General features: G+C 36.2%; 54 protein-coding genes (2 of these 54 cut by a window edge). 45 read left to right on the top strand and 9 right to left on the bottom strand.

The window, feature by feature from the left end:
• Together DFR56_RS14280 and DFR56_RS14275 are read left to right on the top strand one after the other, a co-directional pair.
• Nucleotides 1–438: the 3' portion of a DHA2 family efflux MFS transporter permease subunit gene (locus tag DFR56_RS14280; protein WP_110396120.1), read on the top strand. Its footprint begins 1,020 nt before the window's first position; the window shows 438 of its 1,458 coding nt (coding positions 1,021–1,458); its start codon lies off the left edge, out of view; the stop codon is at nt 436–438.
• 54 nt (nt 439–492) lie between these two features.
• Nucleotides 493–1,236: a polysaccharide deacetylase family protein gene (locus DFR56_RS14275; protein WP_110396119.1), complete on the top strand. Its 744-nt coding sequence runs from the start codon at nt 493–495 to the stop codon at nt 1,234–1,236.
• A gap of 34 nt (nt 1,237–1,270) precedes the next feature.
• Here DFR56_RS14275 and DFR56_RS14270 read toward each other — a convergent pair whose 3' ends face one another.
• Nucleotides 1,271–1,492, bottom strand: coding sequence for a CDGSH iron-sulfur domain-containing protein (locus DFR56_RS14270; RefSeq protein ID WP_110396118.1), 222 nt, complete (start codon nt 1,490–1,492; stop codon nt 1,271–1,273).
• A gap of 245 nt (nt 1,493–1,737) precedes the next feature.
• Between DFR56_RS14270 and DFR56_RS14265 the strand changes: the two genes are divergently transcribed.
• Nucleotides 1,738–2,325, top strand: coding sequence for a lysophospholipid acyltransferase family protein (locus DFR56_RS14265; RefSeq protein ID WP_372442935.1), 588 nt, complete (start codon nt 1,738–1,740; stop codon nt 2,323–2,325).
• Nucleotides 2,326–2,487: 162 nt separating this feature from the next.
• On the opposite strand, the gene isdG is transcribed toward DFR56_RS14265, so the two are convergent.
• Genes isdG through DFR56_RS14245 form a run of 4 tightly spaced genes read right to left on the bottom strand, consistent with a single transcriptional unit; the run spans nt 2,488 to nt 5,540 of the window.
• The gene (gene isdG / locus DFR56_RS14260) at nt 2,488–2,808 is read right to left on the bottom strand and encodes a heme oxygenase (protein ID WP_110396116.1); all 321 of its coding nucleotides are present in this window, start codon (nt 2,806–2,808) and stop codon (nt 2,488–2,490) included.
• Nucleotides 2,783–3,589, bottom strand: a complete 807-nt coding sequence (locus tag DFR56_RS14255) for an ABC transporter ATP-binding protein (RefSeq protein WP_110396115.1) — start codon at nt 3,587–3,589, stop codon at nt 2,783–2,785. Before DFR56_RS14255 ends, isdG begins: the two co-directional genes overlap by 26 nt.
• Nucleotides 3,589–4,584 carry a FecCD family ABC transporter permease gene (locus tag DFR56_RS14250; RefSeq protein ID WP_110396114.1) on the bottom strand — a complete coding sequence of 332 codons (996 nt, stop codon included), beginning with the start codon at nt 4,582–4,584 and terminating at the stop codon, nt 3,589–3,591. Before DFR56_RS14250 ends, DFR56_RS14255 begins: the two co-directional genes overlap by 1 nt.
• 2 nt (nt 4,585–4,586) lie before the next feature.
• Nucleotides 4,587–5,540: an ABC transporter substrate-binding protein gene (locus DFR56_RS14245; protein WP_110396113.1), complete on the bottom strand. Its 954-nt coding sequence runs from the start codon at nt 5,538–5,540 to the stop codon at nt 4,587–4,589.
• Between the two features lie 377 nt (nt 5,541–5,917).
• Here DFR56_RS14245 and DFR56_RS14240 point away from each other — a divergent pair, with 377 nt between their 5' ends.
• From DFR56_RS14240 to DFR56_RS14030, 42 genes are all read left to right on the top strand, one after another.
• Complete coding sequence (locus DFR56_RS14240; protein ID WP_110396112.1) at nt 5,918–6,640, top strand: NEAT domain-containing protein; 723 nt, start codon at nt 5,918–5,920, stop codon at nt 6,638–6,640.
• A 24-nt stretch (nt 6,641–6,664) separates the two neighbouring features.
• Nucleotides 6,665–7,303 carry a heme uptake protein IsdC gene (gene isdC / locus DFR56_RS14235; protein WP_110396111.1) on the top strand — a complete coding sequence of 213 codons (639 nt, stop codon included), beginning with the start codon at nt 6,665–6,667 and terminating at the stop codon, nt 7,301–7,303.
• Between the two features lie 30 nt (nt 7,304–7,333).
• Nucleotides 7,334–11,020, top strand: coding sequence for an NEAT domain-containing protein (locus DFR56_RS14230; RefSeq protein WP_158525655.1), 3,687 nt, complete (start codon nt 7,334–7,336; stop codon nt 11,018–11,020).
• A gap of 174 nt (nt 11,021–11,194) precedes the next feature.
• Nucleotides 11,195–12,079, top strand: coding sequence for a heme ABC transporter substrate-binding protein IsdE (gene isdE, locus DFR56_RS14225; protein ID WP_110396109.1), 885 nt, complete (start codon nt 11,195–11,197; stop codon nt 12,077–12,079).
• Nucleotides 12,080–12,112: 33 nt separating this feature from the next.
• The gene (locus DFR56_RS14220; RefSeq protein ID WP_110396108.1) at nt 12,113–13,096 is read left to right on the top strand and encodes a FecCD family ABC transporter permease; all 984 of its coding nucleotides are present in this window, start codon (nt 12,113–12,115) and stop codon (nt 13,094–13,096) included.
• On the top strand, nt 13,086–13,856 hold the full coding sequence (locus tag DFR56_RS14215; RefSeq protein WP_110396107.1) for an ABC transporter ATP-binding protein: 771 nt from the start codon (nt 13,086–13,088) through the stop codon (nt 13,854–13,856). Before DFR56_RS14220 ends, DFR56_RS14215 begins: the two co-directional genes overlap by 11 nt.
• Before the next feature lie 21 nt (nt 13,857–13,877).
• Nucleotides 13,878–14,648, top strand: coding sequence for a class B sortase (gene srtB, locus DFR56_RS14210; RefSeq protein WP_110396106.1), 771 nt, complete (start codon nt 13,878–13,880; stop codon nt 14,646–14,648).
• A gap of 411 nt (nt 14,649–15,059) precedes the next feature.
• A complete protein-coding gene (locus DFR56_RS14205; RefSeq protein ID WP_110396105.1) occupies nt 15,060–15,674 on the top strand; it encodes a TetR family transcriptional regulator in 615 nt (204 codons plus the stop codon).
• Nucleotides 15,675–15,723: 49 nt separating this feature from the next.
• Complete coding sequence (locus tag DFR56_RS14200) at nt 15,724–16,899, top strand: YhgE/Pip domain-containing protein (RefSeq protein ID WP_110396104.1); 1,176 nt, start codon at nt 15,724–15,726, stop codon at nt 16,897–16,899.
• A 71-nt stretch (nt 16,900–16,970) separates the two neighbouring features.
• Entirely contained in the window at nt 16,971–17,390 is a 420-nt protein-coding gene (locus tag DFR56_RS14195) for a DUF1259 domain-containing protein (RefSeq protein WP_244916538.1), read from the top strand.
• Between the two features lie 1,123 nt (nt 17,391–18,513).
• Nucleotides 18,514–19,476, top strand: coding sequence for an ABC transporter ATP-binding protein (locus DFR56_RS14185; RefSeq protein ID WP_110396155.1), 963 nt, complete (start codon nt 18,514–18,516; stop codon nt 19,474–19,476).
• Nucleotides 19,473–20,111, top strand: a complete 639-nt coding sequence (locus tag DFR56_RS14180; RefSeq protein WP_110396102.1) for an ABC transporter permease — start codon at nt 19,473–19,475, stop codon at nt 20,109–20,111. The genes DFR56_RS14185 and DFR56_RS14180 overlap by 4 nt, the downstream gene beginning before the upstream one ends.
• A gap of 11 nt (nt 20,112–20,122) precedes the next feature.
• Complete coding sequence (locus DFR56_RS14175) at nt 20,123–21,022, top strand: glycine betaine ABC transporter substrate-binding protein (RefSeq protein WP_110396101.1); 900 nt, start codon at nt 20,123–20,125, stop codon at nt 21,020–21,022.
• A 443-nt stretch (nt 21,023–21,465) separates the two neighbouring features.
• The gene (locus tag DFR56_RS14170) at nt 21,466–25,140 is read left to right on the top strand and encodes a nitrate reductase subunit alpha (RefSeq protein ID WP_110396100.1); all 3,675 of its coding nucleotides are present in this window, start codon (nt 21,466–21,468) and stop codon (nt 25,138–25,140) included.
• Nucleotides 25,130–26,737 (top strand): nitrate reductase subunit beta, encoded by a 1,608-nt coding sequence (gene narH / locus DFR56_RS14165; protein WP_110396099.1) that lies wholly within the window; start codon nt 25,130–25,132, stop codon nt 26,735–26,737. The genes DFR56_RS14170 and narH overlap by 11 nt, the downstream gene beginning before the upstream one ends.
• Nucleotides 26,730–27,302 carry a nitrate reductase molybdenum cofactor assembly chaperone gene (locus tag DFR56_RS14160; RefSeq protein WP_110396098.1) on the top strand — a complete coding sequence of 191 codons (573 nt, stop codon included), beginning with the start codon at nt 26,730–26,732 and terminating at the stop codon, nt 27,300–27,302. Before narH ends, DFR56_RS14160 begins: the two co-directional genes overlap by 8 nt.
• Complete coding sequence (gene narI / locus DFR56_RS14155; protein ID WP_110396097.1) at nt 27,295–27,990, top strand: respiratory nitrate reductase subunit gamma; 696 nt, start codon at nt 27,295–27,297, stop codon at nt 27,988–27,990. Before DFR56_RS14160 ends, narI begins: the two co-directional genes overlap by 8 nt.
• 22 nt (nt 27,991–28,012) lie before the next feature.
• The gene (locus DFR56_RS14150; protein WP_110396096.1) at nt 28,013–28,465 is read left to right on the top strand and encodes a GAF domain-containing protein; all 453 of its coding nucleotides are present in this window, start codon (nt 28,013–28,015) and stop codon (nt 28,463–28,465) included.
• Complete coding sequence (locus DFR56_RS14145; protein ID WP_110396095.1) at nt 28,462–29,544, top strand: sensor histidine kinase; 1,083 nt, start codon at nt 28,462–28,464, stop codon at nt 29,542–29,544. The genes DFR56_RS14150 and DFR56_RS14145 overlap by 4 nt, the downstream gene beginning before the upstream one ends.
• 28 nt (nt 29,545–29,572) lie before the next feature.
• The gene (locus tag DFR56_RS14140) at nt 29,573–30,169 is read left to right on the top strand and encodes a LuxR C-terminal-related transcriptional regulator (protein ID WP_278250666.1); all 597 of its coding nucleotides are present in this window, start codon (nt 29,573–29,575) and stop codon (nt 30,167–30,169) included.
• 32 nt (nt 30,170–30,201) lie between these two features.
• Nucleotides 30,202–30,729, top strand: coding sequence for a hemerythrin domain-containing protein (locus DFR56_RS14135; protein WP_110396093.1), 528 nt, complete (start codon nt 30,202–30,204; stop codon nt 30,727–30,729).
• 40 nt (nt 30,730–30,769) lie between these two features.
• Nucleotides 30,770–32,260 carry a nitrate/nitrite transporter gene (locus DFR56_RS14130; protein WP_110396092.1) on the top strand — a complete coding sequence of 497 codons (1,491 nt, stop codon included), beginning with the start codon at nt 30,770–30,772 and terminating at the stop codon, nt 32,258–32,260.
• A gap of 194 nt (nt 32,261–32,454) precedes the next feature.
• Nucleotides 32,455–33,705: a molybdopterin molybdotransferase MoeA gene (locus DFR56_RS14125; RefSeq protein WP_110396091.1), complete on the top strand. Its 1,251-nt coding sequence runs from the start codon at nt 32,455–32,457 to the stop codon at nt 33,703–33,705.
• Nucleotides 33,693–34,196 carry a molybdopterin-guanine dinucleotide biosynthesis protein B gene (gene mobB, locus DFR56_RS14120; RefSeq protein WP_158525653.1) on the top strand — a complete coding sequence of 168 codons (504 nt, stop codon included), beginning with the start codon at nt 33,693–33,695 and terminating at the stop codon, nt 34,194–34,196. Before DFR56_RS14125 ends, mobB begins: the two co-directional genes overlap by 13 nt.
• A 90-nt stretch (nt 34,197–34,286) precedes the next feature.
• Nucleotides 34,287–34,745 carry an OsmC family protein gene (locus DFR56_RS14115; protein WP_110396089.1) on the top strand — a complete coding sequence of 153 codons (459 nt, stop codon included), beginning with the start codon at nt 34,287–34,289 and terminating at the stop codon, nt 34,743–34,745.
• A gap of 714 nt (nt 34,746–35,459) precedes the next feature.
• Complete coding sequence (mobA, locus tag DFR56_RS14110; protein ID WP_110396088.1) at nt 35,460–36,056, top strand: molybdenum cofactor guanylyltransferase; 597 nt, start codon at nt 35,460–35,462, stop codon at nt 36,054–36,056.
• Nucleotides 36,041–37,051, top strand: a complete 1,011-nt coding sequence (gene moaA / locus DFR56_RS14105) for a GTP 3',8-cyclase MoaA (protein ID WP_110396087.1) — start codon at nt 36,041–36,043, stop codon at nt 37,049–37,051. Before mobA ends, moaA begins: the two co-directional genes overlap by 16 nt.
• A 244-nt stretch (nt 37,052–37,295) precedes the next feature.
• Nucleotides 37,296–38,141 (top strand): MIP/aquaporin family protein, encoded by an 846-nt coding sequence (locus DFR56_RS14100; RefSeq protein ID WP_110396086.1) that lies wholly within the window; start codon nt 37,296–37,298, stop codon nt 38,139–38,141.
• Between the two features lie 13 nt (nt 38,142–38,154).
• The gene (glpK, locus tag DFR56_RS14095; protein ID WP_110396085.1) at nt 38,155–39,648 is read left to right on the top strand and encodes a glycerol kinase GlpK; all 1,494 of its coding nucleotides are present in this window, start codon (nt 38,155–38,157) and stop codon (nt 39,646–39,648) included.
• Between the two features lie 366 nt (nt 39,649–40,014).
• Nucleotides 40,015–41,013, top strand: a complete 999-nt coding sequence (gene dhaK, locus DFR56_RS14090) for a dihydroxyacetone kinase subunit DhaK (RefSeq protein ID WP_110396084.1) — start codon at nt 40,015–40,017, stop codon at nt 41,011–41,013.
• Nucleotides 41,014–41,027: 14 nt separating this feature from the next.
• Complete coding sequence (gene dhaL / locus DFR56_RS14085; RefSeq protein WP_110396083.1) at nt 41,028–41,648, top strand: dihydroxyacetone kinase subunit DhaL; 621 nt, start codon at nt 41,028–41,030, stop codon at nt 41,646–41,648.
• A gap of 1 nt (nt 41,649) precedes the next feature.
• Complete coding sequence (gene dhaM, locus DFR56_RS14080) at nt 41,650–42,021, top strand: dihydroxyacetone kinase phosphoryl donor subunit DhaM (RefSeq protein ID WP_110396082.1); 372 nt, start codon at nt 41,650–41,652, stop codon at nt 42,019–42,021.
• Between the two features lie 108 nt (nt 42,022–42,129).
• Nucleotides 42,130–43,074 (top strand): ABC transporter ATP-binding protein, encoded by a 945-nt coding sequence (locus tag DFR56_RS14075; RefSeq protein WP_110396081.1) that lies wholly within the window; start codon nt 42,130–42,132, stop codon nt 43,072–43,074.
• Between the two features lie 2 nt (nt 43,075–43,076).
• Nucleotides 43,077–43,829 carry an ABC transporter permease gene (locus DFR56_RS14070; protein ID WP_110396080.1) on the top strand — a complete coding sequence of 251 codons (753 nt, stop codon included), beginning with the start codon at nt 43,077–43,079 and terminating at the stop codon, nt 43,827–43,829.
• Complete coding sequence (locus DFR56_RS14065; protein WP_110396079.1) at nt 43,826–44,800, top strand: ABC transporter permease; 975 nt, start codon at nt 43,826–43,828, stop codon at nt 44,798–44,800. Before DFR56_RS14070 ends, DFR56_RS14065 begins: the two co-directional genes overlap by 4 nt.
• 52 nt (nt 44,801–44,852) lie before the next feature.
• Nucleotides 44,853–47,432 (top strand): helix-turn-helix transcriptional regulator, encoded by a 2,580-nt coding sequence (locus DFR56_RS14060; protein ID WP_110396078.1) that lies wholly within the window; start codon nt 44,853–44,855, stop codon nt 47,430–47,432.
• An 870-nt stretch (nt 47,433–48,302) separates the two neighbouring features.
• A complete protein-coding gene (gene fdhA, locus DFR56_RS14055) occupies nt 48,303–49,514 on the top strand; it encodes a formaldehyde dehydrogenase, glutathione-independent (protein ID WP_110396077.1) in 1,212 nt (403 codons plus the stop codon).
• Between the two features lie 423 nt (nt 49,515–49,937).
• The gene (locus DFR56_RS14050; protein WP_110396154.1) at nt 49,938–50,843 is read left to right on the top strand and encodes a carbohydrate ABC transporter permease; all 906 of its coding nucleotides are present in this window, start codon (nt 49,938–49,940) and stop codon (nt 50,841–50,843) included.
• Nucleotides 50,840–51,655, top strand: coding sequence for a carbohydrate ABC transporter permease (locus DFR56_RS14045; RefSeq protein ID WP_110396076.1), 816 nt, complete (start codon nt 50,840–50,842; stop codon nt 51,653–51,655). The genes DFR56_RS14050 and DFR56_RS14045 overlap by 4 nt, the downstream gene beginning before the upstream one ends.
• Nucleotides 51,656–51,674: 19 nt before the next feature.
• The gene (locus DFR56_RS14040) at nt 51,675–53,015 is read left to right on the top strand and encodes an ABC transporter substrate-binding protein (RefSeq protein ID WP_110396075.1); all 1,341 of its coding nucleotides are present in this window, start codon (nt 51,675–51,677) and stop codon (nt 53,013–53,015) included.
• Nucleotides 53,016–53,305: 290 nt separating this feature from the next.
• Nucleotides 53,306–54,235, top strand: a complete 930-nt coding sequence (locus DFR56_RS14035) for a glycerophosphodiester phosphodiesterase (RefSeq protein ID WP_110396074.1) — start codon at nt 53,306–53,308, stop codon at nt 54,233–54,235.
• A 218-nt stretch (nt 54,236–54,453) separates the two neighbouring features.
• On the top strand, nt 54,454–54,993 hold the full coding sequence (locus DFR56_RS14030; RefSeq protein ID WP_110396073.1) for a glycerol-3-phosphate responsive antiterminator: 540 nt from the start codon (nt 54,454–54,456) through the stop codon (nt 54,991–54,993).
• 401 nt (nt 54,994–55,394) lie between these two features.
• On the opposite strand, the gene DFR56_RS14025 is transcribed toward DFR56_RS14030, so the two are convergent.
• The 4 genes from DFR56_RS14025 to DFR56_RS14010 all read right to left on the bottom strand — a co-directional run.
• Entirely contained in the window at nt 55,395–56,144 is a 750-nt protein-coding gene (locus tag DFR56_RS14025; protein WP_110396072.1) for a hypothetical protein, read from the bottom strand.
• Between the two features lie 318 nt (nt 56,145–56,462).
• The gene (locus DFR56_RS14020) at nt 56,463–56,864 is read right to left on the bottom strand and encodes a DUF5367 family protein (RefSeq protein WP_110396071.1); all 402 of its coding nucleotides are present in this window, start codon (nt 56,862–56,864) and stop codon (nt 56,463–56,465) included.
• Nucleotides 56,861–57,439, bottom strand: coding sequence for a TetR/AcrR family transcriptional regulator (locus DFR56_RS14015; protein WP_110396070.1), 579 nt, complete (start codon nt 57,437–57,439; stop codon nt 56,861–56,863). The genes DFR56_RS14020 and DFR56_RS14015 overlap by 4 nt, the downstream gene beginning before the upstream one ends.
• A gap of 172 nt (nt 57,440–57,611) precedes the next feature.
• A protein-coding gene (locus DFR56_RS14010; protein ID WP_110396069.1) for a QueT transporter family protein crosses the window boundary here: on the bottom strand, nt 57,612–57,671 show its 3' portion. Its footprint extends 429 nt past the window's final position; the window shows 60 of its 489 coding nt (coding positions 430–489); its start codon lies beyond the right edge, outside the window; it ends in the stop codon at nt 57,612–57,614.

The following is a 57,671-nucleotide window of genomic DNA, read 5'->3' as shown; positions in this document are numbered from 1 at the left end:
ATGACTTTTTTCACCTATTTATTAAGCAATTTAACGATGGAAGACAGCTATTTTTATCTAATGACTATTTATACCGTGCGGATGTTTGGGATGTCACTTGTTATGATGCCAATTATGACGAACGGATTAAATGAGCTTCCGATGGTTTCAAATCCTCATGGTACTGCGATGAACAATACATTGCAGCAAGTATCAGGTGCAATTGGAACCGCGCTTTTACTTACGTTAATGACGACGAAAACAAAAGCGGCAAGTTTCGAATTGGTGAAAGAAAGTGAAATGGGTCGTTTAACGTCGGATTATTCGATTGAACATTTGGCTATGTTGGAAGGTGTTAATCATTCGTTCTTAATTTCTGCGATTCTTGCGGTAATAGCTTTACTTTTAGCATTATTTATTAAGCGTCCAATTCCATATGAAGAAAAGAATAGCAAATAAGCAAAATATGTTAAGAATAGTGCTACACAATTAACGCAAAATAAGGATAAGTGAATGAAAAAAGGAAGATTTAGCGTGTACACTATTTTACGTTATATTACCATCATTTTATTAATTGTTTCTGTTCATTTCCAAGAAAAAGTGGAGGCATCATCTTATTATCCTTTACAAACAAAATATCCTGATACGATGATCTATAAAGTGGATACAAATGAAAAAGTGATTGCTTTTACGTTTGATGATGGGCCAGATGAACGATATACACCAGAAATTTTAGATGTGTTAAAAAAGCATGATGTGAAAGCAACCTTTTTCTTATTAGGTACTCGTGTTGATAAGTATCCTGAAGTCGTAAAAAGAATACATGAAGAAGGACATGCTATCGGTAACCACACGTATTGGCACCCTGAATTAACAAAAAAACCCGATGGAGTTGCAAGTTTAGTTTGGGAAACAAATAAAAACGAACAAGCAATTGAATCAGTTATCGGGTTAAAAACGAATCTTTTTCGAGCGCCATACGGAGCAATCAATGGCGAAATGATTGAAAAGTTGAAAGAAATGAACTATCAAGCGGTAGGCTGGTCGATTGATTCCGAGGACTGGAAAGGATTATCTAAAAATAAAATTAAACATAATGTCATAAGCGGTTTGCATCCTGGTTCAATTGTTTTAATGCATAGTGCAGGAAGAGTCCCAGGTACACCAGAAGCATTAGATGAACTCCTTCGCTATTTAAAAACGAATGGGTATATGATTGTAACTATACCAGATTTATGGAAGGTCCAATATAAATAAGAAGGGTGCATCAAATAAGATGCACCCTTTACAATTAAACTTCGATCATTACATTTTCTTCTGCACGTGGAGCACTTTCAAAGTCAATTTCTTCATGGGTTCCGTCACAGAAAGGTTTGTTTTCAGATCTGCCACAACGACATAAAGAAATATCACTTCCTACTTCATACTTATTTCCTGTTGCATCAACTAACGCAAATGATCCTCTTATTTGATAAGGGCCATTATCTTTCATTTGAATAGATGGTGTTTTCATTATGTTCACCTCCATATCTTAGTTTTTTCAAATTGGACATGAATATCAGTTCTAATAAATGGATGATTTATTTACAAAATGAAAAGAGCACAAAAATTGGAGGAGCAACATGAGAGTGATGAAATGGATTCAATTCATAAGAAGAATAAAAAAGTAGCATAAAATCATCTTTGTTTCTCGACATTTTTTTTGCTTATGGTAAAGTAGAAATGTATATATTGTCTTTTAAAGAGGGGTACGAGATGATCTATTATATTGCAGCATATTTATTGAAATTTTTCTTAAGTTTGTTTGGTTTTTTAAAAGTATATGAAAAAGAAAATTTACCTAGTAGTGATGGATACGTCATTGCGTGTACACATACAGGTTGGGTGGATATTTTATGGTTAGGTGTTTCCATTTTACCTACGAAAGTTCATTATATGGCGAAAAAGGAACTTTTCGAATCTAGATTTCTTAACTGGCTAATGAATCATTTAAATGCATTTCCTGTCGACCGTGAAAATCCTGGACCAAGTTCCATTAAAACACCAATGCGATTAATTAAGGATGGGGAAATTGTCGGTATTTTCCCAAGTGGTACGCGAACGAGTGAAGATGTACCATTAAAAAGAGGGGCAGTTACGATTGCAAGTTATGCCAAGGCTCCGATTGTACCAGCAGCATATGTAGGCCCAAATAATTTTAAAGAATTATTTAAATTCAAAAGACCAAAAATCGTTTTTGGTAAGCCAATACAGTTACGTAAAGATTTATCTAAAAAAGAGGCATTGGAAGTAATGATGACGGAGCTAAATGACGCGCTGAAGGAACTACAGCAGACTATTAAGTAAAGGATTTAGGGGTATGGCCATAATAAAAAAACTCCAACTAACTTAAGAAAGGGGAATAAGTTAGTTGGATTATTAATTCATTGATTGATGAAAGGGGGCTTTTATCAATAGAATGAATTCGCTATAATTGGGTCTTTATATTCTATCTCTACTACCCTCGTGTTATGCTGTTACAATAGGATTACGAGTGATTTTTACATCGTAATAGGAAATTTTATTTGTAATAATATAATCTGGTTTTCCACCGTTATGGGCATGAGCCTCTTTAAATGCATCACTTTTCGTCCAATTTTTAAAAGAATCTTTTGAATCCCAACGAGTACTAATGGTTACTTCATCATAATCCTGAAGATTTTCAGTAAGTAATACTTCCAATCCTAAAAACCCTTCCATGCTTTCAATTTTACCAACTTTATCGAAGCGGTTTACTAATTTGTATCCTTCACCTTTTTTAATTTTAGTTGTGTTCGTTACAATAATCATTCTGTTTCCTCCTTGTTTTTGGTATGATCAATGGAAATCCATCTTCAAATAATATACGTGCATCTATTTCATAAACATCATGTAAAAACTTCGTACTTAACAGCTTTTCAGGAACTCCACATTCGATAATGTTCCCGTGCTTCATTGCAATCATATAATGACTATATGCTGCCGCTTGTTGTAACTCATGTAGTACCATAATAATTGTCATGTTGTACTTTTCATTAATTTGTTGTAGCAGTTCCATTAAATCATACTGATGAGCGATGTCTAAAAAGGTAGTTGGTTCATCTAACAAAAGAATATCTGTTTTTTGAGCAAGAGCCATCGCTATTCGTACTTTTTGTTGCTCACCTCCTGATAGACTGTAAAACAATCGGTTTTCATGCTTTGTTGTCTTAGTCATTTTCATTGCTGCATCAATAATTTCTTCATCTTCTTCATTTAATCGATTGGATAGAAAATGTTTATACGGCTCCCTTCCGAAAGAAATTAATTCTCTTACTGTCACATTTGGTAACATATCTTTAGATTGCGGTAACATTGCAATTGTTTTGGCAAATTCTTTCGTTTTGTAGTTTTTAGCATTTTTATTTTGTACATAAACTGTGCCATCGTTTGCGGTCACTAATCTACTAATTATTTTTAATAAGGTAGATTTACCAGATCCATTAGGACCAACGATGGAAGTAATCTTTCGACTTGGAATGGAAAGGGAAATATTATCTAATTGAAACTTATCTATCTTTAATGAAATGCCTTTTGTTTGAATAGCTTTCATTACAATATTCTCCTTTTCCTTAGTAAAATTAAAAAGAATGGTGCACCTAAACATGCGAGTAATATGCCTACCGGAAGTTCGATTGGGTCAAACCAAGAACGCGCAACTGTATCTGCAAAAACGACTAAAATTGCTCCACTCACTATACTGAATGGAAGTAGGAAGGTATAATCATCTCCGACAAGAATACGAATAATATGTGGTACAACTAATCCAACAAAACCAACAAGCCCAGCAACACTAACTGCTACTCCTGCTAATAATGAAGCAAGGATAATAAGTAAAAATCGTTGCACTTCCACTTTTTGCCCTAACAATTTTGCCGAATCATCACCTAAAAGTAATAAATTCGCTGGTTTAATGGCAAAAAAGGATAAAATGATACTAATAATCGCATAGGGTGCCATGAACTCTAAATGAAACCATCCTCTTCCAGTTAATCCTCCCGCAAGCCAAGGCAATACAGCCTGAACTCGTTCACTATAGACGACCATAATTCCATTCATAACTGCACCTAATAAAGCATTAATTGCAACACCAGCCAAAATAATCTTAACAGGTGATGTTCCTCTGTCCCATGCAAGTACATATATAGCGAGTGATGTAATAAGTGCGCCTATAAAAGCAGCTATTGGTAAAAGAAAACTATACTGTGGTAGTAGTACCATTGTAATAATAGCTGCGAGTCCAGCACCTGAGGAAACGCCAATTATTCCGGGATCAGCTAAAGGGTTTTTCATCACGCCTTGAAGTAGGGCTCCAGAAGCTGCTAAACAGCCACCAACTAAAATTCCGATGATAACTCTAGGAAGTCGTACATCGATAATGATTTTTTGATGAATCGATTCTCCATCTTGAAAAAATACATGCCAAATTTCGGCTAAAGAAATAGATACAGGTCCGTACGTTAAACTATAAAATGTCACAACAATGAATAAAATAGGCGTAATGATTGAAATATATTTTCTCCGTAAATTTCTTTTCTGGATTGTCATATTTATTCCTTCACATCTTGTAATAACTCATGAAGATAATCGAGTGCATCTACTATTTTTGTCCCTGGATTAGTACCGAAAAGATCATGTGGTAAAATAATAAACTGATCATTTTTAACTGCGTCTAACTCGTTCCAACCAGCATTTTTGGACATATCATTTATAAAACCTTCTTTTACTTCTTCAGGATTACCATGACTCATTAATAAGATCATTTGTGGATTTGATTCTATCATTCTTTCCGTATTTAGTTGTGCATATTGTGGATACATTTCTAAACTAGGGTAGTCACTGGCAATATTTTCACCCCCAGCAAGCTCTAAAATATCTCCACTTAATGAATTGGGTAAGGCAGCCATATTTGTTCCAGGCGCGCCGTATACTAACAATACTCTTGGTTTCTTTTCCGTTTGCTCTGACTGAATTTGAGCAATTTTTTCATCTATCATATGTATTACTTCATCAGCTTTTTCTCGCTTGTTTAATAAATCACTAAATAGTGTAATTTGTTTTTTTATATCGTCAACCGAATTAGCACTAGTTAAAATCATTTCCGATCCTATACTCTCAATAGACTGTACATCGTTTGAATTCATTGGATGGTTTCCCAAAACGACATCAGGATCAAGTGAAGTTATTTTCTCCAAATCGGCACTATGTGAAGATCCAACTTCCAGTGCATTTTCTGATTCTTTTATTACCGCATCACCGGTTGGACGTCCTACAACCTCTTCGCCCAAAGCATAAATAATATCTGTTTCGCCATTTCCGAGTGAAACAATTTTTTCAGGTATATGATCAAAAGTAATTGTCCGGTTGGAAAAGTCGGTAATACTGATTGCATTTTCGCCAGCTTCTTTGGTCTTACCTTGATTTGTCGTTTCATCTGTGTTGGAACTACACCCGACCATTAGGAACACGAGCATAGAACAAAAAACAATGACAGCCTTCTTCATAAACAAAGCCTCCTATAAGTATAACTGAGAGAAATTCTCAATTAACACAATGATAATGAAAATCATTATCATTGTCAATAGGAATATAAAATTTTATATTTTGAGGTAGAAAATTTTAAAAGTGGTTAATAATTAATTTGACTTTTATTTTTTATCCGTTATCATAGTAAAGCAAAGGGATAAATGATAATGATTCTCATTATTATTTGTGTGAAAGCTTCATAGATTGGAAGTGAGGTGGTTTTATTTAACAATAAAAAATACATAGAGTGATAGAGTCTGAAGTTGTAGATAAGCAAGAGGGCTTTATTTTTTTACTTAGTTATTGAGAATGAATCTCAATTTCAATCAATTTTATCAAGTTAGGAGGGAAGTGATTGGAGAAGAAGACAACTAGGTTAATTGGAGTATGCATGATACTTTACTGTATATGTACATTGATGCTCATACCAGTGAAAAAGTCATTTGCTGAAACTAGTCTAAATGATCTTGAAGATGGTGCTTATTCTATAGAGTATGATATTTTACATGCTGAGAACGACTCCGTTTCCATTGCAAATGATTACTTTGACAAACCTGCCACTTTATATGTTGAAAATGGAGAGAAATATATCCAGTTTCATTTGAACCATAGTTATTGGATAAAAGAATTACAAGCACCCCTTGGAGATTCTTTTGTTGATGTAGGTGTCGTTAGTGCAGATGAAGAGGATACAACGAAGCCAGAGGATACAACAAGGGTAATCGAATTTTTACTTGATCGAGATTTAACTGACCCACTTGAGTTTAAAATGCACGTATTGATTGAAACGATGGACCCAGTATATGACAACCATTATACGGTTCGTTATGATTTTGATGAAAGCACAATCGAACCAATGGAGGATGCTGAACCGAGACAGGAGCCAATGGAACAATCAGACAATTCAACTGAAGCTACAGAAGACGATGATGAAGTTGCATCTGTAACAACGAAAGCTGATGATGAATCCTCAAGTGGTAGCATTTCAGTTACAATGATTATTATTTTAGTAATTGCGACAGCATTATTCATTTACATTTTGTGGAAAATGACTATTGCTAGACGCAAAAATGCTTAAATATGATATAGGAGGAAAATATTAATGAAAAACATTTTCAAAATATTCGCACTATCTTTAATTGTTATCATGACTTTCTTTTCAATAAATCAGGGGGATACTGTGGATGCTGCATCAAAATATGAAAATGGTGAATACAGTGTTCCATTTACCGTATTAAAAGGTGATAGTGATGAGCGCTCCATGACAAATGATTATGTTACTTCACCTGGTAAACTAGTCGTAAAAGATGGCAAGAACCTTGTCCAGTTAACAATAAATAATAGTTCATGGTGGCAATATTTTAAAGTGAATGGACAGGATGTAACTGTTTTAAGTGAGGATGAAGGTGCAGATACAAGAGTTGTTCAGTTTGAAGTGCAAGATTTAGATCAAATCGTTCCAGCAAATATTCATGTTATTGTTCCAGATATTGACTATGACAATAAGTATGATATTCGTTTCCAGTTTGATACGTCTAATGTTCCAGGAGCAGGTGGTAGTAATGATTCAGGCGAAACGAACAAAGAAGAAGGAACGAAAAATGGGGCAGGCAATAAAGAAGGTGGAGAGAAAGAAGCAGAAAAAAACCCACCGACAGGCGACAATACTCCAGTTTTGTTACTCGGGCTTATGTTAATTGGTTCTAGCATATTTTTAGTTCGTAAATTAGCAACAGAATAAAAGGAAAAAATAATGAAAGAGGAGAATTTGATGAAACGATTTTTTCCAATCTTATTAATCTTTTTAATAACATTCACTCCTGCTTTATCATCGTTACAATATGTTTCCGCAGAAACAAATGATGATAAAGTATATGCGGATGGGGAATACGAGCTTCCATTTGAAATATTAAAAGATACTAGTGATGAACGCTCCATGACAAATGATTACATGAAATCTCCGGCTAAATTAATAGTCAAAGATGGAGAACAAACCGTTCAAGTAACTTTGAACAACAGTTCATGGTGGCAATATTTAAAAACACAGACAACACAACCAGGTTCATTTACAGATGATAATTTTGTTGATGCAAAAGTTATTAGCGAAGATGGAGCAAATGATACTCGTGTTGTAGAATTCAACGTGCAAGACTTAGATGAAGTACTAAATGCAAAAATTCATGTTATTGTTCCAATGATTAATTATGACAATAAATATGATATTCGTTATTCATTTGATGCTAGTGGAATTCCGTTAGTAGATCCAAGTGAGGATACAACACCAGAGGATCCGAAAGAAGATCCAAGTGAGGATACAACACCAGAGGATCCGAAAGAAGATCCAAGTGAGGATCCAGCATCAGAGGATCCGAAAGAAGATCCAAGTGAGGATCCAGCATCAGAGGATCCGAAAGAAGATCCAGGTGAGGATCCAACATCAGAGGATCCGAAAGAAGATCCGGCATCGGAAGGGAATTATCTAGATGGTGAATACGATTTACCATTTACAATTTTAAAAGATACTTCAGATGAAGAATCCATGACAAATGATTACATGAAATCTCCAGCTAAGTTAATAGTCAAAGATGGAGAACAAACTGTTCAAGTAACATTGAACAATAGTTCATGGTGGCAATATTTAAAAACACAAACAACACAACCAGGTTCATTTTCGGATGATAATTTTGTTGATGCAAAAGTAATTAGCGAAGATACAGAAAATGATACTCGTGTTGTAGAAATAAAGGTTCAAGACTTAGATGAAGTGCTAAATGCAAAGATTCATGTTATTGTAACTGGCTTGCCATTTGAGTATGACAATAAATACGATATTCGTTTTTCATTTGATCCAAGTGACATTCCTTTAGCATCGGAAGCGCCGGAAGATCCTGAAGAAGATCCTAAGGAAGAGAAACCTGCACAAGAAAGTATTTATATTGACGGAGAATATGAAGTACCATTAACTATTTTACATGCTACTGAAGATAAAGAATCTTCGATGGGAAGGTACGTTTCTGATCCTGCTTCACTAATTGTTAAGGATGGCATTGCAAAAGTAACTCTTACATTGTCTAGCAGTAATATGATAACAGAGTTTCTTGTCGAAAATAATGGGGAGTTCGTTGATACAACCATTGAAAGTCATGACGATCAAAATAACAGAAGAGTTATCAGTTTTACTGTTGGCAATTTAGCTGACATCATCAATGGGAAAGTAACAATTGATACGAATACACCATTTGGAACGATGACTCATGATGTTCGTTTACAGTTTGATCCAAGTGAAATTCCTTTAAAAGATCCTGAAGTAGAAGATCCAGGTGAAGACGGAGAGGATCCAAATAAGCTTGATATAGAAGATGGAAATTACACGATTGATTTTGATGTATTACATGAAACAGAAGATAAACCTTCAACTGCTTCAAGCTATATTAAACGTCCAGCTTCTCTTTCTGTTCAAGATGGTATAGGGAAAGTGACATTTACATTAACAGATAATGAAGCAATTAAAGATTTTAAAACGGAACAAAACGGAGAATTCATTTCATCTGAAGTTGTGAGTGTAAATGAGTTAACTAATTCACGAGTGATTACATTTGATATAGACGACTTGACGGAAGTAGTAAATGCGAAAATTAAGGTTTATGTTGCTTCATTAGATTACACTGGTGAATACGATATTAGGTTGCTGTTTGATGAGAGTAGCTTACAAGAAGCTACAGAAGATGATCAAGGAGAACCTGAAGAACCGGTTGTAATAGAAAATGGCAATTACACGATTAATTTTAGAGTTTTACATGCAACTGAATTTGAAAAGTCAATCATGGGTGATTATATTAAAGCACCGGCTCAATTAACGATTGATGATGACAAAAATACAGTCACATTTACATTAACAGACAATGAAGCGATTAAAGATTTTCAAGTGGAACAAGCTGGGGAATTTAAGCAGGCTGAGGTAGTTAATGTTGATGAAGCTGCAAACACTCGTGATGTTGTTTTCGATATCGACGAATTAGATGCAGTTGTAAACGCGAAAGTTACCGTTTTTGTTGAATCAGCTAATTATACCGGGGAATATGATGTTCGGTTATTTTTCGAAAGAAATAGTGTGAAAAAAACTGACGAAGGTTCAAATGATCCTGGTGAGGAAGATCCACAAGAAGACCCTGAAGATCCAGGAGATAAAGAAGAGGATCCTACACCAGAAGATCCTAAGGATGAGGAACCAACACCTGAAGATCCAGATGATCAAGATGGGAATAAAGACCCTGAACAGGAGAATCCTACCGGTATATATAAAGATGGCGAATACAGTCTGCCATTTGAAATTTTAAAAGATACTAGTAATGAACGTTCCATGACAAATGATTACATGAAATCTCCAGCTAAATTAATAGTCAAAGATGGAGAACAAATCGTTCAAGTAACATTAAACAATAGTTCATGGTGGCAATATTTAAAAACACAAACAACACAACCAGGCTCATTTACGGATCATAACTTTATTGATGCAAAAGTTATTAGCGAAGATGCAGCAAATGATACTCGTGTTGTAGAATTCAACGTGCAAAACTTAGATGAAGTACTGAATGCAAAAATTCATGTGATCGTAACAGGTATACCTGGATTTGTATATGACAATAAATACGATATTCGTTTTTCATTTGATCCTAGTGGAATTCCGTTAGAAGATCCAAAAGAGGATCCGAAAGAAGATCCAAAAGAAGATCCAAAAGAAGATCCGAAAGAAGATCCAAAAGAGGACCCGAAAGAAGAACCAAAAACTGATCCTAAAATCGATCCGAGAAACTTAGAAGACGGAGAATATTCTATTGAATATAAAGTATTAAAAAATAATACATCTGACACTTCTGTTATGAATGACTATGTTGTAAGTCCAGGAAACTTAAAAGTAAAAGATGGGAAGAAATACCTTGCGATTACGTTAACTAATAGTTCTTGGATTACTGATTTCAAAACAGAACACAACGGTTCCCTTGTTGCACCAACTGTGTTAAGTAATAATAATAAGTCAGATATTCGAGTAGTTGAATTTGAAGTAGATGATCTGTTTAGTTTATTAAATGCATGGGTGAAAGTTGATATACCAGCTCTTAATTATCATCACGAGTACGATGTGCAATTTAAATTTGACCCTGATTCAATTAAGCTTTTGAAGGCAGGAGAACATCCGAAACAAGGCCCTGTGGATCCATCTAAACCAAAAGATAATGATAAAGTAGAAAAACCTACTGACGAAGATGAAGTACCGAAGTTTGACCGTAACGATGATGATAAAGTGAATAAAAGCGATGGTACGAATAAAGAAGATAAAACTGGTGGTAAAAATCCAAAAACTGCAGATACTGCGAGAATAGTTTTATTTGCCCTATTATTAGTCGGATCACTAATTCCTTTAGTCATTAAGTTACGAAAAGGAATAGCAACTAATTAATCGATTAAAAAATTTGGCTTATCGTCATTTTATGGCACGAGTTAAAGTTACACTTATAAGGTAAGAACATTTATATTTCTGCCAAAAAAGAATGAAATGAGTCTTGTTGTCTAGTAATCTAGCGACAAGGCTCCCTATCTTTACTAGAACCTCTAAAAAGGAGGAAAATGATAGATGAAACGAAAGTTATTTTTTATTTCAATCATAAGTTCTTTATTTTTATTTAGTTGTTCCACTAATAATGATGCAACAGCGGAACCTAAGGAAAATAATGATCCAGAAAATAATCGAATTGTAGCTACTACGGTTGCTGTTACAGAAATAATGGATGTATTAGAAATCGATTTAATAGGAATTCCATCAAGTTATAAAGTTTTACCAGAACGTTATGATGGTATAACGGAGGTTGGCGGTGCCCATAGTCCTGACTTGGAACTTATTATGTCTTTACAACCAAAGGAAGTTATGTCGGTGTCAACGATAAAATATGATTTGGAAACTGTTTTTGATGATGCAGATATTGACGCGAGATACGTTAATTTGGATAGTATCGACAATATGAATGAAGAAATTTTGAGTATTGGAAAGCAATACGATAGGGAAGAACAGGCGGAAAAAATCGTGTCAGACTTTGAAGAAAAAACAAAAGAAATAGAAGAGAAAATTGCCGATAAAGAATCACCAAAAGTACTTATTTTAATGGGAGTACCAGGAAGTTATCTAGTTGCAACAGACAGGTCGTATATTGGTGATTTAGTAGCGAAAACAGGAGGAGAGAATGTTTTTTCTGGAGAAAGTGTTGAATATCTTGCATCCAATACAGAGTATTTACAGCAATCTAATCCAGATATTATTTTACGAGCAGCACATGGGATGCCAGAAGAAGTAGTTGAAATGTTTGATAAAGAGTTCAAAGAAAATGACATATGGAAACATTTTGATGCTGTTAAAAACGATCGAGTATATGACCTGGATGAACTTCTTTTTGGAACGACTGCTAGTATTGCAGCAGTAGAGGCATTAGATGAGCTATTCGAAATGCTCTATCCAGAAGGTTAAGACGTATTGGTACAAGAGAAAAGGGTGTCATATATGAATAAAAAAGCCTTAAGTTTTATTGTCGTAATCGTTTTATTATGTATAGCGACGATCTATTCAGCAACATCAGGGAGTATTCAAGTTTCTTTTACTGAATTAGTGAATGGACTAATCTCTGGTACAAATAATGATGTGCAAGTTATAAAAGATTTACGTTTACCACGTATTATTATCGCCATTTTTGCTGGAGCAGCCCTTTCTGTTTCAGGTGTATTGTTGCAATCAGTGATGCGAAATCCGTTGGCAGAGCCCGGGATTATTGGGGTATCATCAGGAGCAGGATTTATGACTATGTTAATGGTCTCTATTTTTCCTACATTATTCTTTTTCACTCCGTTATTTGCATTTTTAGGTGGTGCATTAGCTTTTTTCCTCGTTTATTCATTTTCATGGAAGTCAGGTCTTGATCCATTACGGATGATTTTAATTGGGGTGGCGATCAATGCGGTGTTTACAAGTTTAAGTCAAACGTTTCATTACCGTGGTAGTTACACATCTAGTATGGTAACAGAAGTGACGACCTCAACATTGTCCATGAAAAAGTGGGCTGATGTAGAGATAATGGTTATTTACGGTTCCATTGGATTAATTTTAGCTATCCTCGTTTATTCATGGTGTAATTATTTAGCGCTTGAAGATAAAACAGCTAAAAATTTAGGACTGAACGTGAATGTTGCCCGATTTGTTATTTCTGCTATTGCTGTTTTATTAGCATCGGTTGCAACTGCAACGGCGGGGTTGTTTGTGTTTGTCGGATTGCTTGTTCCACATATTGGTAGAATATTGGTAGGAACAGATCATAAATGGTTAATCCCTTTTTCAAGTTTATTAGGGGCACTATTAATTTTATTATCTGATACGTTAGGACGTACGATTATAGCACCTAATGAAATTCCAGCATCGATTATTATGGCTTTAATCGGAGGACCATTCCTTATATTCTTACTAAGAAAGAGTGATCGAATTTATGGAAATTAATCATATTACCTATTCATATGATCATAAAGTGAACCATCTAGATGATGTAAGTGGTAAGATTGATGTTGGAAAAGTAACGACAATTATTGGCCCAAATGGTTGTGGTAAATCGACATTGCTTGGAATAATGGCTAATAATTATGTCCCTTTAAAAGGGCAAATCGTCATGGATGGAAAAAGTTTAATAACGGTGAAATCAAAAGAACTGGCCAAAAAAATTTCCGTTGTTCATCAACATAATAGTGCACCAGCAGATATGACGGTCGAAAGGCTAACAAGTTACGGAAGGTTGCCGTATAAATCAATGTTTTCATCAAATAAAACAACTGATAAAGAGGTTGTTGAATGGGCAATGGAACAAACTAACTTAATAGATAAAAGAAATAAACCAATTAATACATTATCTGGTGGTGAACGTCAACGGGTTTGGATTGCGATGACGTTGGCACAACAAACACCATTTTTGTTTTTGGATGAGCCAACTACCTACCTCGATATATACTATCAATATGAAATATTGGAGTTAGTAAAAAGATTGAACAAAGACCAAGGTCTTACTATTGTCATGGTACTGCATGATATAAACCAGGCTATTCGATATAGTGATACCATCATTGTCATGAAAAATGGCAAAATAGTTACACAAGGAAAACCTAAAGAGGTTATTACTAAAAGCATCATCAAGAAAATATATGGGGTAGATGTGTCTGTTAAAGAAGACGAACAAGCAGGATTATTCACAATTCCAATAGGGATTTGATTTGTAAAATGGGGTGATAGAATGAATGAAACTAAAAGACCAAATCGAATAAAAAAAAGGATATCACGGTTTTTTACACTTGTGTGCTTAATCGTTTTTATTTATTCTATTTATGCATTAAGCGATATTGGGCTAGATTATTATCATAACCGACAAGTATTGGCAGAAGTACAACAAATTTATCATAGTTTTGATCAGGAAGAAGAAATTATTGATCCTTTGGAAGTTCGCAAACAGTTTAATGAATTACACGAAATAAATTCTGAAATCGTTGGATGGATTGCAATTGATGATACTAAAATTAATTACCCCATTTTACAAGCGGAAAATAATGATTATTATTTAACACGAAATTATAAAGGGGAAGAGTCGCGGGCTGGTAGTATTTTTATGGATTATCGAAATGAGCTTCAGTTGGATAATCAAAATATCGTTTTATATGGTCACCGTATGAAAGATGAGACAATGTTTAATCAGTTAACAAAATACGTAGATAAGGACTTTTTTACTCATCATTCAAAAGTTTATTTTGACACTTTATATGGCAGTTATGATGCTGAAGTATTTGCGGTTTATTATACGACAACCGACTTTGATTATATCCAAACAGAATTTGAATCTAGGGATGAGTATAAATCATTGTTAGAAGAAATTCATGAAAAATCCATCTATCAAACGGATGTATCAGTAAGCGAAGATGATCAAATGATTACTTTGTCTACTTGTGATTATACGCTTGATCCAGACGAAGGGCGTCTTGTCGTCCACGCCAAATTAGTTGAGAAAGAATAATGCGAACAGATTTAAATATATAGGAAAAGGTAATCCGTAAACGCTAATTGGATTACCTTTTTTATTATGGAGGAAATAATATGGCGATATTAGACCGATATTTGAACGGCTTTCTAACCGATGTCGGCCATACTTCGTGTTTGTTCAGGCCAATTCACAATGCGAGTAATGTTCAATACTTCTCATATGGCGATTCTTCGCAAGTATATGGCGATATTTCCCGATTATATGGCGCATCTTCGCGGTCATATGGCGATTCCACGCGTTAATATAGCGCATCTTCCCAATTATATGGCGAATCTGGATAATTTGTTCAGTTGATTCGTCATTTTGTTCATAGATCATTTAACATGTTGCGTGTGTATGATAAATTTTGATTGACATCAATATGATGAAAGAATATAATAGACGATAGCAAGTGGGTACTTACATTTACGGAGGAGGACGTTACTGATTATTTCTACAAAGGATAAAATAATTGATGCAGCTATCGAATTAGTAAATGAAAAAGGGTATAAAGGGGCGACAACAAGGGCAATTGCAGAACGAGCAGGAGTAAATGAAGTGACACTATTTCGTCATTTTGGAAATAAAAAGGGAATTGTTGAAGCGGCCATAGATAAATATGCTTTCGTCGATCTTTTGGCAAATACATTTGAGCAAAAAATTATATGGGATTTGGAGCAAGATTTAAAGATGCTTGCAAAAGAATATCAATTATTAGTAGAGGAAAAAAAGCCGTTAATTTTATTAAGTTTTAGAGAAGCAGCTGAATTTCCTGAGCTCGATGAGTTATTATCTTTTATTCCACAAAAATTTAAACAGATATTAGAAGACTATTTTGATCAAATGATTCAAAAAAAGAAATTAAAAAAAGTGGATCCTTCTGTCATTGCAACAAATTTCATCTTTATAAATATTGGCTACTTTTTCATGAACTCTAGAATGAATTCCATTACGGAAAAGTTGTCTATTGAAAATTTTGTTGAAAATAATATTGATTTTTTTATCCAGGCACTCAACTAATTTTTTTTACACGCTATGTAAGCATGTACTTGCTTTAAGGAGGTATAATATGAAAGTGATGAAAGGTTTTTTCAAACAAAAAGAAACATTATTAGGAATTGCGGTTGCTATTTTATTTCAGCTTATTTTTTTCATTGTCTGGTTGACCGCGTATGATGGTGTATTTGACCGGACAGATCAGTTGAAAATAGCGGTCGTTAATGAAGACATTCTATATGGAAAGCAAATTGAAAAACAACTAGAAGATGATTCAATAGTTGATGTGAAGCTTTATACTGAATTAAAAGATGCTGAGAAAGATTTGAATCAACGAAAAGTAAATATGATTATCCACCTCCCAAAAGGGATGACAGAGCAGCTGCAAAAGGGATATGAAACGGCTATTCATTACTATATTAATCAGTCTAGTCCTTCGTTAACGAAACAAATGATGGAAAAAGTTGCAACAGAAATGAATACAGAAATAAATGGGCAAGTTTATACGGTGATTGAGCAACAAATGGCAAAGGAGATTCCCAAGTCCATTGCGGCTCACGCAGACAACAAGGACATGGTTCAGCAAGTTGCAAGTCAAGTAGTCGAAGTAGTGCAGCAACATCAATTAGTAAATCCAATTCAAAAAGATATTATATTAACTAATGAACGTGAAGGTTTTGCTGCAACAATGATCCCGCTTTTAGTTGTATTAGCATCTTATATTGGTGCAATGCTTTTAAGTCAACATCTACAATTTGCGGAAAATAACGTAAGATCCCAACATCATACGTTTTCGTTATTTTTTACAAGACAATTTATTAATCTAATTGTCGCCCTAACACTTTCGTTATTTATTATTGGTCTGATGAGTCTTTTTGATATTCGTATTGATCGAGATTTTTTTGTTGTTTGGGGATTTCAGGCTACTTTGTTATATAGCTTTTTATCGCTATCCCAATTATTTGTCATGTTATTTGGTAATCCCGGGATGATTTTCAATATTGCCTTAGTAGCAACACAATTAGTAAGCTCAGGTGCGATTGTTCCTCGTGAATTATTATCTTCTTTTTTTCAGAGAATAGGCGACATATTACCAGCAACGTACGGAGTAAATGGCTATTTCAGCTTGATATATGGTGGAGGGAACTTACGATCAGATGTGCAAAATTTATTTATTATTATTGGAATAACATTTATCATCGCTATCGGTAGTGTTTTGATAAAAGGAAGGTTAACAAAAGCGAAATAAACGTAAAAAATTACTTACCTTTATTCATTTATTTTGGGCAAATTCATAAGATGAAATGGGAGGGTGAAGTGATGGAAACAGGAATGGCATTTCATTCAATATGTGATCAATTTGCTAACATATTACATGGAAAAGGTAAGACGGAAAATGGAGTATGTACGGTGTCTTTCCATCGATCATTTGATGCAAAAATAGAAGGGAAAAATGCATCTTCTATATTAGGGGTAGATGTTACTTTTCAATCTTTAGACCAAGAAGGAAATGCATTGAATTTAGTTGAAGTAGCAATTTTACAAGAGGAATTACCTGCATTTACTTTTGCTGCGACTCAACAAGGAATCGTTGTAGGGGCAATTCACAATCACTGGCTATTTACAAAGCCACAAATTATGTATATACATTTACAATCAATTGAGCCCCCACTACAATTTGCAGAGAAAATCGCCTATGCATTTACACAACTAAATAGTTTACCAGTCCCGAAAAAATAATAAAGATGACGGGAAAAAACTCCACTAATATCCAACCGACTTCTAAATAAAAGGTTATTTCTAATTATTTAGAACGGTTTGTTTGCGGAGTTTTTTTATTCGGTATGAGCATGGGTGCTCCTTGATCCCTCATTTTCGAAAATACCACATTAGAAGACCATTCCATAAATTCAAGAACAGCACATAAAGCTCCTTGCACCATAATCTTTTCGCATATTATATTTATGCGTCAAAGCATTCAGGTCCGTTTCATCAAACAAATACTTACGAATCCGACTTATCTACATTTGTTAGTACTGTTGATTTAGAAGTATTACTAGCAACATATGAGGTAATTGGCTATTTCAACTGAATTTTATAGTGGAGGGAATTTAGAGGATCAGATGTGCAAATCATTCATTATCATTGCACTATTTAGTATGTGGAAAATAGCTTTAGAAAAAGAGGGACGAATTAAGAAAAATTGGCTGGATTGAGTCCAGTCGAATACCGAACTCAATCCAGCCAATCAGCTTCATAATAAAAACTCTAACTTTTGGGGGTAACCACCGGATTGGTCTTTTTTTCTTAAACCGAGCAATAGCCCTAAATATCGATCTTTCATTAATGAGCAAACACTACTTCTCATCATCATCTTTTTTTTCATCTCTTTTTTTAACGTACTCAAAAAAATAATAAAAAAAGAAAATGAAAATCACAGTAACTAATGATTGAAAAAACGCGTCTTGCCATTGAAACGGGTTATCTCTCAAAAAGTTAATAAAAGCTATAGTTCCAAATATAAAAAATACACCAAGGATGAAAAGGATAATTTCCCTTAAAACGAAATGAAACTTACGCATATTTATTCAACTTCAATCTGATTAATAAAACCCCTACTTTATTTATATTTTAAATAGATTCAAAAAATATTTCAAAAATACACAATATTTTATTAGATTCGCAACAGTGGGAATATTACATGTCACTAAATGATAGGAGGGGTGAGTGCCACCCTCAAGATTTGCAAGCTTTTTCCCTCCATCATTTCTAAATGATTCAATTTATATGGACATAACATTTCACCGCACTTCCCTTTTCTGTTAAAATCAATTTTAAATAAAATGGAAAAGGAGCGATGAACATTATCTCATTTGAGCAAGTAAGTAAACGCTTTTCTGATGGTACAGAAGCATTGAAAGACGTTTCGGTAACAATACCTACAAATAAGTTAACAGCAATTATAGGCCCCTCTGGTTGTGGAAAAACAACATTAATGAAAATGGTAAACCGTTTAGAAACACCGACTAGTGGAGAAATATACATAGATGAACAACCTGTATCAAAAAAAGACCCCGTTGAACTTAGACGGTCGATTGGTTATGTTATTCAGCGGATTGGCCTTATTCCGCATATGACAATAGCAGAGAATGTAGCCCTTGTACCCGAACTATTAGGTTGGAAAAAAGCTGAAATAAAGGAGCGAGTAAATGAATTATTATATTTAGTGGATTTAGAACCAGAGACATTTAAAAAAAGATACCCTCTAGAACTTTCTGGTGGGCAACAACAGCGTGTTGGCGTAAGCCGTGCCCTTGCAAGTGATCCTAATATCATTTTAATGGACGAGCCGTTTTCAGCACTGGACCCGATTAGTCGTGAACAATTGCAATATGAGTTGAAAAAATTACAAAGGAAAATTCAAAAAACAATTGTGTTTGTCACACATGATATGGATGAGGCTTTGGATATAGCGGATGTTATTATCGTCATGCGAGATGGTCAAATTGAACAAATGGCAACACCGGCTGAATTATTAGCGAATCAAGTAAATGAATTTGTGCGGGAGTTTATAGGGATCGAACGGATAAATAGGAAAAGAGACTTTGGTGAAAAACAGTTAAAGGAATTTCAGGCTTTATTTGAAAAGAGTACGACAAGTTCGGTGCAACCTGCTACAAGTTCGATGACGATGCGACAAGCAATAAAAAAACTTGATCAAGATCCAGATGGTCGGCTCGAGGTAATGGAAGATGGAGCCGTTTTAGGTTATGTCGGCTATCACACACTTCTTCAAGCTGCAATTCAAGGGAGCGAACAAAAGTGAATACATTTTTTCAAACGGTTGTCGATCGATCAGATTTAATCTTAGAGGCGTTTTTCCAACATATTTTCCTTTCCTTTGTCGCTCTTGCTATTGGGGTGCTTATTGCATTACCGCTCGGAATGTACGTAGCGAGATATCGCAAATACGCTGAACCAATCATTGGTGTAACAGCAATTTTTCAAACGATTCCAAGTCTCGCCTTGTTTGGGTTTTTAGTACCGTTAATTGGGATCGGTTCAAAGACAGCGCTTGTCGCCTTAATTATTTATGCTTTGCTTCCAATTTTACGAAATACATATGCTGGTTTAACAGGAGTAGATCAATCGATTATTGAAGCGGGTCGTGGAATGGGGATGACTCCAAATCAAATATTAACAAAAATCGAGCTTCCGATGGCATTGCCATTTATTATGGCGGGAATACGAACAGCGACTGTTTTAACAGTCGGGATTGCGACACTTGCAACATTTGTCGGTGCAGGTGGACTTGGTGATGTCATTTATCGTGGGCTACAATCATACAATAATTCGCTTGTGTTAGCGGGAGCATTACCGGTAGCTCTCCTTGCGATTTTATTCGATATCGTTTTAAAAGGAATAGAGAAAAAGGTGACACCAAAAGGGTTAAAAATATAATGGAGGTTTTAATGATGAAACGTTTCTTCTTAAGTACCATTCTTATCGTCGTTTTACTAACTGCTTGTGGTGGAGGGAAACAAGAAATAATAATCAGTGGTAAACCTTGGACAGAACAATTTATTCTACCTTACATACTTGGATTAGTGATCGAGGAGCATACTGATTATCAAGTGACATATAAAGACGGATTAGGAGAAGTGGCAATTCTTACTCCAGCTATTGATAAAGGAGAAATCGATGTATATGTTGAGTATACTGGAACAGGACTGATGGATGTTCTTGAAGAGGAAACAGAACCAGGAGAAAGTTCGGAAAGTGTTTATGAGCGAGTGAAAGCGGGCTATGAGGAGGCATATGATGTCACCTGGCTTGAACCATTGGGGTTTGAAAATACGTATACACTTGCATACGCCAAAGAAAGCGGAATCGATGCTACTACGTACTCAGATTTAGCGGAATATTCGAAAGGGAAGGAGATGGTTTTCGGTGCACCGCATGCATTTTATGAACGAGTGGGAGAAGGGTATGATGATTTAGTAAAAGCTTACCCATTTGAGTTTTCTGATACAAAAAGTCTTGATCCTAATATTATGTATGATGCTGTGAAAAATGGGGAAGTGGATGTCATTCCTGGATTCACAACAGATAGTAGATTACAGCTGTTTGATTTAGTAACGACGGAAGATGACCTACAATTTTTCCCTAAATATGATGCAGTTCCAATTGTACGCCAAGAACTATTAGAAGAAATGCCAGAATTGGCAGATGCTATTAATAAACTGGCAGGTCAAATTAGTGAAGAAGATATGTTGCAAATGAATGCACGTGTTGATATTGATGATGAAAAACCGGAAGAGGTGGCACGTCAATTTTTAATTGAAAAAGGATTGATTCCAAACGAAGGCTGAAATTGTATCTAATGGTGAAGAACTGGATTTGCTATCTTTTTTTCAGTAGATTAAATTTAATTAATAGGGTTGTCCTTTAAATAAACATTTTTAGGACAACCCTATTATGTTTGCTGATGAGTTAATTCATCAATGCTAATTCCAAGGATAAATCCGAACATGACACATTGAAAAATCTTTATATTCGAGGATGTATAACACCTAGAGTGAAAACCAATAACAAATCCGTTGTTCGGATTGTTAACTGAAATATTGAATAATGAAATACGATAGATTGTGTCGACGATTTCTGTTTGACGATGAATAAATAAGGGAATGTATATTTCAAATTTAGGTTATTCCCTAATTGAAGATGACAGAATAATCTTTTAATCTAAGAATAATAGATTTATATTTTGCCTGTCAGATCTTTCTATCATTCACATAAGGAGTGAATAAGCTTCATGAAAAGAAAAGTAGGGTTACAATATTTCAAACCAGTTGAAAAGTATGCAGGGAACTGGTCAGCGCTGGAAGAGAAAAATAGAGATTGGGAAAACATGTATCGTCAACGTTGGTCACATGATAAAGTAGTTCGGACAACACATGGTGTAAACTGTACCGGATCATGTAGTTGGAAAGTGTTTGTGAAAAATGGTGTGATAACGTGGGAAAATCAACAAATTGATTATCCTTCTTGTGGACCAGATATGCCTGAATTTGAGCCAAGAGGATGCCCACGTGGAGCGTCATTTTCGTGGTATGAATATAGCCCGCTACGTGTGAAGTATCCTTATATGCGTGGAAAGCTATGGAACTTATGGAGGGAGGCTTTAGAAGAACATAAAGATCCTGTTAACGCATGGGCAAGTATTGTAGAAGATAAAGAGAAATCAGCTACATATAAACGCGCACGGGGAAAGGGTGGACACGTGCGCGTCGATTGGCGTGATGCGACAGCACTTATCTCAGCGCAACTCATTTATACGATTCAAAAATATGGACCAGATCGAATTGCAGGGTTTACCCCAATTCCAGCAATGTCGATGGTAAGTTATGCCTCAGGTGCAAGGTTTCTTTCTCTATTAGGAGGAGAAATGCTTAGTTTTTATGATTGGTATGCAGATTTACCGCCATCATCTCCCCAGATTTGGGGAGAACAAACAGATGTACCCGAATCAAGTGATTGGTTTAATGCGGGCTATATTATTATGTGGGGTTCAAACGTTCCACTAACAAGAACACCAGATGCTCATTTTTTAACGGAAGTGCGGTATAAAGGGACAAAAGTAGTATCTGTTGCACCAGATTATGCGGAAAGTGTCACACATGCAGATGATTGGATAGCTGCAAATCCAGGAACAGATGCAGCAGTAGCCCAGGCAATGACTCATGTTATTTTAGATGAATTTTACGTGCAGCGTCAGGAAGAAACGTTTATTCATTATGCGAAACAATATACGGATATGCCATTTTTAATTATGCTTGATGAGCATGAAGACTCCTACAAGGCAGGCCGTTTTTTACGTGCAAGTGATTTAGGTCTTGAAACTGGCCATGCCGAATGGAAGCCAGTCATTCTAGATGAAAATACGAATAATATTATCGTACCAAATGGAACGATGGGGCAGCGCTGGGAAGAGGGTGCGAAATGGAATCTAATGTTAGAAAATGACGATGGTACGAAAATCGATCCGGCAATGTCTGTCATTGATCAAAATAGTGAATGGATGGAAATTGTTTTTCCTTACTTTGACGAGGAAGGAAATGGGACATTTACACGTTCCATTCCAGTGAAAAGAATTTCATGTGCAGATGGCACGACAAAGCTTGTCGCAACGGTATATGATTTGATGTTAAGTCAATATGGTGTAAAACGGGATGGAGCAACATTTGTCGCATCAGGTTATGATGATGAAACATCGATTTATACACCTAAATGGCAAGAAAAAATTACGAATGTTAAATCTGAACTAGTGACACAAATTGCACGTGAATTTGCCCAAAACGCTCTTGATACTGGTGGACGTTCGATGATTATTATGGGGGCTGGAATTAACCATTGGTTTAATAGTGATACGATTTACAGGTCAATTTTGAACTTAGTCATATTAACAGCTTCTCAAGGAGTCAACGGTGGAGGATGGGCGCACTATGTCGGTCAAGAAAAATGTCGTCCTATTGAAGGATGGAATAATATTGCTTTTGCAAGGGATTGGCAAGCACCACCACGACTGCAAAATGCGACATCCTTTTTCTACTTTGCTACAGATCAATGGAAATATGAGGAGGCTGGAACAGATACGTTAAAATCACCAATTGGGGAAAAGTTGCGCTACAAACATCCGGCTGACTTTAATGTTCTTGCTGCACGGTTAGGTTGGCTACCATCCTATCCGCAATTTAATAAAAATAGTTTATTATTTGCTGAAGAAGCTGCCAAAGCAGGAAAGAAATCAGATGAAGAAATTATTGAACATACAGTTGAGCAATTAAAATCTGGAGAAACAAGTTTTGCTGTTGAAGACCCAGATGCACCAGAAAACTTCCCAAGAACGTTATTTGTATGGCGTTCAAATCTAGTGTCAAGTTCTGCTAAAGGTCAAGAATATTTCATGAAACATTTATTTGGTGCAACCGATAATTTATTTGCGAAACCAAATGAAGAAATGAAACCAGAAGAAATGAAATGGCGTGATGATGTCGAAGGGAAATTAGATCTGCTAATCGCATTAGACTTTCGCATGACGACGACACCGATTTATGCAGATATCGTTTTACCAGCGGCAACATGGTACGAAAAAGAAGATTTATCATCGACAGATATGCACCCATTCGTCCATCCATTTAACCGAGCAGTAGATCCATTATGGCAAGCAAGATCAGATTGGGATATTTACCGAACAATAGCAAAAGAATTTTCAGAAATGGCTAAAACACATTTACCTGGTAAATATAAAGATCTCGTTACCGCACCACTTGCCCATGATTCACCGCAAGAAATTGCCCAGCCTTACGGTAAGGTGAAGGATTGGAAAAAAGGTGAAATCGATGCGATCCCAGGGAAAACAATGCCTGGTATGCAAATTGTTGAGCGTGATTATACGCAAATTTATGATAAATATGTATCACTTGGTCCAAATATAGAAACTGGAAAAGTTGGTGCACACGGAGTTAATTTCTCTGTGAAAGAGCAGTACGATATGTTAAAAGGAATAAATGGGGTTCATTTTGATGAAACAATTAAAAATGGATTACCGAAATTGCATACAGCAAAACAAGTAGCAGAAGCAATGCTTACTTTATCATCGGCAACAAATGGAAGAGTATCACAAAAAGCATTTGAAGCAGCGGAAGAAGATACTGGAGTAGAACTGAAAGATATTTCAGCTGATCGAGCGGCAGAACGCTTTACTTTTCAAAGTATAACTGCACAGCCAAGAGAAGTAATTCCTACACCAGTATTCAGTGGCTCTAATAAATTAGGAAGACGATATTCGCCATTTACGACAAATATTGAAAGACTTGTACCATTTAGAACGTTAACAGGTAGACAACATTTTTATTTAGATCATGAATTATTTTTGGAATTTGGAGAATCACTTCCAATCTTTAAGCCAACACTTCCACCAATGGTTTTTGGGCCGCGGGATAAAGAGGTAAAAGGCGGAAAAGATGCGCTTGTTCTACGCTATTTAACACCTCATGGAAAATGGAATATTCATTCGACCTATCAAGACAATCACCATATGTTGACATTGTTTAGAGGTGGACCAACCGTTTGGATATCGGATGAAGATGCAAAAGCACATCAAATTGATGACAATGATTGGCTAGAAGTGTATAACAGAAATGGTGTCGTCACAGCGCGTGCAGTAGTTAGTCACCGTATGCCAAAAGGAACGATGTTTATGTATCATGCACAAGATAAGCATATCCATGTGCCTAGTTCTGAATTAACGGATACTCGCGGTGGAAGTCATAATGCGCCAACTCGTATTCATCTGAAACCTACACAAATGGTGGGAGGATATGCGCAACTTAGTTACGGATTTAATTACTATGGGCCAATTGGAAACCAACGTGATGAATATGTAGCAGTTCGCAAAAAGAAGGAGGTAAATTGGCTTGAAGATTAAAGCACAAATCGCAATGGTCATGAACTTGGATAAATGTATTGGTTGTCATACATGTAGTGTGACGTGTAAAACGACATGGACGAACCGTGAAGGTGCAGAATATATGTGGTTTAATAACGTAGAAACAAAACCTGGAATTGGTTATCCGAAACGTTGGGAAGACCAGGATATGTATAAAGGTGGCTGGCAATTACGGAATGGAAAGCTTGAATTAAAATCAGGATCAAAACTTTCCAAGATTGCTTTCGGGAAAATTTTCTACAATCCTGATATGCCAGAAATGAAAGATTACTATGAGCCATGGACATATGATTATGAAAACTTAACAATGTCAAAAGACAGTAAACATACACCTGTTGCTCGTGCAAAATCATCCATCACTGGCGAATATATCGATCCTGAATGGGGTCCAAATTGGGAAGATCAATTGGCAGGTGCTCATGTGACAGGGCCAACCGATCCAAACATTCAAAAAATAGAAGAAGAGATTAAATTTAACTTTGAACAAGCGTTCATGATGTATTTACCACGCCTTTGTGAACATTGTTTAAATCCAAGTTGTGTTGCGTCTTGTCCTTCGGGCGCAATGTATAAGCGAGATGAAGATGGAATCGTTCTCGTTGACCAAGAGGCATGTCGTGGGTGGCGTTATTGTATGACGGGCTGTCCATATAAGAAAGTATATTTTAACTGGAAAACGAATAAAGCAGAAAAATGCACCTTTTGTTTCCCAAGAATTGAATCTGGACTTCCAACAGTCTGCTCTGAAACATGTACAGGGAGAATTCGTTATCTAGGTGTTCTTTTATATGATGCTGATAAAGTACTTGATGCAGCATCAACACCAGACCCAAAAGATTTATATGAGGCACAATGTGACTTGTTTTTAGATCCAAATGATCCGAAAGTAATTGCCCAAGCAAGAAAAGATGGTATTGCGGAAGATTGGATTGAGGCAGCACAAAATTCGCCAGTATACCAACTAGCGATTGAACACAAGTTGGCTTTCCCTTTACATCCAGAATATAGAACATTACCAATGGTTTGGTATGTACCACCACTTAGTCCAATTATGAATTATTTCGAAGGAAAAGACTCTATTAAAAACCCAGATATGATTTTCCCTGCAATTGAGGAAATGAGAATTCCAATTCAATATTTAGCGAATATGCTAACGGCGGGTGACACAGAAACTGTCAAAGGATCACTCCAACGAATGGCGATGATGCGTTCTTATATGAGAGCAATCTCATCAGGTCGTGATTTTGATGAATCGAGACTTGCTCGAGTTGGATTAACGGCACATCAAACGAAGCAAATGTACCGACTCCTTGCAATCGCAAAATATGAAGATCGGTTCGTTATTCCAACTTCTCATAAAGAGGCACAGATGAATGTGTATCGTTCACAGGGATCAGCTGGATATGATGAAATGGGTAGTGGTATTTCAAGTCCAGAGCAAAATCAGTTTACTTATTCTGTAATGGGTGCCAATGGTGAGTGTGATGGTTGTGGTCCGATTTCACCGTCTCAGCAAGGAAAAACAGGTGAAGATATTTATAAAGAGAACTTTTATGGAGGGATCTGGCGTGATTGACCTCGATAAACTATATGAACAAAAGGATATTTTCGGCTTCTTTTCTGAGCATCTATCCTATCCGGAAGAATCACCATTTTATTTAGATGGGGTGGAGGACCATATTGCCCGATCCCATCCCTTTTTTTCCGACATTCAAAAATATTGGAATGAAATGCACGATATAAGTTTAGATGAATTGCAAATGATGTATACTGAAATTTTTGACTTCCAAAAAGATGCTACATTATTTATGACCTATGTGAAGTTTGAAGACGCCAAAGAACGTGGGCAAATGTTAGCACGATTAAAAGTGTTATATGAAATGTTCGGGCTCCATATGGAGAAAGGTGAACTAGCAGACTTATTACCACTTATGTGTGAATTTATTTATGCAGCAGAATGGAAGGGAGATCAACGGGCAGATCAAAGTTTTTCGCTTTTGCTAGCCGTTTTAGAAGATGGATCTTACCATTTAATGAATGCCTTAGAAAAGTATGAAAGCCCTTATGTCCACTTAATAAGAGGAATGAGAAAAGCATTTAAATCTTGCATCACCCAAGAGGAGGTACGTGCCAATGATTGATCAGTTTCTTTGGGTTATTTTTCCGTATCTTTGTATCGTTATTTTTATTGTCGGACATATTTTCAGATATCGTTATGATCAGTTTGGGTGGACAGCAAAATCTAGTGAATTCATCGAAAAAAAGCAATTAATGATTGGTAGTTTTTTATTTCATATCGGAATTATCCCTGTTTTTTTAGGGCATGTTTCAGGACTTGGTATACCAAAACAATGGACACGTGCTGTTGGAGTTAGTGACCATATGTACCATTTAGGAGCCGTTTGGATTGGTGGTTTTTTTGGACTCGTTACCCTTGCAGGTATGTTTATTTTAACGATGAGACGTTTTACTAAAAAAACAGTTCGGCATTTATCCTCAGCATCTGATTTAATTGTGAATAGTTTCCTTCTATTTATCGTATTTATTGGCGTATATGCTTCTCTTGTTACAAATAACGTAGTTCCAGAATTTGATTACAGAGATTCTCTTTCCGTCTGGTTTAGAACACTATTTACGCTTCAGCCAAATGCTCAGCTAATGTCGGGCGTACCGTTAGCATTTAAACTACATGTGCTAACAGGATTTCTTATTTTCGCCATCTGGCCATTTACAAGACTTGTCCATGTATGGAGTGTTCCGTTAAACTATGTAGGTAGAAGTTATATTTTATATAGAAGACATGAATCTTCCAAAAGAAAGCTTGGTTAGATTTAAATAGGGAGTTTATCGTATGAAGGATAGAGATATTCAGGAGAGAATTGAAAAGATAAAAGATAAGTGTCATTTTGACTTTATTAAAATTGCATTTCTCCAAAATGCTAGTAACACATATGAGATAAAGTCTGTGTATGGTTCAGGTAATAACTCTAAACGGTATTTACGAATTATTTTAAAGACGGGAAAAGGGGTAGCGGGTCAAGCGTTAAAAACTGGCAGACCGGTATTTATCGTCAATGTAGATGAAGAAATAAAGCGAAAGAATTTTCATCACTATCCAATTATTATGGCTGAAGGGCTAAAAAGCATTGGAGCGATCCCCCTTTATGAAGAAAGTCGTGTCATTGGAGTCGTCGTGGCAGGTTTTAGATCGTATAATAAGATGACAGATGAACTTATCGATCAATTCAATCATAGGGTAACGAAGGAATTTAGCTCTTTATTCAAGGAGATGGTAAAAAAGTGATACAAATTTCACAAGAAAAGTTACCATTTATTTTAAAAAACTTTTTTGAAAATGCGAATGAAAAAATTTTTATTCTAAACAAAATTGGAAAAGTAATTGCAATGAATCGTGCAGCAAAACACATATTAACAGATGAAATGTTTGCCCAAATGGTGGCAGGGAAATCAAACGCTATCTGTATGGCTTGTCGAGGATATACGACGATCGATGAATTAAGGACTTGTACATCTTGTTATGTAGCGAACTCAAATAAAGATTTAGCTTCCTTTCAAGTGTACTTAGAAACGGTTGGAAAAGGAGTTATCCCATATTCTGCAAGTATTCAAACTGTTGATGAAGAGAATGAAATTCGTGTGTTAATGTTACGTGATTTATCTGAACATATTAAAACACAAGAAACATTACACCAAAAACTGCTGATGAATCGTGTCATGAAAGCGCAGGAGGATGAAAGAAAGCGAATTTCTAGAGAGTTACATGATAGTGTGGCACAGGAAATGTTAAGTCTTTTAGTCGATATTCGTGTAGTAAAATATATGACGAAAAATGAAGAGGTGGTGAATAAAATCCGTGAAACGGAAGGAACTTTAATGCGACTATTGGAAGATATCCAACATTTATCTGTTGAATTAAGACCAGCAACACTTGACGATCTAGGTTTAGAATCTGCTTTTAGGGCACATTTTAAGTCAATCGATATAAATTATGGAATCGTTGTCCATTTTCAATCGAATATTGACACGAATAGGTATGAAGGGGAAATTGAAACAGCGGTTTACCGGATCTGTCAAGAAGCAGTGTTAAACGCGATAAAGTATGCTAATGTGGATGAGGTAACAGTGAAACTATTGGAAGAAAATAATCAATTATGTTTGCACATCATTGACGATGGATGTGGATTTGAGTTGGAGAATGCAAGCCCACAAGGCACTGGTTTAGGATTATATGGCATGAAAGAACGAGCTGAATTAATTAATGGTGTGCTTTCTATTCATTCGGCCATCGATAAAGGTACATATATTAGATTAGTTACCCCAATTGAAGAGGGAGGGGCTAGCATTGAAAATCATCATTGCTGATGATCATGCGGTTGTTCGTAGCGGATTTATGCATTTAATAAATTTCCAAGAAGATATGAAAGTAATTGCTACAGCGGCCGATGGAAGAGAAGCATATACGTTAGTGGCCAAATATAAACCAGATATTCTTTTATTAGATTTAAGCATGCCACCTGGGGAAAGCGGTCTTATTACAACAGGGAGAATAAAGGAAGATATCCCTGAAACGAAAATTATTATTTTAACGATGTATGCAGAAGAGGAATATTTATTTAATGTGTTAAAAAGTGGTGCATCTGGTTATGTGTTAAAGAAGGCTCCAGATGAAGAGCTGATTAAGGCAATTCGCACTGTATATGAGGGCGGCACATATATTGACCCGACGATGGCGACATCACTCGTAAGGGAATTTGTTCATCATAATATAGCAAGCGAAACAGACCCATTCCAAACTTTGTCAAAACGTGAATTAGAAGTTTTACCTCTTGCAGCAAAAGGGTACGGAAATAAAGAAATAGCGGAAATGTTATTTATTTCGGTTAAAACAGTTGAAGCCCATAAATCAAAAATAATGGAAAAGTTACATTTAAAAAACAGACCAGAACTTGTCGAATACGCTTTAAAAAAGAAATTATTGAATTTTTAAGCATAGTTTTCTAACGTTGAGGAGTAATGAAAATGAAAAAACATACAGAATTTACTTTCAATTTACCAGCATTACGTATAATGGAAAATGAACATCATTTATTACGATATTTAATGGCCGATTGGCATCCGATCGTTTTAAGTTTTGAACGGAATGCTTACACAATCGAACAAGGGTATCAAGCTATTCAATTATTGCGGACTAAAATGATGGAGTTTTTAGATCCTTTTCAAAACCATCTAAAAAAGGAAGAGGAATATCTTTTCCCACTTCTTTCACAATACGTTGGTAATGAGCAAGGACCAGTACTTGCAGTTGAAGAGGAACATAAGGAAATTGAAGCGTATATTGGGCATTTCCTGCATCATACAAACGGTGATGTAAAAGAATTATCTTTACAGCAAATGAAAGATATTGTCCGAGATGTAGGAGAAGCATTTGAAGTAATTACATTTCATTTTGTAAAGGAAGAATCCGTTATTTTTCCAATGGTGAAAGAAATCTTGTCACCAACGGAACAATATACATTATTTGAAAAATTATATTCCTCGATTATTTAATTATTTGTTCATGACATTCAAAGAAATGAGCTGATAAAAAATGATTAAAAAAGTTCAACTACCACTACAAACGTCAAATTTAGTCGTTGGCTTTATGGTTTGGGTACTCATTTCATCTTTACTACCATTTATGCGTGAAGATATTACGATTGCCCCGGAAAAAGTGGCGATTGTAACTGCAATTCCCGTTGTACTCGGTTCTGTACTAAGAATTCCACTTGGTTATTATGCAAACATCTATGGTGCAAGAATAATCTTCTTCTTAAGCTTTATTTTATTACTTTTCCCTGTATTCTATATTAGTTCAGCGTCTACGTTAACGGACCTTATTATAGGTGGAACATTTTTAGGCATAGGTGGAGCAGTATTTTCCGTCGGTGTTACATCCTTACCTAAATATTACCCAAAAGAAAAGCATGGTCTAGTCAATGGTATATATGGGATGGGGAATATTGGAACAGCAATATCTACATTTGCGGCACCCGTTGTCGCCTCACAATTTGGCTGGTCGTTAACGGTTAAATTATATTTAATCTTACTCTTAGCATTTGCAGCACTTAATTTCTTTTTTGGAGATAGAAAAGAGAAAAAAGTGAAGTCACCAATTATGATGCAGATTAAAAGTGTCTATAAAAACGAAAAATTATGGCTATTTTCATTATTTTATTTCATCACTTTCGGTTCTTTCGTTGCTTTCACTATATTTTTGCCAAGTTTTCTAGTTGACTTTTTTACTTTAGATAAAGTAGACGCAGGGATGAGGACAGCTGGCTTCATCGTTGTTGCGACATTCATTAGGCCTGTTGGTGGTTGGCTAGCCGATAAATTTCAGCCATTGTTTCTTTTAATGGGGGTCTTTGCCGGACTAACGGTTGCAGCTATCATTCTAGCATTCTCTCCGGCGATTGGGTTATATACAGTCGGTAGTATGCTCATTGCCTTATCAGCTGGAATCGGTAATGGCGTTATTTTTAAATTAGTTCCTTTCTATTTTGATAAACAAGCGGGAATTGCCAATGGGATCGTTTCAATGATGGGAGGCCTTGGTGGTTTTTTCCCTCCACTTTTATTGTCGACCATTTTTACGATTACCGGGTCTTATTCAATCGGTTTTATGGCATTTTCTCAAGTAGCGCTTGTTAGCCTTGTGCTTGTTTTATGGTTATATTATATGGATCGCCTAACAATGTCAAAGGAGGTATTCGATTCAACTGGTCAAGGTATCATCGTAACAAATGCAGATGGGACTATTTTATCAGTAAATCCTGCCTTTACAATTTTAACAGGGTACGAAGAGGAAGAAGTTATCGGGAAAAACCCTAATGTATTAAGCGCGGGAAGACAAGATAAATCCTTTTATGAAAAGATGTGGGGGAAAATTAGTACAGAAGGATTATGGCAAGGAGAAATTTGGAATAAAAGAAAAAATGGCGAGGAATATTTACAACTTTTATCGATTAGTGCGATAAAGGACCAGTCAGATGAAGTAACTAGATATGTTGGTACATTTAGTGATATAACAAATCTGTAAAATGCTTTAAGAATATTTATCTTTACCCGCCAGAAGACTCCCCCTTCAAGTAGTGTAAAGGACATAACCCAATGAGTAAGTGGGGGTAGTTCAAAAAAGGCTTCCAGTTATTGCTGGCGGCCTTTATCCATGTTGGAAAATATAGTATAGTCTTGTTTAAGAAGGAAATTAGCGTATAAAAGGGGATAATTCATATGATTAGAAAACCTATACCAGTAAAAGAAGCAGTCCAGCATGTCATAAATAGCTGTACGGAAGTAAATAGCGAAATGGTTAAAATCGACAACGCTTACGGAAGAATACTGAAAGAGCCAATTGTGGCAAAACATGATGTTCCACCTTTTAATCGATCGGCATTTGATGGATATGCAATTCGAGCAGAGGATTCAGAAGGAGCATCTGAAAACTCCTCGATTTCCTTTCAAGTAATCGGTGAAATAGGCGCTGGGCACGTAGGAGAGCGCGCACTTGAGGAGAAGGAAGCATATCGAATTATGACAGGGGCAATTTTACCTCCACATGCAGATGCTATTGTCATGTTGGAAGAAACAGAGAAAACTGAAAATGGCTTTACTCTTAGTAGATCATTTGCAGTCGACGAAAATATTTCATTTCAGGGAGAAGATGCGAAAGAGGGAGAAATACTAATTGAATCTGGTTCTCTTATTCATCCAGGTACAGTAGCTCTTCTCGCAACATTTGGTTATGCAAAAGTAAAAGTGGCAAAACTTCCTGTCGTTAGTATCATTTCAACTGGAACAGAATTACTTGATGTGGAAGATGAACTTGAACCAGGGAAAATCCGTAATTCAAATGGTCCAATGTTAAAGGCGCAGTTAGATCGCATGAGAATTCCGTACCATTCGTTCGGGATGATGGAAGATGATCTCGATGCATGTACAGAACTGGTAGAAAAGGCATTATCCCAGTCCGACATCGTGATAACGACTGGTGGTGTTTCGGTCGGTGATTACGATTACTTACCGGAAATTTATAAACGAATAGGTGCTAAAGTCCTTTTTGACAAAGTGATGATGCGACCAGGTAGTGTGACAACTGTAGCAGTATTAGGCGATAAATTATTATTTGGATTATCCGGAAATCCATCCGCATGTTTTACTGGTTTTGAATTATTTACTCGCCCGGCACTTTTGACGATGATGGGATGTACAAGCCCTTATGTTCCACGAATGAAAGCAACGTTAGGAGAAGACTTTACAAAGGCAAATCCATTTACACGTTTCGTGCGAGCGATTTGGGAAATGCGTTCAGACGGTCTATTCGTCGTTCCAGCTGGATTTAATAAGTCAAATGCAGTCTCTTCCATTGGCCGTGGAAATTGTATCATCGTTTTACCGAGTGGGTCGGAAAGGTACAAGGTAGGAGAGGAAGTAGATGTGTTACTTCTAGGGCAGGAGTTAGGAGTGGCGACTTGGGACCTATAAAAACGCTTCATGTTGTCGGTTTTAAAAATAGTGGAAAAACAACATTACTTAATCGCTGGATCCGTTTATTGAAAGAAAAGGGGCATCATGTTTCGGTTATCAAGCATCATGGTCATGGTGCAAAGCTTGATATGCCGGATGAAACAAAAGACTCCATGCAATACCTTTATTCCGGCGCAGATGTTTCCCTTGTCTCCGGCGGTGGATTTACTCAACATATAGCTAACCGAGAAGCTAGTTTTAAAGAATTAAAGCAGTTAGCTAGTTGGAATCATTCTGATATTATGCTGGTTGAAGGGTATAAAGCGGAACAAGGTGAAAAAGTTGTGCTGATTAATCGAGAGGAAGATTGGCAAGAACTAAAATCAGTAGAGGGAATTGTTTTAGTAGTCGGGTTAGAGTCCCCATGTACTTATCCACAAATTGATTCAAGAGAAGAAGTAGCCCAATTAGATGAATGGTTATTGAAATGGATTAAGAGTGCTATTTAACGCTATTTAAAAGTATAGCTTGACTTCATCTCGCTTTACATCATATAATACCAATAAGAATAATGGGAATTATGGAAAAGGGGAATGCAAATGTCAAGCACTACAAATACACTGATTAAAATGGCTGCAAAAGGAAAATGGGATGGCGGCATTAAATCTAGTAATACGATTCGCCATTTTGAATCGTTTAAAATGGATGAGCCTGTAAAGTTAGGGGGACAGGATACTGGTGGTACACCACTAGAATATATCGCAGCAGCATTAAATGGTTGTAAAGCTGTTATGATACCACTAATAGCAAAAGAGCAAAACTTCACATTTTCTTCTATTGATTTTGAAACGGATGGATATGTCGATATTAGAGGATTATTAGGAGAAGAAGGAGTTAAAACTTACTTTCAAAAGATTCTCTTTTCAGTGGAGATTGAAACAGATGAATCAGATGAGGCATTAGAACGTTTGAAAGCCGAAGTAGAGAGAAGATGTCCTGTTTATAATTTATTCGTGGATGCAGGTATTTCCGTTGAGGTAGATTGGAAAAAGAAATAAGTGTAAGCTTGTAAAATCGAACGTTGATTTTTACAAGCTTTTCAATTTTTCTACCCTTCTTCTAGTAACCTTTCATCATTTAATCTATGTATATTCTTCTCCTTTATCTTGCACTAAGCAAAGAAGACAATTTTGTATAAAACTGAATAAAACTTCCTATGAAAACTTTGGTATAATAGGATATAACACAGCTTGCGTAGAGGGAAATGACAAAAATCTTCATAGAATGAAGTGGGATAGTTTCTTGCCGTTATCGGATTACTGGCACTTAATCGCGAAGCACACAAACCGCGAAGCTGCGCCACATAACCGCGAAGTTGCGCCACATAACTGTGAAGATTCGCCATATAACCGCGAAGATTCGCCATATAACTGTGAAGAACCGTCATACAATCAGGGAAGAAGATGCAGCATTTCGAAAACGTCCATGTTTATCTCGTCATTTATAAAAGCGGAGTGTATTTCCGTAGCGTTCGGCTTAAGTGTTATGTCGCGGTTTAGTTCTTATATGAACAAACAACAAATCGAACAAATCTTTTTGGTAGGAGAAGTATTCGCGGTTCCAATCTATTGGAAAACGGTTTATTACTAAGATTGTCAAGGATATTTAGAAGCATCCAAATCTTAACTAAGCGAACTGTTTGAACTTATTTTATTGGTGCGAAAGTTGAGTAAATATATGTTCAAAAAATATTTCCATTTAGGGAGTTTTCTATGAAGCAAACTAAAAACGTTGCCGGAATTTTGTTGGCTGGTGGCTTATCAAGAAGATATGGTTCACCAAAAGCATTTGCCAAGGTAAATGGAAAACACTTTTATGAAATGACGTATCGTGTGTTGAATTCGTTTTGTGATGAAGTGATTATCGTAACAAGAGCAGAATTTGTCGAGTCTTTTCCTAAAAATTATCACGTTATACTAGATAGAGAACCTTATGTAGGTTGTGGTCCATTAGCTGGTATTTATTCAGGAATGGAAGCGGTTATTGCGAAAAAGTACGCTGTTCTACCTTGCGATATGCCACTAATTACGGAGCATGTGATGAAACAATTATGTCATTTACATGATAGGGATATAACAGTCGTCACGACAGATGGCTACTTGCAACCGCTTGTATCGATTTGGAGTAGGCATATGAAAGGTCAAATCAAATCTGCATTAGCAAAAGGTCGGTTTAAAATGACAGACGTTTTAGATCGTTTTGAAACAGTCGAAATAGATGGGAAAATGTTAACGCATTCCCCCCATGTATTTATGAATGTAAATACAGTAGAAAATGATAAGGAGATGAGGAAGTGGATAAAGTCGTAGATAAGTTCGGTAGACCGGTTCGTGATTTACGCATCTCTGTAACAGACCGTTGTAATTTCCGTTGTACGTATTGCATGCCGAAAGAGATTTTTGGAAATGATTATGTCTTTTTACCAAGAGAAGAACTACTTACCTTTGAAGAGATTACTCGCTCTGCTTATCTGTTTGCTTTATTAGGTGTGGAAAAGTTGCGTTTAACGGGTGGAGAGCCACTTTTACGGCGAGGACTACCGAATTTAATCAAACAATTGTCAAAGATTAATGGGATAAAAGATATCGGTTTAACGACAAACGCTGTACTCTTGGGCCAATATGCGGAAGAGTTATACGATGCAGGCCTACGGCGATTAAATATTAGTTTGGATGCATTAGATCCATTTGTGTTTGGGGAAATGAACGGACGCGGAACAAACCCGCAAATTGTCTTAAAAAATATTGAACTAGCAAAAGAGATGGGATTTCAAATAAAAGTAAATATGGTCGTGCAAAAAGGCGTAAATGAGCATGAAATAGTACCAATGGCGATGCATTTTAAAGAACGAGGAATGACGCTTCGTTTTATTGAATTTATGGATGTCGGTAATGATAACGCTTGGAGCTTTAAAAAAGTAGTAACAAAAAAAGAGATCTTTACCCTCCTGCAAAGTGAATTCGAATTGGAACCTGTGGATGCTGATTATTTCGGGGAAGTGGCCCAACGTTATCGGTATAAAGATAATGGGGTTGAAGTTGGTTTTATTACTTCGGTTTCGGAATCGTTTTGTTCCTCCTGTACACGGGCAAGATTGTCTTCTGATGGGAAGTTGTATACTTGTCTATTTGCATCAGATGGATTTGACCTCCGCGAACTTATTCGCTCAGGAAAGTCAGATGAACAATTACTCAAGGCAATCACAGATGTTTGGAAAACGCGCACGGATCGTTATTCCGATGAACGGACAGAAGAAACAGCAAAAAAGCGAAAAAAAATAAATATGAGCTATATTGGTGGTTAGCCCTGAGAGAAAGTGAAAGTTTCTAATTATTTACAAAATAAGAAAATTGTTAAAAAGTATATTGACAATACAACTAAACTTGTTTATATTTTAGGTAAGTTGATAATAAGAATCATGTGCTGGAGCCTAGGAGACCCACACTACATTGGAACATACTTTATTGGAGTATGTCCACTGCAGTGTGGGTCTTTTTTTGTACACGATCGAATATTATTAACAAATACGAAAAAAAGGGGTGTTTACATTGTCTGAGTTTATGGGTGAATTGTTAGGCACGATGGTCTTAATTATTTTTGGTGTTGGCGTCGTTGGAGGAGTATTGTTAAAATGGTCTAAAGCAGAAAATGCCGGCTGGGTCGTTATCACATTTGGTTGGGGTCTAGGTGTAGTCATGGGTGTTTTTGTATCTGGTACAGCATCCGATGCTCATATTAATCCTGCTGTAACACTTGCCTTTGCATCTATTGGAGAATTTCCTTGGGAGAAGGTGCCAATCTATGTAGCTGGTCAAATGCTTGGAGCTATGATCGGAGCAATCGTTGTATTTCTTAACTATTTACCTCATTGGAGAAAAACAGAAGACAAAGCCGCAAAGTTGGCAATTTTTTCTACCGCACCAGGAACTTCAAATGAAGTTCGTAAACCTTTACAAAACGTTGTTAGTGAGATGATCGGTACATTTGTGTTACTTTTTGCATTATTATTTCTCGTAGGCCCTAATAATTTTTCAGAAGGATTAGCACCCTTAGTAATTGGATTATTAATTGTCGTTATCGGAATGTCGTTAGGTGGTGCAACTGGATATGCGATTAATCCAGCACGTGATCTTGGGCCAAGGATTGTACATGCCATTTTGCCGATACCAGGAAAAGGAGGCTCTGACTGGGGTTATTCATGGGTACCGGTAATTGGGCCTATTATTGGAGGAACATATGGAGCACTTTTTTATCGTGCCGTGTTTGCGGCAGAGTTTTCGATAGCCTTTTGGATCGTTACGGTTATCGTTGTTGTAATTATATTAGCTGCCACTTTTCATGAGCTTAAAGATGATTCTGTTCAGAAGAAGGAAGTAGAAGAAAAAGTAGTATAAAGGAGAGATTAAGATGGATGAAAAGTACATTTTATCATTAGACCAGGGGACGACGAGTTCACGGGCAATCTTATTTAATCACCAAGGGGAAATTGTAGCGACAGCTCAACAAGAATTTGAACAATTTTTTCCACAACCAGGCTGGGTAGAACATGATGCAAATGAAATTTGGACATCGATCCTTGCCTGTATTGCTGGTGTGCTTAGAAAAGCTGATGTTCGTCCAGATCAGGTTGAAGGGATTGGCATTACGAATCAACGAGAGACAACGGTTGTATGGGATAAGCATACGGAAAAACCAGTTTACAAAGCGATCGTATGGCAGTCACGTCAAACAGCTGATATTTGTAATGAACTAAGAGAACAAGGACATAATGAATTATTTAGAGAAAAAACGGGTCTACTCATCGATGCTTATTTTTCTGGAACGAAAGTGAAATGGATTCTTGACAATGTGGAAGGTGCAAGAGAAAAAGCTGAAAGTGGCGATTTGCTTTTTGGGACAATTGATACGTGGTTAGTATATAAATTATCTGGTGGGAAAGCACATGTGACTGACTATTCTAATGCATCAAGAACATTAATGTTTAATATTTATGATTTGAAATGGGATGAAGAGCTACTAGAAATTTTAACTGTCCCGAAAAGTATGTTACCTGAAGTAAGACAATCTTCAGAAGTATATGCAAATACAGTTGATTACCACTTTTTTGGACATGAAGTTCCAATTGCTGGAATAGCGGGTGATCAACAAGCAGCACTATTTGGGCAAGCATGTTTTGATTCCGGAATGGCGAAAAACACGTATGGCACAGGATGTTTTATGCTGATGAATACCGGTGAAAAAGGTGTCCCATCTGACCATGGGTTATTGACTACATTAGCATGGGGTGTCGATGGGAAAGTGGAATATGCGTTAGAAGGAAGTATTTTCATTGCCGGATCAGCAATTCAATGGTTACGGGACGGGTTAAAACTGATCGAACATGCACCTGAAAGTGAAAATTTCGCAACAAAAGTTGATTCGACAGATGGTGTTTATATGGTTCCCGCATTTGTTGGTCTTGGAACGCCATATTGGGACAGTGATGCTCGTGGGGCTGTTTTTGGTATTACGAGAGGAACGAGTAAAGAGCACTTTATCCGGGCTACATTAGAATCACTCGCATACCAGACGAAAGATGTATTAGATGCGATGATTGCGGATTCTGGCATTGACTTAAAATCACTAAGAGTAGACGGTGGAGCGGTTAAAAATAATTTCCTTATGCAGTTTCAAAGTGATATGCTGGGAGTACCAGTTGAACGACCAGTAGTCCAAGAAACGACAGCCTTAGGCGCTGCTTATTTAGCAGGACTTGCAGTTGGATTCTGGGATAGTAAAGAAGAAATCGCAAAACAATGGCAAAATGAACGAACATTTACAAATGAGTTACCAACTAAAAAACGTGATACATTATATGCTGGTTGGCAAAAAGCAGTGGAAGCAACGAGGGCTTTTAAATAATGTAAAAAGATGTTGAAGATCATTTCGCCCATGAAATGATCTTCAGGTGGTAAAATGTGAGTAATCGTGCGTGTTCAAAAAGATCGATAAAAAGAAGACCTGAGAAGTTCCACTGGCTAAAAACGCCACGTCCTGTGACTGCGCTAAATGCTCGTCCCATCGAAGACCTTGCTCCTGCGATTACTCGTCACAATAAACATTGTTCGTCGAAGGCGATTTAGCTCTCGAGGAACTCGCGTATGCTATGACATACGTGAGTGCCGGAAAAGCAAGTCAACGCAGAAATTCGATGTGTCATTTTTGTTGGACTTTTTGAACATCCTTTAATAGCATATTCTACTAAATATAAAACAGGAGTGATGTAGTGTGAAGAAGATTATCAATGATCCAAATGAAGTTGTTCAAGAAATGATTGCTGGGATGATTTCTGCCTCACCTAATCAGTTGAAACAAGTAGAAGGAACGACCGTCATTACGAGAAAAGATGCTCCGGTAGAGAATAAAGTAGGGATTGTAAGTGGTGGTGGAAGTGGACATGAGCCAGCCCATGCGGGATATATTGGAAAAGGGATGCTTGATGCCGCTGTCCTTGGTGAAGTGTTTACCTCACCATCTGTTGATCAAGTATATGAAGGTATTAAGGCGGTTGACAGTGGAAAAGGTGTATTTTTAGTGATCAAAAATTATACAGGTGATGTGCTCAACTTCGAGATGGCGGCGGAACTTGCTGAGGCAGAAGGAATGAAAGTCGCCCAAGTGATTGTAAATGATGATGTGGCAGTTGAAGATAGTTCTTTTACAACTGGAAGACGAGGTATTGCAGGAACAGTTTTTGTCCATAAAATTGCTGGGGCAAAAGCGGAACTTGGCGGTACGTTAGAGGAAGTAAAAGAGATTGCTGAAAAGACGGTGGCAAATGTTCGTTCCATGGGAATGGCAATTAGCCCTTGTGCCATTCCAGCAGCAGGAGAGGCTAGCTTTACATTAGCTGAAAATGAAATGGAGATTGGGATTGGTATTCACGGGGAGCCAGGAATTGAACGTCAGAAAATAGCAACAGCCGCTGAAATTGCCGACGAACTAACAGGAAAGATTTTAGACGATATGAAATTAAATAAAGCTGATGAATTAGCCGTTATGATAAACGGGTTAGGATCCACACCTAATATGGAGCTATTTATTATAAATGAAAAAGTCCAAAAAACCCTAAAAGAAAAAGGATTTCATGTATACCGAACATTTGTCGGAGAATATATGACTGCTCTTGAGATGGGAGGGTGCTCTGTTACTTTATTGAAATTAGATAAAGAATTAAAAGAGCTACTCGATCATGCGTCAGATGCGCCAAACTTTTTTGTCAGATAATAGGAGGAATCTGCATGAGTTTCACAGTAGAAAAAGCAATCAAATGGCTCGAAAAAATAAATGAAAAAATCCAAGAAAATAAACAATATTTAACGAAACTCGATCAACCGATTGGTGATGGTGATCATGGTATTAATATGGCAAGAGGATTTCAAGAAGTAGTAACTATAGTAAATGAAAAAGAATATGATACGGTTTCTGATGTGATGAAAGCGACCGCCATGACAGTTATGTCTAAAGTTGGCGGTGCTTCTGGTCCTTTATATGGGACAGCATTTTTAAAGATGTCGCTCGCTTTTAAAGAGAAAGAAGTAATTGATGATGCTACTTTTATACATGGACTAGAAGAAGCGTTAAACGGGATAAAACAACGCGGACGGGCAATACATGGGGAAAAAACGCTCGTAGATGTTTGGGAGCCTGTCGTCAATAAATTGAAACAGGAAAATAACTTTCAAGCTGATTTAATCTTGAATACGGCAAAGGCAGCAATGGAAAAAACAAAAGAAACAATGGCAACAAAGGGGCGCGCAGCTTATTTTAAAGAAAACTCCATCGGTCATATTGATCCTGGATCTGCTTCCTCTTTTTATCTGTTTGAAGCTTTGGCAGAAGTATTAGAGGAGGAAAAATAAAATGGGCTATGTAGGTATTGTACTTATTTCCCATAGTGAGAAGGTCGCTTGCGGAATTAAAGATATTATTCGCCAAGTCATTCAAGATGTTCCTGTTGAAGTGGCTGGTGGAACAGATGATGGAAAGATTGGTACAAGCATGGACAGAATTAGTGCAGCAATTGAATGTGCGGACCAAAATAAAGGTATTCTCTTATTCTATGACCTTGGAAGTGCTAAAATGAATGCTGAATTAGCAATCGAAATGAGTGAAAAAGAAAATATTAAACTAGCAGAAGCCCCTTTACTTGAGGGCTCTTATGTCGGCGCTGTAGAATCAAGTATGGGAAAGAGCATAGCCGAAATAATCGATACGTTGAATAAAAACTTTTAAAGAAATTGAATAGTACGTAATGAAAAGAATCAACCTGTGAAATCAACCAAGTGGTTGATTTTTTTTTCGAATTTTGCCCGTAGAATAAAAGGGAAAGGGAGGATTCATATGACGATTTTAGAGGTTAAAAATCTAACAAAAGAATTTAAAGATCAGAAAGCTGTGCAAGGGATTTCGTTTGAACTATATTCGGGTGAAATTTTAGGGTTACTTGGACCAAATGGGGCTGGTAAAAGTACGACAATTAACATGTTATCTATGATGATGCATGGTGATGATGGAGAAATTTACTTCCATGGAAAAAGGGTAGGGAATCATAAGAATCTTTATAAAAGGCAACTGGGAATTGTTCCACAAGATATTGCGATTTACGAAGAAATAACAGCAGAAGCAAATGTGATGTTTTTTGCTTCTTTATATGGTCTGAAAGGACCGGAATTGATCCAGTCCGTTCACCGAGCGTTGGATTTTGTCGGGTTATTAGATAAAAAGACTAGGAAGCCTAAAACCTTTTCAGGCGGGATGAAACGGAGATTAAATATCGCCTGTGCTATTGCACACGAGCCAGAGATCCTTATTATGGATGAACCGACTGTTGGCATTGATCCCCAATCTCGTAAGCATATTTTACAATCAATCAAACAGTTGAAGGAGCAAGGAACAAGTGTCATTTACACAACGCATTATATGGAAGAAGTGGAAGAGGTTGCAACAAGGGTTGTCATCATGGATCATGGAAAAGTTATTGCTAACGGGACGAAAGAAGCATTAAAGGAGGAATTGGAAGAAGAAAAGCTGTACGAAATTGTGGTTGATCAGGAGCTAGGTTTGCTTGGTGACGAGTGGTATGAAATTGAAGGTGTTAAGCAAGTGGATATGGAGGGAACTTGTATTCGAATCGCAACAGTCAAAGGCATAGAAAATCTGGATAAGATTATTTCTTTTTTAATCGATAAAGGAGTGCGCATACAAAATATTACGAGTCTTTCACAAAGCCTCGAAATGGTTTTTCTTAAGCTTACAGGTAGAAGATTACGAGATGAAGGAGAGTAAAAATGAGATCGATCCGAGGTTTTCAAGTCGTTATACGACGTGATGTGATCAATTTGGTTACCAATCCAGTTTTATTAATGAGCAATACGATATTCCCGCTCGTGCTCATGATAGTGCTTGGATACTTAACGGAAGGAATGTATGGAAATGAGGTGACATCTTATCAATATTATGGACTTACTATGCTTATTTTTATGTCATTAAATGTATCCATCACGGCTGCCAATAGTTTTATGGAAAATAGGATAAGAAGGAGTAATTTACGGATTTTATATGCACCAATTTCTCGTTCCATTGTTTATCTCTCTAAAATGATAGCTACTTTTATTTTTACTACGGCATGCTCCTATTTATTGGTACTCTGTATTTATCTCATGTTTGGATTACCTTCTAAAGGTTTTACTTGGTTTTACTTTATGCTCATCCTTACAGGACTTAATCTTTTTGCGGCAACACTTGGTGTGCTAATGTGCTGTATTTTTAAAAGTGAAGAGGTAAGTAATCAGCTACTAAGTATCGTCAACTATTCACTTGCGATTGTCAGCGGGTTATTCTTTCCTTGGGATGGACTTGGTCGCGTTGCTGAATGGATATCAATGATTTCTCCGGTAAAGTGGGTAGCCGAAGCAACGTTTCGTGTGATTTATGATCATGACCTTGCTTTTGTGTTACCGACTTTAGGGATATGTATAGTGGGGACGTTATTATTACTCATTGGTTGTCATCGACTGTTTAATGAGGAGGACTATATATGAGGCAGTTTCAAATTCTTTTTAAAAATATGATGAGACGAATGGTAAGCAGAAAAGGGATATTACTTATATCACTATGTATTCCAGCCCTGGTCGTTACGCTAGTAGTTTACTTTACATCAACCTTTGAAATGAAAACAAATATTGCCATTGTTGGTGGAATGGAAACTCTAGATTTGAATCCTGATTTTTTCCATGTAGATCGTCTAGACGAAGCACCTCCGACGTCTCAGTTAGTACGTAATAGATATTCAGCAATTATCCACGACCAAGCTGATGGAGACTATTCAATTGAGACAATGAAAGGCGAAAGCTTTAAAAACATAGTACAAACTGTACTCACAAACCCTGAGTATGACCCAAAACTACACAAGGGTCGTAGTGTAGGAATAACTATTTTAGGATATCTCACATTGTTTTTGCTTATGCAAGGTCAATTTTATATGAATTATTTTTCAGAAGATAAACGAATTGGCATACTACAACGAATAACCGCTACTCCAATTCGAATCGAAACATATTTATGGACACAAATATGTTTTGGTTTTGTGATGAACTACGTACCAACGCTTTTAGTATTAATTATATTAAAGAATGTCTTTCAAATGAAGATTGGATTTAGCCTTATTCAATACAGTTGGCTTCTCGCACTGATTGTTTTAGTAGCAACTACTTTTGCATTATTTACGACTGTTTCGTTTGAACTTGCGGATAATGCAATTATATTTTCTTCATCCGTCATATTGATTACTTCTTTGTTATCGGGTTGCTTGTATCCAATGACACATCAAGACATTATAGAAACATTTACTGCTATATTCCCACAAAAGCAATATTTGATGATGGCTGAAGCAATAGAAGAACAAACACTGACAAGAACTTTCATTCTCAGAATAATGTATATAGGATTATTTGTATTTGGGCTTTTTATCGCCGCAACCGTTCGTTGTCAAAGAAAAATAAAGGAAGGATAATAATTGCTTTGATATACTGGAGAAAAGCGATTATTCAAAATGGGGTAGAAAAATGGACGAATTGCATGTGATCTCAACCAAATTGATTGCTCCAGTTCCACGAAAACAGTATATCTGTCGAGAGAGATTATTTCAGAAGTTACTACAATCCGAAAAGAGAAAGCTTACACTTATTCAGGGAACTGCTGGAAGTGGTAAAACGACGTTAATTACTTCTTTCATGCAAGAATTTCCAAGCAATCAATACCGGTGGCTATCATTAGATGAAGAAAACAATGACTTATTTTCATTTTGGTATTATTTTTCTGAGGCAATTAGGGAGGACCTTGGAGAAAAAGAAACTGACTTTTTGACGTATTTTGAAACATTTCCACAAAAACAAGAAATCAAAAGTTATCTTATTTTCCTTATTAATCAACTACAGCAAGTAGAAAAATTAACGGTGATCGTGGATGATTTTCACGTAGTAAAAGATAGTCAGTTGTTGGATTCTATTGAGTTTTTTATTAAATATAGCCCAGAACATATCCGGATCATTTTGCTTACTCGAGAAGCACCAGCGCTCTATTTAGGTCAGTTAATGATGGGCAATCAGTACATGGAAATACAAGGCGAAGAGCTAAAATTTACGAGTGACGAGGCGAAAGAGTTTTTCGAAAGATTTTCGGATAGAATAGTTGATGCTAAGGAATTGGAACAGCTGATTCAATGGACAGAAGGATGGTGTGGTGGACTGCAATTAATGGCTTTAAGAACTGCTCAAGCCCCATCCCAATCACTTGAACAAGTAAAGGGTTCAAACAAGTATATAATGAATTATTTATCGAATGAAATCATTGAGAACTTGCAAAAGAATGAACTACACTTCCTATTAAAAACGTCTATTTTCGAGTACTTTACTGTGAGGCTTTGTAATGAACTCTTAGCAATGAACACCAGTGAACAAATGATCCAGAAGTTGGTGAGGCAAAATTTATTCATTGTGACAATAGACGAGAAAAAAGGGGTGTATCGCTATCATCATTTATTTAAAGAATTTTTACAACATAAACGGGCTATACAATATCCTGTAGAGAAAATGAATGATCTTCAGAGAAGAGCGGGGAAAATATTTCAACAACGTAACGATTGGGAGCTAAGTCTTAAACATTTTTTGCAGGCTGGATCATATAAAGAAGCGTTATCAGGGATTAAACGAATTCAATATTCCATCACTAGCTGGGTATACCTACAACAAATTCCACTGGATGTTCTCAAAGAGGATTATGAGCTGTTGTTCCAGCGAATTGTTTATCATCTTTGCAATTTAGAGTTTGAGACATGTTCAGCAATCCTAGTTGATTTAGAGGATATTATGGAGGAGGAATTTTATCATTTATTTAGATTTATCGGCTTTTTCGTTGATGATACCTTAATCGAAGTAGAATTTGATTCTCTATTGATTGATAAATTGGAAAAGTTGGAGTTTACAGATGTGACAAAGGCGCTTGTCTATGTCACACTTTCCATGTTACTTGGGCTTCGGGACCAATATGCTGAGGCCATCATGTATTGTAATAAATCAATTCAATTAATACCCAGATTAGAAAACCCGTACATTCAATATTTTTCCTTAAGTTGTAAGGCGCAACTGTTAGAATCAATGGGAGAATTAAAAGAATGCGAACGCATTTATCAGGAGTTGTTTTCACTAATAGAACGATACTCATATTTAGCCCCGCTATCTGTAAATAGTAGGATTGGGATCGGCGGAGTTTATATGAAAATGATGCGGTTAGAAGAAGCGGATCAAGTTTTTCAACAAATTCATCATTCCCCAGCATATTCCTATCCTACCTTCCAGAGAGCTTATCAATATAATTTACTGGAAGTTGCTGTTTTAAAAGGAAATCGAACCGAAATAAAGGATCGGCTAAAGCAGATTAGGGAATTAGGATTATATAATGAGCATCCACTCTATTATTCGGCACTCTTAAAATATCAACTTCTTGTCGATCAAGTAGAGCCGCCGTTATTGAATCGATTTTTTGAAAAGATTGCTAGTGAATCTCCTAAACGACTTGAAGATCGCTTGATTTATATTCGCTGCTTATTATGGCAGGAAAACAATGCTTTAGCTTTGAAAGAAGTAAATCGTTTATTGATACAAGTACGTAAAAATCAGATTGGCTCCATCTTAGTAGAAGCATTAATACTAAAAATTATCGCACTTTCAATAGATGATATGAGTAACAACAGAGAAAGAATTCACTTAATGGTAGAAGCAATTCATTACAGTTATACGAATGAAATTGCCTATCCGTTTGTCATAGATGGAGAGAAGCTTCGACCAATTCTTCAACAAGTGATAGAAGTAAAGAAGAAGGAATTGAACACGAAGGTTATCTCGTTTATAGAACGCCTTAGTGGGCTAATTGACCAATCTAAACAACCAAATTCGCTTCTTAGTAACCGCGAAATGGACGTTTTAATGACGGTTGCAGCCGGATTATCGAACAGAGAAATAGGAGAGAAATTACATATTTCCATTGCGACTGTAAAAACCCATTTAATTAATATATACAGCAAGTTGGACGTTTCAAATCGAATGGAGGCAGTAAACGAAGGAAGAAGACTCGGCCTCCTACGGTAATGAACAAAGCATACCTATAAGAACCAAACTGCGTAGTAACTGCTAGCTTGTTTTCCGCTACGGATCATTGCTTTCCACGGGCATGGCTTCAGCCTCCTCGCGGAGAAACCGCCGCTGCGGGGTCTTCAGACACGTGGGACTGCGCTTACTCGTCCCATCGAAGAACATTTGCTTTTCCCGTAGGAGTCAATGATCCGTCGCTCCAAACAACCATAAGGATAGTGGAAGCAAATTCATCGTATTGTTCTATTAACACCATCCCAGCGAAGGAAATGCACGGAGACTCCTGCGGGAGGAAAGGCCTAGGAGAGACCCCGCAACGAGCAAAGCGAGTGAGGAGGCTCACCAGCCGCCCGCGGAAAGCGTAGTGTATTTCCGGAGCGATGGGACATCCCACTAATTGAAGTTACTGCATTATTTCAACTAAGTAGTAAAAGCAACTAACGTAACGAAAAGAGCATATGGCGTCTAGATGTAAACAGACTGCTTAGAGGAAACAGTTCATCCAAAGTCAACTTGACCACTGTGCCTTCATCCCACTTCATTCTACGAAGGTTTTTTGCCATTTCACTCTGCGTAAGTTGTGTTAGTAATATAGAAAGACTTTTCCGAATAACATAAATAGAGAGTATAAATAATAGTTGAAAGCGCCATCACTTGACCGTTATTGTCCACTTCGTTATGATGAGAATAATATAAAAGGAACCATTTAACATATATGTAAAAGACATCTAAATTACTAGGTGTTTAACATCTACTAGCAGAGGATAGAGAAAACAATCTTTTTAGGGGGTGAATACAGGGGATACACTCATATTGACATGAACCGTCAACCGTTGGCATAGCTAATTTATAAGGAGGAAACTATTCATGACAAATCGTGGAGTTGTGTATACAGGTCCAGGAAGTGTAGAAGTTCGAGATATTAGTTTTCCAGATTTAGTTTTGCGTGAGGGACCTGGAGTTCCAAAAAGTAATGTCGGTCGAAAGTGTGAACATGGTGTTATCTTAAAAGTTCTCGTAACAAATATTTGTGGTAGTGACCAGCATATGGTACGCGGAAGAACAACCGCTCCCGAAGGATTAGTGTTAGGACATGAAATTACGGGAGAAGTTATTGAAGTCGGTCGTGATGTGGAGTTTTTAGAAAAAGGAGATCTCGTTTCAGTTCCATTCAATGTTGCTTGTGGTCGCTGTATTACTTGTAGACGACAAGACACACATATTTGTTTAAATGTAAACCCAGAACGGCCAGGAGGAGCATACGGTTATGTAGATATGGGTGGATGGGTTGGTGGACAATCCGAATATGTAATGGTTCCTTATGCGGATTTTAATTTATTGAAATTCCCTGATAAAGATCAAGCAATGGAAAAAATTCTTGATTTGACAATGCTATCCGATATTTTCCCAACTGGATATCATGGTGCGGTAAGTGCTGGTGTTGGTGTCGGATCGACTGTGTATGTCGCTGGTGCTGGACCAGTTGGACTTGCTGCTGCACATGCATGCCAGTTGCTTGGAGCATCTGTTGTTATTGTTGGGGATTTAAAAGAAGAACGGTTAGCACAAGCAAGAAGCTTCGGGTGTGAAACAATTAATTTAATGGATCATGATGATGCTGGAGAACAAATTGAACAAATTTTAGGTATTCCTGAAGTGGACTGTGCGATTGATGCGGTCGGATTTGAAGCCTATCAGCATGGTACAGACCATGAAGAATCGCCAGCTGTTGTTTTAAACACGATGATGGATGTTGTCCAAGCAGGTGGAAGCTTAGGGATTCCGGGACTATATGTAACGGAAGATCCTGGTGCAGTGGATGATGCGGCTAAAATTGGATCACTAAGCATTAGGCTTGGACTTGGCTGGGCAAAGGCACATCATTTTGTTACAGGACAAAGCCCAACCATGAAATACCACCGTGATTTAATGAAGGCAATTTTGAGTGGAAAAGCAACTATTGCAGAAGTAGTGAATGCAACTGTAATTTCACTAGATGAAGCACCTCAAGGATATAAAGATTTTGATCAAGGTGCATCGAAAAAATATGTGATTGATCCACATGGGGCATTAACGTAAAAACATATAAATGGTAAAGAAAACCTGATGAGACTTTTGAGGTCCACCAGGTTTTCCTCATTCATGTTTATCATAATAAAACACCAACAATGTAAAAAGAATGTTAAAAGCATCAAGCAACTGTTGACTGTTATGTTCTGTCTGTTAGTATGTAATTTAGATTGAACATACGTCATAACATTAGGACAAAATGAAGAGATCTATATCATTATCAATTTATTGGCACTTTACTAAATTATTGCGATGTTGACAATAATTTCAATATTTGGTTAAATAAATGGTACAAGTTAATATAATGTATGGAGAAGCGGAGATCCACAAAAAAATAGGCCTAACTACTTGGTTAAGCATCATTTTTGTGGATTTTTCTTTTTCATTAAATTGTACAAATACTGTTTAAGGGGTGCTATCATCTTGGCAAAAATGAAAAGAAAGCAAAAAAGGTCAGGTAACCATAATCAAGTAAGACTTTTTGGCACTGGCATGATCTATCTACTTCCGGCACTTATTTTATTAGTTGTTTTTTTATTTTATCCAATTGTAAAAACTCTTTATTTTAGCTTTTACGAAGTTGGAGGTGGAGGAGTAGTCAATGAATTTGTCGGAATGGAACATTATCAATCTCTGTTTCAATCTGAAGAGTTTAGAAAAAGTATGGTAGCGACGTTTTTATTTGTCTTATATACAGTACCAGCTGAAATTATTATCTCGTTATTTTTAGCCATTATTGCAAGTGAAAAACTAAAAGGGATAGGGTTTTTTAGAACCGTTTTTTCTTCAACATTAGGAGTCTCAGTTGCAGCAGGAGCCACCATATTTCTGTTTTTATTCCATCCATCACTAGGGATATTAAATAGTATTTTAGGGTTTGTTGGAATCGATAGTATTGATTGGTTGACGAATTCTAAATGGGCACTTTTCTCAGTCGCTTTAACGACTGTTTGGATGCATCTAGGAATTAATTTCATTATATTGCTTGGTGGGTTACAAAATATTTCAGGAGAATTGTATGAAAGTGCTGAAATGGATGGAGCGGGGTATTGGTCTCGATTATTTAAAATTACGATACCATTATTGTCGCCAGTGTTATTTTTCGTAACGATTATTGCAGTAATCGGTTCTTTTCAAACATTTGGGCAGATCGACATTTTAACAGGTGGGGGTCCAGCGGGTTCAACGAACATAATTGTTTACTCTATTTACCAACAAGCTTTTTCATTTGGTAACTTTGGGTATGCAAGTGCACAAGCTATTATTCTATTTGTCATTATTTTGATTGTGACAATCATTCAATTTAGCGTAGGAGAAAAGAAGGTGCACTATCAATGACAATGATCAGAAAAACATTTTTTTATTTTTTATTATCTATATCGGCTTTAGTTTTATTTTTTCCCATTTTGTATGCTATTTCAGCAAGTTTTATGCAACCACAAGAAATTTATGCAGGGAAACTACTACCATCATCTATTAGTTTTGATGCATATAAAGAAGTTTTTAATAGTATCCCATTACTACATTATTTAACCGTAAGTTTTTGGATGTCATTTATCGTCATGGTTGGTCAATTAATTGTCTGTAGTTTATCAGCATATGCATTTGCTTTCATCCCTTTTAAAGGTAGAAATTTAATCTTTTTCTTATTTTTATCTACCATGCTTATTCCATGGGAAGCAACGATTATTCCTAACTTTTTAACTGTTTTGAAGTTAGGGTGGGTGAATACATATATGGGGCTGACATTCCCACATTTCGCTTTACCATTTGGTGTATTTTTATTAAGACAACATTTCCTAACGATTCCTAAAGAGTTATGGGAATCAGCACAAGTGGATGGTTGCTCAAGATTTCGTTTTTATTGGAAATTTGTCCTTCCATTATCGAAATCGTCTTTAAGTGCTTTGGGGATTTATGGATTTTTAACAACGTGGAATATGTATTTGTGGCCACTATTAGTAACGAACGACGATACGGTAAGACCGGTTCAGATTGGGCTTAAAAGGTTAATTGCAAATGAAAGCTCATCATCGTGGAATCTAGTAATGGCTGGTGTTGTTTCGATTTTACTTCCTACATTAATGCTTTTATTTGTAGGAATAAAATATATCCGTGAAGGCTTAACTGCTGGAGCGGTAAAAGGATAATAGGAGAGGGGAAAAAAGCATGAAAAAGTTCATTAGTAGTTTGTTTTTAGCTTTAATCGTCTTAATAGGGCTTATTGCTTGTGGCGGTGGAAACAATGATGAGGAGGAAGCGACGTCAGATAATGGCGATGATGCTAGTGAAAATACAGAGCCCGCAGAAAAAGTAGAGATTGCTTTTTGGCATGCAATGAGTGGAGATAATGGGCAAGCGCTTGAAGATATTGTCAATAAATTTAATGAACAGTCTGATACTGTTGAAGTCGAGGCAATTTATCAAGGAAGTTATGATGATTCGTTAAATAAATTACGTGCTGTTGGTGGATCTAGTGAAGCACCGGCAATCGTACAAGTATTTGAAATTGGAACGAAATATATGAGTGAAAGTGGATTTATTACTCCAATGCAAGAGTTTATTGATGAAGAAGACTTTGATGTATCGGTGTTAGAGTCGAATATTTTATCTTATTACACTTTAGATGATCAATTGTATTCCATGCCATTTAATACATCGAATGCTGTAATGTTTTACAATAAAGATAAGTTTGAAGCGGCCGGATTAGATCCCGAAAACCCTCCGAAAACATTTAGTGAAGTGAAAGAAGCTGCTGAAAAACTATCAACAGATGGAAATTATGGATTTACAATGGCAACGATTGGCTGGTTTGTGGAACAATTATTAGCGAATCAAGGTGCATTATATTTAGATAATGATAATGGACGTGGTGGAGAGGCGACAGAGGCTTTAGTGAACTCGGAAGCTGGTGTAAATATTTTTACTTGGCTTGATGAAATGAATAAAGCAGAGACCTTTACAAACTACGGAAGTAACTGGGATGATCCGCGAGGTCCATTCTTTGCCGAACAAGTTGGGATGTATTTTGACTCAACCGCAAATACTGCTGAAGTAATTAAAAACTCTTCATTTGAAGTAGGCTCAGCACCTTTTCCAGTTGCAGATGGAATGGACCCACAGGGACTAGTGGTTGGTGGTGCTTCCTTATGGATTACAAATCAAGTATCTGAAGATCAACAGAAGGCTGCTTGGGAATTTGTTAAATTTACAACACAACCAGAAGTTCAGGCAGAGTGGGCAGCTGCTACTGGATATTTCCCAATCACTCCAGCTGCATACGAGGAAGAAGTATTAAAAAATATTTATGAAGAATATCCACAATTTAAAGTTGCAGTGACTCAGTTAGAGAACACGGAAGTCAGCCCAGCAACTCAAGGTGCATTAACGACTGTGTTACCTGAAGCAAGAAAGATTATTGAAACAGAACTTGGTGAAATGTACGAAGGTAAAGATCCAAAAGACGCCATTGATGATGCGGCAAAAAAGATTACAGACGCTTTGAAATAAGGAAGAATTAATCAATATACTTTAAGTTGTACTTGGGGGGTCTCTAATCGAGCCCCCTTAAAGATTCCTATTATACGTTATTAATGTCTTTATTTCTGATCCATCTATCCAAATGTACTAAAAAAGTAAATCTTACTCATAAAAAGTAAGACTTTTACTTAAAATAAAAAGGTGTTTTTTTTTGACAGATAAGAAAGTATAACTTGACTCACATAAGTGCAACTTTAGTTAACTAAAAGGTGTCAAAAAGAAAAAAAGGTTTAAAATGAGTATAGGTGATATTTGTGAAAATGAATAAATGGATTATCTATTTAGTCATCATTATTTTATTTGGGTGTATGAATCAATCCAAACATCATATCGACAATCATGCTAAAAAGGACAATTCACAGAAAGAAAAGAGTCCATCATTACTATCGGAAGAAAATATATTAATTATTGCTCATCGCGGCGCTTCCGGTTATGCCCCTGAACACACGATATATTCGTACGCAGAAGGGGAGAAAATGCATAGCGATTATATTGAAATAGATTTGCAAATGACAAAGGATGGGAAACTGATTGCTTTACATGATAGTGATGTATCGCGAACAACGAATAGTGAAGGAGAAGTAAAGGATTTATTGTACGAAGAAATACGTATTTTAGATGCGGGTAGCTGGTTTAACGAAGAAAACCCCGATTTAGCGCAATCCGTTTTCAAAAATGCAACCATTCCAACTTTAGAAGAAATATTTGAACATTTTGGTACCAATTCTAATTACTATATTGAAACGAAAAGACCTGAAGAATATCCCGAAATGGTAAATCAATTAGTAGAAACATTAAATAAGTATGATCTATTAGGGGAAGACGTTCCAAGGGGGAAAGTAATCATACAGTCATTTAGTGAAGATAGTTTAAGGGAGCTTCATGAACTAGATCCTTCTATCCCACTAATTCAATTAATTAGTTTTAACCATCATGCACGATTATCCCAAAAACAAATCGACAAAATCAGAAGCTATGCGGTTGGTATTGGCCCTAACTATCAGTCATTGTCTGAACCTTTTGTTCATAACATTCGCGATGCAGGTTTACTCCTTCATCCGTATACAGTAAATAAGAAAGAAGATATGGAAAGACTTATTAATTGGGGAGTAACAGGTATGTTCACTAATTATCCTGATCGGTTAAAAGAAGTAATTGAAGAAACTACTTATCTAAAGAAGGAAGAGTAATGAGAATAAATAGTTAAAATGCTCCTTGTTTCATTTTTTTAGCAGACTTGCTGCATAGTGCAACGAAGGTATTCACATAAAAGGCATGGTGAATGCCGGTTTTTCTAATATTTGGATATCGTATAAATCTTTGCTATATTGGAAATGAAGAACAATTATGTTTTTACTTAAAATGAGCTCGATGTACATAGATAAAATTAAAACAGGGAGAGATTGCTATGAAAATGCCAACCAATATCATACCAGCCATTCGACAAATAAAAGACTTTGAAAAAGCGTTGGAATCATCAAGCAAATGGATTATCTTTTTAGAAACGAGAATTGGACAATTAAAAAGTCTTGTACAATATGCAAAACGGAAAAACAAAAATGTCCTTATTCATATAGACTTAATCCAAGGATTAAAGGCGGATGAATATGGAGTTGAATATTTAGTTAGAGAGGTGAAACCTGATGGTATCTTATCTACTCGGGGAAGTGTTGTAGAGTCAGTGAAAAAACATAAACTAATTGCTATTCAACGCTTATTTTTATTGGATAGCTTGTCATTAGAAAATAACGTCAAAATTAGTGGGCGTTATAAAGCAGATTATATTGAGGTATTACCTGGTAAGATGCCGGAAATAATTCAAGATATTCATGAAAAGACGGATATCCCTATCATTGCAGGAGGTCTTATAAAGAAAAAATCGGAAGTACATGCAGCACTAAATGCGGGGGCGATCGCAATCTCAACTTCTTGTACAGATTTATGGTAAAAGGTTTACCCGAAGGAAAAAGGCTTTTTAAATGAAATATTTATTACGGAAATGATTAACGTTGTTGTTCTTTTGCTCTTTTAAAAGTAAAAAATAGCATTGTGCCATCTACTTTTTTACTTTTGAAATCTGTTATATTCTCAAATATTCTTTTCGGATGTTCATAAAACCAATTTTAAATGACCTGAAAGTCTGTTGAACTGCTTTATCACAAATACATGCAAGCCCAGCATCGACATTAAGTTGTTTACCTAAAATTGGGTGAAGAAAAATATGTATGTAAATATGCTGGGGGTTTCAAAATATTACGTTTTTTTCATATTGTAAGCCATTTCTGAAGTAGGTTACCTGGATGATACTCCTAAAAAACAGCAATATAAATGTGAACCCTTCTCCAAAAACTATGAGTAATTTGAACTTAGTGCTGTTTGAATATAAAAGTTTTCTTCTTTCCCTGGAATATAAATGATATTAATTACTTTCCCGATTTGGATATTATTTAGTTGTTCTTTTTGTAAATATAAAGTACGTGATGCGGCAATTTTCGTTTGTGAAGGGGTTGTGATTTCGACATCGATCGTTATTTCAGGTTTCTCATCTAAAGTGCGCCCAGTAAGTTGAAGATTTTTAACAATTGCTAAGTCACTTTTACCTTGCTTTCTAAGCTCGTTTCGTTCTTCATAACTAATACTTCCGGGTTGTTTTGATTCGTATAAATCAATTTTTCTTTGCATTTCGTCTTTATTCGGATATGGGTCAAAATCAATTTTATTCCTGTTTTGTGGATCATAAATAATTGCTATTGGGGCACCAACTTCCAGATCAGCAAGTTCAGTTAAAAGTACAACAGATTTAAAGCTTGCACTTACAAGTTCATCTTGCTCGTTAAGCAGGTCGATGGTAAATTTTAATTGTGGTTGGTTATTAATTTCCACACCCGTTTGATCAAAGGCACGAATAAAACCAACTGTTTTAACACCATTCTTTTGTAATGATTCACCTAATGGTTCCCCGAATGCTTCTCCAAATGATGATTCTACCTTCTTAAAAAATAATCGCATTGGAATGATAGTACCTAAGATAGAGACTAGAACGATGAAACCGACTATATACATCCACCCATTTTCGATAGAACTGAGAAAATCAAACATTTTAATAATCAAACCTCCTTAATTATATGCTTAATTTTAGTTTAGTTAACGATGGATATGAAGTCACGTTAATTTTATGTAAAACTTTAAATGAGGCATAATTTTCAAAAAATTAGGTGGATCTTGCCACACTTTGGATAACTATTTATACATAGACTTTTTCCAGAAAGTCTCCTTCATTCTACTTTTCCTGTTGATACCTTTTTAACATGGCACTGCTCCAAGGGTTACCACCTATCATGAAAATAGATATATTTTTATACAAAAGTTTAAAACTAGCTTGGCATAAGTGCTACGAAGGCAATCACTTGTAAAGGCTTAGCGAACGCCAAGTTTTCTAATGTTCATTAATGCTGGAATCATTAAATATAAAGCATAAGCAGCTGACATCCAAACAGTAAAAGCAATAATTTGGGAATCGTTCAATGCTGGAAAGACGATCGGATAAAGCGATAATGAAAATGCATCTAACAATAATCCAATACATGTTCCCATTACTCCCAATTTAAGTGGTGCATAATTAGAGGGATCAAAACGCATATAGAGTAAAGTAATAATATATAGCAAACACCCTGTAACAGTTATCAATAACGTAATGCTAATGATAAAAGTACTTGAACCTGGTTGAAACAGTATATATTCACCAAAGAATCTGAAAAACAAAATGGCACACAGCCAAACAACAACACCCCAGCTAAGTGTAAATAAATAGCTTTTCAATTTCCTCCCTCCATTTCACTTAAGCCGATAAATAAATGTTCAAGCTCTTCATACGTTTTATCAATCGGAAAGTCCTTCGAAACCAGAGCTTGTAGAGCAATTCCGTCAATAATTGCATTCATTACAATACCCCAAGTATCGAAAGAAACGCCCCTTATAGGTGAAGAGCTCCATTGTTTTTTCATATTTTGTGATAATGATTTGTTTTCTTTATCAAACATTTGTACCAATTGTTTTCTTATTTTTTCATTAGTAAAACTAGAGACAGTCAGGGTGAAAAGCAATTTATGAAAATAGGAGTCAAAATGACAACGGCTTTTCGCTGATTCTAGTGCTTGCTTTATATCAAAATGTTCCCCTTCTGATAAATTACCCCATGATGTATCACAAATATCTTGTAACATTTCCAATACTAATTGTTCTTTCGTCCGAAAATGATAATATACCGTTCCTTGTGCAACTCCAGCTTTTTCAGCAACAGCTCTTAGTGTAAAGTTTTCTATCCCTTTTTCAGCTAAACATTGTTTTGCATATTGAACTAAATCTGTTTTCTGAATGACATTTGGTTTTGCCATTTGTTTCACTCCTTTTATGAGTTGGTTGACTAACTAACTGTAAAAATATCGTATCATCTATCTGCGTTATTGTCTATTCTTAGTAAAAAAAGTGATTCACTTAATAGTTGATCCAATTTAAAATAAAAAAGAGCAAGTCATAAACGACTAGCCCTTTCTTTTTATAAAATGATTAGATTAATTTTTCTATTTTTAAGCGCTTATTTAGTAAATAAATAATCAAAATCGCTAG

It is taken from the genome of Pseudogracilibacillus auburnensis, assembly GCF_003201975.1.
Taxonomy (GTDB): Bacteria; Bacillota; Bacilli; order Bacillales; family Amphibacillaceae; genus Pseudogracilibacillus; species Pseudogracilibacillus auburnensis.
Note: the sequence above shows the minus strand (reverse complement) of the source record. Positions and strands in the feature narration are given on the sequence as shown.

What these genes read in the sequence shown, in the direction of transcription:
- DFR56_RS14275 (WP_110396119.1), top strand. Translation starts at nt 493, where the DNA reads ATGAAAAAAGGAAGATTTAGCGTGTACACTATTTTACGTTATATTACC.
- DFR56_RS14270 (WP_110396118.1), bottom strand. Translation starts at nt 1,492, where the DNA reads ATGAAAACACCATCTATTCAAATGAAAGATAATGGCCCTTATCAAATA.
- isdG (WP_110396116.1), bottom strand. Translation starts at nt 2,808, where the DNA reads ATGATTATTGTAACGAACACAACTAAAATTAAAAAAGGTGAAGGATAC.
- DFR56_RS14255 (WP_110396115.1), bottom strand. Translation starts at nt 3,589, where the DNA reads ATGAAAGCTATTCAAACAAAAGGCATTTCATTAAAGATAGATAAGTTT.
- DFR56_RS14250 (WP_110396114.1), bottom strand. Translation starts at nt 4,584, where the DNA reads ATGACAATCCAGAAAAGAAATTTACGGAGAAAATATATTTCAATCATT.
- DFR56_RS14245 (WP_110396113.1), bottom strand. Translation starts at nt 5,540, where the DNA reads ATGAAGAAGGCTGTCATTGTTTTTTGTTCTATGCTCGTGTTCCTAATG.
- isdC (WP_110396111.1), top strand. Translation starts at nt 6,665, where the DNA reads ATGAAAAACATTTTCAAAATATTCGCACTATCTTTAATTGTTATCATG.
- DFR56_RS14230 (WP_158525655.1), top strand. Translation starts at nt 7,334, where the DNA reads ATGAAACGATTTTTTCCAATCTTATTAATCTTTTTAATAACATTCACT.
- isdE (WP_110396109.1), top strand. Translation starts at nt 11,195, where the DNA reads ATGAAACGAAAGTTATTTTTTATTTCAATCATAAGTTCTTTATTTTTA.
- DFR56_RS14220 (WP_110396108.1), top strand. Translation starts at nt 12,113, where the DNA reads ATGAATAAAAAAGCCTTAAGTTTTATTGTCGTAATCGTTTTATTATGT.
- DFR56_RS14215 (WP_110396107.1), top strand. Translation starts at nt 13,086, where the DNA reads ATGGAAATTAATCATATTACCTATTCATATGATCATAAAGTGAACCAT.
- srtB (WP_110396106.1), top strand. Translation starts at nt 13,878, where the DNA reads ATGAATGAAACTAAAAGACCAAATCGAATAAAAAAAAGGATATCACGG.
- DFR56_RS14200 (WP_110396104.1), top strand. Translation starts at nt 15,724, where the DNA reads ATGAAAGTGATGAAAGGTTTTTTCAAACAAAAAGAAACATTATTAGGA.
- DFR56_RS14195 (WP_244916538.1), top strand. Translation starts at nt 16,971, where the DNA reads ATGGAAACAGGAATGGCATTTCATTCAATATGTGATCAATTTGCTAAC.
- DFR56_RS14175 (WP_110396101.1), top strand. Translation starts at nt 20,123, where the DNA reads ATGATGAAACGTTTCTTCTTAAGTACCATTCTTATCGTCGTTTTACTA.
- DFR56_RS14170 (WP_110396100.1), top strand. Translation starts at nt 21,466, where the DNA reads ATGAAAAGAAAAGTAGGGTTACAATATTTCAAACCAGTTGAAAAGTAT.
- narI (WP_110396097.1), top strand. Translation starts at nt 27,295, where the DNA reads ATGATTGATCAGTTTCTTTGGGTTATTTTTCCGTATCTTTGTATCGTT.
- DFR56_RS14150 (WP_110396096.1), top strand. Translation starts at nt 28,013, where the DNA reads ATGAAGGATAGAGATATTCAGGAGAGAATTGAAAAGATAAAAGATAAG.
- DFR56_RS14140 (WP_278250666.1), top strand. Translation starts at nt 29,573, where the DNA reads ATGCATTTAATAAATTTCCAAGAAGATATGAAAGTAATTGCTACAGCG.
- DFR56_RS14135 (WP_110396093.1), top strand. Translation starts at nt 30,202, where the DNA reads ATGAAAAAACATACAGAATTTACTTTCAATTTACCAGCATTACGTATA.
- DFR56_RS14130 (WP_110396092.1), top strand. Translation starts at nt 30,770, where the DNA reads ATGATTAAAAAAGTTCAACTACCACTACAAACGTCAAATTTAGTCGTT.
- DFR56_RS14125 (WP_110396091.1), top strand. Translation starts at nt 32,455, where the DNA reads ATGATTAGAAAACCTATACCAGTAAAAGAAGCAGTCCAGCATGTCATA.
- DFR56_RS14115 (WP_110396089.1), top strand. Translation starts at nt 34,287, where the DNA reads ATGTCAAGCACTACAAATACACTGATTAAAATGGCTGCAAAAGGAAAA.
- mobA (WP_110396088.1), top strand. Translation starts at nt 35,460, where the DNA reads ATGAAGCAAACTAAAAACGTTGCCGGAATTTTGTTGGCTGGTGGCTTA.
- glpK (WP_110396085.1), top strand. Translation starts at nt 38,155, where the DNA reads ATGGATGAAAAGTACATTTTATCATTAGACCAGGGGACGACGAGTTCA.
- dhaL (WP_110396083.1), top strand. Translation starts at nt 41,028, where the DNA reads ATGAGTTTCACAGTAGAAAAAGCAATCAAATGGCTCGAAAAAATAAAT.
- dhaM (WP_110396082.1), top strand. Translation starts at nt 41,650, where the DNA reads ATGGGCTATGTAGGTATTGTACTTATTTCCCATAGTGAGAAGGTCGCT.
- DFR56_RS14075 (WP_110396081.1), top strand. Translation starts at nt 42,130, where the DNA reads ATGACGATTTTAGAGGTTAAAAATCTAACAAAAGAATTTAAAGATCAG.
- DFR56_RS14070 (WP_110396080.1), top strand. Translation starts at nt 43,077, where the DNA reads ATGAGATCGATCCGAGGTTTTCAAGTCGTTATACGACGTGATGTGATC.
- DFR56_RS14065 (WP_110396079.1), top strand. Translation starts at nt 43,826, where the DNA reads ATGAGGCAGTTTCAAATTCTTTTTAAAAATATGATGAGACGAATGGTA.
- DFR56_RS14060 (WP_110396078.1), top strand. Translation starts at nt 44,853, where the DNA reads ATGGACGAATTGCATGTGATCTCAACCAAATTGATTGCTCCAGTTCCA.
- fdhA (WP_110396077.1), top strand. Translation starts at nt 48,303, where the DNA reads ATGACAAATCGTGGAGTTGTGTATACAGGTCCAGGAAGTGTAGAAGTT.
- DFR56_RS14050 (WP_110396154.1), top strand. Translation starts at nt 49,938, where the DNA reads ATGAAAAGAAAGCAAAAAAGGTCAGGTAACCATAATCAAGTAAGACTT.
- DFR56_RS14045 (WP_110396076.1), top strand. Translation starts at nt 50,840, where the DNA reads ATGACAATGATCAGAAAAACATTTTTTTATTTTTTATTATCTATATCG.
- DFR56_RS14040 (WP_110396075.1), top strand. Translation starts at nt 51,675, where the DNA reads ATGAAAAAGTTCATTAGTAGTTTGTTTTTAGCTTTAATCGTCTTAATA.
- DFR56_RS14035 (WP_110396074.1), top strand. Translation starts at nt 53,306, where the DNA reads ATGAATAAATGGATTATCTATTTAGTCATCATTATTTTATTTGGGTGT.
- DFR56_RS14030 (WP_110396073.1), top strand. Translation starts at nt 54,454, where the DNA reads ATGAAAATGCCAACCAATATCATACCAGCCATTCGACAAATAAAAGAC.
- DFR56_RS14025 (WP_110396072.1), bottom strand. Translation starts at nt 56,144, where the DNA reads ATGTTTGATTTTCTCAGTTCTATCGAAAATGGGTGGATGTATATAGTC.
- DFR56_RS14015 (WP_110396070.1), bottom strand. Translation starts at nt 57,439, where the DNA reads ATGGCAAAACCAAATGTCATTCAGAAAACAGATTTAGTTCAATATGCA.